The following is a 56,942-nucleotide window of genomic DNA, read 5'->3' as shown; positions in this document are numbered from 1 at the left end:
GCGGCCCGTCGTCTTGACGATGTCGCCTTCCGAGATGTGCTCGTACTCGCCGAGAATCACGGCGCCGACCGAGTCGCGCTCGAGGTTGAGCGCGAGGCCGAAGGTGTTGCCCGGGAATTCGAGCATTTCGCCCTGCATCACGTCCGACAGGCCGTGGATACGCACGATACCGTCGGTCACGGAGATCACGGTGCCCTGGTTGCGAACGTCGGCGCTCGCTTCAAGGCCCTGGATCCGGCTCTTGATCAGCTCACTGATCTCAGAGGGATTGAGTTGCATTATTCGCTCCTGATGTTCAATTCTGTTGCGTGCCAGCCGCCGCGCCCGATTTTTGTAATCGAGGCGCTCAGGCGGTCAACGCCGCCTGCATGCTGGCGAGCCGCGCGCGGACCGAGGTATCGAGCACTTCGTCGCCGACCGTGACGCGCACGCCGCCGATGAGCGAGTTGTCGATCTCGACGGTCGGCTTCAGCTTGCATTTGAACTTGCGTTCGAGGCTGGCGACGAGGTCGTTCAACTGTGCGCCTTCGAGCGGGAACGCGCTGACGATCACTGCGTCAGCAGCACCTGCCTTGGCGTTCTTGAGCGCTTCGAACTGCGTCTGGATTTCCGGCAGCAGCGCCAGGCGATGATTCTCGATCAGCATCTGCACGAGGTTCTTCACCTCGGCCGATTCCTTGACCGGCGACTTCACCGCCGCGAGCAGCAGCTCGACGACCTGGGCATGGCTCACCTTCGGGCTCGTCGCGACCGACTGCACCTCGGGCAAGGCCGCAACCTGTGCCAGCTCCGAAACGAGCGTGGACCAGGCGGCGGTGTCACCAGCTTCGGCCACGCCAAACAGGGCTTCTGCGTACGGGCGGGCGATGGTTGCAAGTTCGGCCATGATCAGAGCTCGGCTTTCAGTTGATTCAGCAGTTCGGCGTGGGCCGACTGATCGACTTCGCGCTTCAGGATCTGCTCGGCGCCTTGCACAGCGAGTGCCGCGACTTCGGAACGCAGTGCTTCGCGCGCCTTGACGACCTGCTGGTCGGCGTCGGCTTTCGCTTGAGCGATGATGCGTGCCGCTTCGGCGTGTGCCTGGGCCTTGATTTCTTCTGCGACGGCCAGCGCGCGCTTTTCGGCGTCGGCGATACGGCTTTGACCCTCGTTACGGGCCGTGGCGAGCTCTTCGCCGACGCGCTTGTGCGCCGCTTCGAGTTCCGCCTTGCCCTTTTCCGCAGCGGCCAGGCCGTCTGCGATCTTCTTCGAGCGCTCGTCGAGGGCGTTGATCAACGGCGGCCACACGAACTTCATCGTGAACCACGCGAGGATCAGGAACACGACCATTTGCGCAAACAGGGTTGCGTTGAGATTCACGGTGTTTCCTTAATCGTTGCTATTCCGGGGAATTGAAACGGCAAGGCGCTCATCGGTTGTGAAACTCGATCAGCGCCTCGTCTCCCGTTCCGCCATGCGCCCACTACCCGTTATAGGTCAGGCGCAACCTTCCAGGGAACTTAGCCCGCGAGCTTCGAGAGCAGCGGGTTAGCGAACGCGAACAGCATTGCAACACCCACGCCGATCAGGAACGCTGCATCGATCAGACCAGCCAGCAGGAACATCTTCGTCTGCAGCGGGTTCATCAGTTCAGGCTGACGTGCGCAGGCTTCGATGTACTTGCCGCCCATCAGGCCGATACCGATACAGGCGCCGATTGCACCCAGGCCGATGATGATGCCGATACCGATGGCCGTGAAACCCTGGATGTTGGCGATGAAAGCTTGCATGATCACTCCTTTGTGAGATTTTCTGGAACTGGGGATTTAAAACTGCAAATCTGGTTTGACGAGCACTTAGTGCTTGTCGTGTGCCTGGCCGATGTACACCAGCGTCAGCATCATGAAAATGAACGCCTGCAGCAGAACGATCAGGATGTGGAAGATCGCCCAGACGCTGCCCGCAATCACGTGGCCGATGAAGCCAAGCACCGTCGTGTCCGCGCCGAAGCTCCACAGACCGCCCAGCAGCGCGATCAGCAGGAACAGCAGCTCGCCTGCATACATGTTGCCGAACAACCGCAGGGCGAGCGAAACCGTCTTGGCGACGAACTCGATGATGTTCAGTGCAAGGTTCGGGATCCACAGCAGCGGATGCGCGCCGAACGGGGCCGAGAGCAGTTCGTGTGCGAAGCCGCCAGGACCCTTGATCTTGAGGTTGTAGTAAATCATCAGCACGAACACGCCGAGCGCGATGCCGAACGTGCCGTTGAGGTCGGCCGTCGGAACGATGCGCTGGTGCGGCAGCACTTCGGACAGGCCGAGCCAGCCGATCACGCGCGTGGGCAGGTCGACCGGAATGAAGTCGAGCGAGTTCATGAGCGCGACCCAGATGAACACGGTCAGCGCGAGCGGTGCGATGAATGCGCGGTTGCCATGGACGATGGACTTGGACTGGTCCTCGACCATCTCGACCAGCATTTCGATGGCGCACTGGAAGCGGCCCGGTACGCCCGGGGTCGCTTTGCGCGCTGCGAGGCGCAGGATGAGGATCGTCACGACGCCGCACAGGATCGACCAGAACAGCGTGTCGATGTTCCAGACGCTGAAGTCGACGATCGACGTCTGGTGCGAGGTCGCAAAGTTCTGCAAGTGGTGAGCAATGTACTCGGACGGACCCGGTCCGCTCGTTCCTTCGCTAGCTGCCATATCGTTAATGCCACCCAAATTGTCGAAAATCGTTTTCGGCCGCTCCCGCCGCAATACTGTATTGCGGGAACGCACCGCCGTGGATCGTGTCTTATCTGCTTCGCTTCGGCCGGCCGACTTCCACCTGCATCGCTTCGACGCCCTGAATTGAGGCGGCGCGATGTTGGTGGATCAGCGCCAGGCGAGCGCGATCCAATATGTCTTTAGTGCGATCAGGTACGTGACGAGCAAGGGAATCCACTGCACGTCGTGATACCAGAACGCGATGGCGACGAACATCGCAATCGTCGCCCCCATCTTGAAGGCTTCACCGAGCATCCAGTTCAGCACGGTGCCTGCACGACTCAACTGCTTGAGGCGCGCCGCGAACAGCGCACCAGGAAACCAGCAGATCGCTCCGCCCAGGAACGCCGACAACGCAGCACTGCCCGGCGGCTTATAAAACAGCCACCACGCCAACGTTGCAACCAGGGACAAAACCACTTGCGCCGCCACGACACGAAACGGCGTGACGCGCGATGGGCGACTCACCTGCGCGCCGAAGATCTGCTCGGCTTCGGCCCGGGTGAGCGGAACGATGTCGTTATTATCTTGCTGGCTGGCGTCCAGCTCATCCCAGCGCGCGTTGTGATCAACGCGTCCGGAATGTTTTGCCGCTGCGTCCTGCCCCCGGCTGGATGCTTCGACTTTGCCCGGCGGAACATCGGGCCCTTCATGCGCCTGCGGCGCTTCGTCTGGCCTCTGACCCACCATCGCTTTATTCCGGAAATTCGCCTGGCACGCTCTTTATTACAGCGCACTTACAGCATCGCCAACCAAATAAATCCGGGCGATTGTAAGCGATAGTTGCAGGCAATTCAAGACTTTAGGCCCTTCAATAACACCTGTGAAATGCGACTTCATGATGCGGGAAACGCGGCGCCGCGAAGGTGTGACCGGTAACTGTAAGGGACGAAGCGGCGATAAAATAATCGTCAGGATGACCTGGTAATTTCGGGACCATCTGACGCGCAAACCTGACTATGCGCAGGATGTGGGATGTGGCGGCGTCAGAACAGATGCAACAGCAGCGCGCCGCCTAGAAAGGCCGCGATCCAGAACGGCACGGCGATCAGGTGAAACGGCAGCCACACGCCGCGCTCGCCGGAAAGACGTACGGCGATAAGGTTTGCGAGCGAGCCGATGGCGACTCCGAAGCCACCGACGCTCACGCCGAACGCGAGCGCGCGCCAGTCGTGCGTGAAGCCCGCGAGCACAATGGCGGCGGGCACGTTGCTGATAGCCTGCGACAGCACCGCACCTGCGGCAAAAGCGCGCATAGGCGTTTGCAGCGACAACGACGTCAGTGCGTGATGAATGGCGGGCAGCGCGGCCACACTGCGCAGCACGATGAACATCAGCACGAAGATCAGCAGCAGCAGCCAGTCGATCTTGAGCACGATGCGAATGCGCCAGATCACGAAACCCGCCGCGACGGCGGCCAGCGCGACGCCTGCGTGGTGTGCATCGGCGAGCAGCACGAACGCGACGAAGAGCACGGCCGCGACGCTCGCCAGCGCGCGATCGACACGCTGCGGCGCGGCGTCTTTCGAGAGGTCGAGCGGCGTGGACTTGAAGAGAAATGCGGCGAGCAGGATCAGCATCGCCATGAGAAACGCGCAAAGCGGCGCGAGCCCCACGACGAATCGTCCGAACGACACCCCGCTCACCTGCCAGAGGAACAGATTCTGCGGATTGCCGAGCGGCGTGAGCACCGAGCCCGCGTTCACGGCAAGCGCAATGACGATCACGAGACGTTTGAGCGGCAGCGGTGTGAGCTGGTGAAGCGAAAGCACGAGCGGCACCACGACGAAAAGCGCCACGTCGTTGGTCACGATCATCGATAGCACTGCGGCCAGCACGACGAGCAGCAACGCGAGCCCGCGTTCCGAGTGAATGTGGTGGACGAGCTTGTGCGCAAGCCAGGTCAGCAGTCCTGAATATTCGATGCCCTTCGTCAGAATGAGCAGGCCCGCGAGCGTCATCACCGTTTGCCAGTCGACGAGTGCGGGCAACGAGGCGACGGGGCGCGGCGCGTAAATCTGCAACGCCACGAACGCCACGACAAGAATCGCGAGCACGGGCTCCGATGCAGCGAATGCGCCGATACGACGCAACAGGCTGAAGGGCTCGCGCGCGCCCTGCTCCGATTCACGCACCGGCTTTATGCGCCGGCGCGCGGGTTTGCCGTGGCGACGCGCATCACGTCGCCGTTTCGCCGCGCAAACGCAGCAGGATGCCGTCGAGCGCGTCGAGGTCGCCAAAGTCGACCGTGAGCTGCCCTCGCCCGCGTCGGCCGAGCTTGATCTTCACCGATGCGGCAAGCAGGTCCGACAACTCTTCTTCGAGGCGGCGCGTGTCGCGGCCACCGTCGTGCGCGGCCTTCGCCTTCACTGCCGGTGCGGCCTTCGTCGTCGCCGAAACGAGCTTCTCCGTTTCACGCACCGACATGCGCCTGTTAACCACCTGGTTCGCCAGCGTGATTTGCGTGGCAGCGTCCACGGCGAGCAGCGCGCGGGCGTGGCCCATGTCGAGATCGCCAGCCAGCAGCATGGTCTGCACGGGCGCCGCGAGATTGAGCAGACGCAGCAGGTTCGACACCGCGCTGCGCGAGCGGCCCACCGATTCGGCCGCCTGTTCGTGCGTGAAGCTGAACTCGTCGAGCAGGCGCTGGATGCCCTGCGCCTCTTCCAGCGGATTCAGGTCCTCGCGCTGGATGTTCTCGATGAGCGCCATCGCGGCGGCGGCCTGGTCGGGCACGTCCTTCACGAGCACCGGCACTTCGGTCAGCCCGGCGATGTGCGCCGCACGGAAGCGTCGCTCACCGGCGATGATTTCGTAGCGCCCCGTCGCAATCGGACGCACGAGAATGGGCTGCATCAAACCCTGCGCGCGGATGCTCGCGGCCAGCTCCTGGAGCGCGCCCTCGTCCATGCGCGTGCGCGGCTGGTATTTGCCGGCCTGCATCTGCGTGAGCGGCAGCGTGTTAGGCGCGCCTTCGATCTTCACCGCTTCGGTGATGTCCGCGCTGCCGCCGAGCAATGCTTCCAGCCCCCGGCCCAGCCCCTTCTTCCGTGCTACTGCATTCATCGTGCTTCCCCAGTCTCTCGTCAGAGTGCGCGCACGCGCTCGATCATTTCCGCGCCGAACTGCACGTAGGCTTGTGCGCCGCGCGAGGCGCGATCGAATACCACACCCGGCAAGCCATAGCTGGGCGCTTCGGCAAGTCGCACGTTGCGCGGGATCACGGCGTCGAAGACCTTGTCGCCGAAGTGCTCTTTCAATTGCTCGGAAACCTGCTGCTGCAGCGTGATGCGCGGGTCGAACATCACGCGCAGAAGACCGATCACCTTCAGGTCGCGATTCATGTTCGCGTGGACCTGCTTGATCGTATTGATGAGATCCGAGAGCCCTTCGAGCGCGAAGTATTCGCACTGCATCGGGATCACCACGCCATGTGCGGCGCACAGACCGTTGAGTGTGAGCAGCGAAAGCGCCGGCGGGCAGTCGATCAGGACGAAGTCGTACTCGGCGTCGACTTCGGCGAGCGCGGCCTTCAGGCGCCGCTCACGCTGCTCGACCGTCACCAGTTCGACTTCGGCACCGGCCAGTTCACGGTTGGCCGGCAACACGTCGTAGCCGACCTGTTCGGGCCGCGTGCGCGCGGTGTTCACCGTGACACCGTCGACCAGCACTTCATACACCGTGTTCTCGCACGCGGCCTTGTCGATGCCGCTGCCCATCGTGGCGTTGCCCTGCGGGTCGAGGTCGATGAGAAGGACACGTTGTCCCTGCGATGCGAGGCTCGCGGCGAGATTGACCGTTGTCGTCGTCTTGCCGACGCCGCCCTTCTGGTTCGCAACGCAGAAGATTTTTGCCATCTTTCGTGTGTCCCTTTTACTGCCTTAAAAGTTTGCTTACGTTATGACGCAACCGCCTCGCGCACCATTCGGCCGATTGGCCATCGCCGGGTCGGTTCAGGCCGCGGCGACCGGTTCAACCGACACTTCGGTCAGGTGACGCTCCGCGTCGAGCATCGGCACGTTCAGGCGAATCGTATTCAACGCCTTGGTGCCCGACGGCAAGCGCTCGATCTCGCCTTCGGGGTGCACACCCTTCATCGCCCAGATCGCGCCGCCGTCCGCAACGAGATGACGGGCCAGTGTAACGAAATCGGCGAGATCCGCGAATGCCCGGGACACGATCAAATCGAATTTTTTTGGTACTTCCACGCCAGGACGCAGCGATTCGACTCGGCCGGTCACTACCGCCAGGTTCGTGAGACCGAGTTCGGCCTTGGCTTGCGACTGGAACGCCGACTTCTTGTGCACGATATCGTTGAGCGTGACCTGCCAGTCCGGCCGTACGATCGCGAGCACGATACCCGGCAGCCCGCCACCGGAACCGACATCGAGTACGGTCGCGTCGGCGCGCGCCGGCAGATGCGGCACGATCGACAGCGAATCGAGAATGTGCTGGATCAGCATCTGATGCGGATCGCGGATCGCCGTGAGGTTGTAGACGGCGTTCCATTTCGCGAGCAGCGCAACGTAGTCGAGCAACTGTTCGTGCTGGCGCTCGGTGAGTTCCACACCCAGCGCCTCTGCGCCCTCTTTCAGCAGACGAGCCAGCGCGTCACGGTCCGCAATACCGGGTTGCCTCGAGCGGCCCGTCATTGCGCCACCGGCGTCGAGTCGGTGCCGCTCTCGTCCGCAGCGCCCGGATTCTGGCGACGGCGGCCAAGGCCACGCTTGAGGTGAACCATGAGCAACGAGATCGCGGCGGGCGTGATACCGGAAATGCGAGATGCCTGGCCAATCGTCTCGGGACGGAACTGAGTTAGCTTCTGACGCGCCTCAAACGAAAGACCGCGTACTTCCGCGTAATCGATACCCTCCGGCAGACGCGTATTCTCTTGCGCGCCGTTGCGTTCGATCTCGTCGGCTTGACGATCGATATAGCCCTGATATTTGATGCCGATCTCGATCTGCTCCTTGATCTGAGCGAGCAGAACTTCGTCGTCGGCAAGCGGGGCGTCTGGCGCGCAGGCGCCTTCACGCAGACCGCAAACGCCGTCATAGCTCACGCCCGGGCGGCGCAGCAGATCTGCGAGGTTGTACTCGCGGTCGATCGACTTGCCGAGGAGTGCCGTTGCTTCTTCAGCCGACAGCGTCTTCGGATTCACCCACGTCGACTTCAGGCGCTCTGTTTCACGTGAAACAGCATCGCGCTTGCGGGAAAATGCGTCCCAACGAACGTCATCGATTACACCCAGCTCGCGGCCAATCTCAGTCAAACGCATATCCGCGTTGTCTTCACGCAGGCTCAAGCGATATTCGGCTCGGCTCGTGAACATCCGATATGGCTCGGACACGCCACGCGTCACCAGGTCGTCGACCAGCACGCCGAGATACGCCTGATCGCGGCGCGGGCACCATGCGTCCTTGCCCTGCACCTGCAGCCCTGCATTCATGCCGGCCAGCAAGCCTTGCGCTGCCGCTTCTTCGTAGCCCGTCGTACCATTGATCTGGCCCGCAAAAAACAGGCCGTTGATCACCTTGGTTTCGAGCGAAGCCTTGAGCCCACGCGGATCGAAGTAGTCATATTCGATCGCGTAGCCCGGACGCAGGATGTGCGCGTGCTCGAGGCCGCGCATCGAGTGCACGAGTTCAAGCTGCACGTCGAACGGCAGGCTCGTCGAGATCCCGTTCGGGTAGAACTCGTTCGTCGTCAGACCTTCCGGTTCGAGGAAGATTTGATGCGATTCCTTCGACGCAAAGCGGTGAATCTTGTCTTCGATCGACGGGCAATAGCGCGGCCCTACCCCTTCGATCACGCCCGTGTACATCGGCGAGCGATCGAGACCGCCGCGGATAATGTCGTGCGTGCGCTCGTTCGTATGCGTGACCCAGCACGGAATCTGGCGCGGGTGCTGCTCCGCGCGGCCCAGAAACGAGAACACCGGCACCGGGTCGAGGTCGCCAGGCTGTTCTTCCAGCACCGAGAAGTCGATCGTGCGGCCGTCGATACGCGGCGGCGTGCCCGTCTTCAGGCGCCCCTGCGGCAGTTTCAGCTCCTTCAGGCGCGACGAGAGCGTCACGGCAGCGGGGTCACCAGCGCGGCCGCCCGTGTAGTTGTTCAGGCCCACGTGGATCTTACCGTCGAGGAAGGTCCCCGCCGTCAACACGACTGCGCGGCTGCGGAAGCGGATTCCCACCTGCGTGACGGCGCCAACAACGCGGTCGCCTTCGACCATCAGATCTTCCACGGCCTGCTGAAACAGCCACAAATTCGGCTGGTTCTCGAGGCGTCGGCGGATCGCCGCCTTATATAGAATGCGGTCTGCCTGCGCGCGCGTCGCCCGGACCGCGGGGCCCTTGGACGAATTGAGAATGCGGAACTGAATCCCGCCCTCGTCCGTCGCAGCGGCCATCGCGCCGCCGAGCGCGTCGACTTCCTTGACCAGATGGCCCTTGCCAATGCCGCCAATCGACGGATTGCAGCTCATCTGGCCGAGCGTTTCAATGTTGTGCGTAAGCAGGAGCGTCTTGACGCCCATGCGGGCGGCGGCAAGCGCAGCCTCGGTTCCGGCGTGACCGCCGCCGACGACGATGACGTCAAACTCTGTGGGATAAAGCATGGCGGGACCTCACGCATGGACGGAAACGACCGCGTGAGCCTTCTCAGAAAAAAGTGGTATGCGCGAATTATAACGGCTTACGGTTTAAGGCCGTTCACACCCGAGATTCGTTCCACGCAAGGGCAAAAAAAAGCGGCGTGTTTCACGTGAAACACGCCGCTCATTTCTACAGCCATAGACGAAGTCAGACCGGTTTCTTCGCCAACCCCAGATACGTTTCGATCACGCGTGGGTTTTGCGCCAACTCCCCCGCCGGCCCCTCGAGCGCCAGATCGCCAGTTTCCAGCACGTAGCCGTAATCGGAAATCTGCAGTGCGGCACGTGCATTCTGCTCGATGAGCAGCGTCGCAACGCCGGTTTGCCGCAGCGCGCTGATGATGTGGAAGATTTCCTTCACGATGAGCGGCGCCAAACCGAGGCTAGGCTCGTCGAGCATCAGCAGATCGGGCTTGCCCATGAGCGCTCGGCCGACTGCGAGCATCTGGCGCTCGCCGCCCGAAAGCGTGCCAGCCGCCTGGGCGCGACGCTCCTTCAGGCGTGGAAACAGCGTGAAAACCGGCTCTAGCTGATCGAGGAAATTACGTTCACCGGCGCGCTTTCGCCGGTAGGCGCCGAGCACGAGGTTGTCCTCCACCGTCATCGAGGCAAACAGCTCGCGCTTTTCCGGCACGAGACACATGCCGCGCGCCACACGCCGCTCAACTGGCAACGCGCCGATCTCGTCACCCATGTAAGCGATACGGCCGCTAGCGTGCCCCATTACGGGCAGCGCGCCCATGATGGCATTGAGCAGCGTGGACTTGCCCGCGCCGTTAGGCCCGATCACGGAAACGATCTGCCCTGCGCCCACCTTGATCGCCGCCTTGTGCAGCGCCTCGATCTTGCCGTAGCGAACGGCGAGTCCCGAGACTTCCAGTACGGGTGTCGTCATCATTCCACCCCGCCCAGGTACGCTTCCAGCACAGCCGGATCTTTCTGCACCTCTTCCGGCAAACCTTCTGCGATGCGCGTGCCGAACTCCATCACCACCAGGCGGTCGGTGAGATTCATCACAAAATCCATGTCGTGTTCGACCAGCAGCACACTCATCCCCTCTTCCCTCAGCTTGCGTAGCAGTGCCGCCAACTGTTGCTTTTCCTGGTAGCGCAGGCCGGCCGCCGGCTCGTCGAGCAGCAGCAAGGTCGGATCGCAGCACAGCGCGCGCGCAATCTCCAGGATCCGCTGCTGTCCGAGCGCGAGGCTGCCCGCTTCGTCATACATATGCTGCTCGAGGCCCACGCGGCGAATTTGCTTCGCCGCCTCGCTCATGAGCCGCCCCTCCTCCGCCGCATTGAGCTTGGCGACGCTGCGCAGCACGCCCGCGTGGCCACGCAGGTGCGCGCCAATGGCAACGTTCTCGAGCACCGTCATCGTCGGCAGCAGTTTGACGTGCTGGAACGTACGGCCAATGCCGCGTGCGACGATTTCACGTGAAGTCAGGCGGTCGATGCGCTCGCCACGGAACGTGATCTCGCCGCTGGTCGGCTGAAGCACGCCGGTCACGAGATTGAAGGTCGTCGACTTGCCCGCACCGTTCGGACCGATCAGGCCGATGATCTGCCCCGCCTTCACCTCGAAACTCACGTCGTTCACGGCCACGAGGCCGCCGAACTGCTTGCGCGCCTTGTTCACCGTCAGCAGCATCTCGCCCGTAGCCGGCTTGCTGCGCTGCGGCAAAGCCTCGGCCTGCTCGGGCACATGCGCCTGCGGGCCGCGCGGGAAGAAGCGCGCCACGAACGGCCAGACGCCGCGCCGCGCATATTGCAGCAGCAGCACCATCAAGATGCCGAATACGATGATCTCGAAGTTGCCGTTTTCGCCCAGCAGCTTCGGAAGCAGCGTCTGCAGCCAGTCCTGCAGCACGGTCAGGATTGCTGCGCCCAGCACCGCGCCCCACACGTGCGCCACGCCGCCCACCACGGCCATGAAGAGATACTCGATGCCGTGATTCAGACCGAACGGCGTCGGGTTCACCGCACGCTGCAAATGCGCGTACAGGAAGCCCGAAACGGCCGCGAGCACGGCCGCATAGACGAAGATCACCACACGCATCCAGCCGGTGTTCACGCCCATTGCCTCGGCCATCATGCCGCCGCCGCGCAGCGCGCGGATCGCCCGGCCCATGCGGCTATTAAGCAGATTTTGAACAGACAGCACGGACAGGAGCACCACGACCCAGATCAGGTAGTAGATATGGCGGCCCGATTCCAGATCGATGCCCAGCACGTTCAGCACGGGAATGCCGTTGATGCCGTCGTACTTGCCGAGCATATCGAGATTGCCGAACAGGAAGAACAGTGCGAGGCCCCAGGCAATCGTACCGAGCGGCAGGAAGTGGCCCGACAGACGCATCGTGACGAGCCCCAGAACGAGCGCCACGAGCCCCGTGATCACCACGCCGACAATAAGCGCGAGCCACGGTGAGACGCCGTACTGCGTCGTCAGATACGCGGTCGCGTAAGCGCCAAGCCCGACGAACGCGGCCTGCCCGAAGCTCGTCATCCCGCCGATGCCGGTGAGCAGCACGAGGCCGATCGCGACGATCGAGTACAGGCCGATATAGTTGAGCAGCGTGATCCAGTATTCGGGCACGTGCACCGGATGAGGCAGCACCGGCAATGCGAACATCACCACGAGGAACAGCCAGAAGAAGCGGTTGTGCATGACGAATCGTTTCATCGCGTCACTCCTCTTCCTCTTCGGCGTGCGGCGTCGAGAGCGAGCGCCACAGCAGCACGGGGATGATCAGCGTGAACACGATCACTTCCTTATAAGAGCTCGCCCAGAACGACGAGTACGACTCCAGCAGCCCCACGAGCACGGAACCTGCCGCAGCCAGCGGATAGCTCACCAGGCCGCCAATAATGGCCCCGACGAACCCCTTGAGGCCGATCAGGAAGCCCGAGTCGTAGTAGATGGTGGTGAGCGGCGAGACGAGGATGCCGCACAGCGCGCCAAGGCCCGCAGCGAGCGTGAACGCGAGCCGCCCGGCCTGCGTGGTGCCGATGCCGACGAGCCGCGCGCCGAGCCGGTTCACCGACGTCGCGCGCAGCGCCTTGCCCGAAATCGTGCGGTCGAAATACAGATACAGCGCGACGATCAGCACGGCGGCCGTGCCGATCACCCAGAGGCTTTGCCCCGAGATCGACAGGCTGCCGATGTTGAACGTGGCGTCGGAGAACGCGTTCGTGCGCGAGCCTTCCGCGCCGAACATCACGAGCCCAAGACCCACCATCGCGAAGTGCACGGCCACCGCGACGATCAGCAGCAGCAGCGTGGTCGCCTCGGCGATGGGCTCATACGCGAGGCGATAGATGAACGGCCCCATCGGCACCACGATCGCGAGCGTGAGCGCGATCTGCACGAGCATGGGCAGTGGCTGGCTCGCGACTCCGCGCGTCACCGCATAGAGCGCGATGGGAAAGAGCAGGTACTTGCCCGCGAGCGTCACAAGCGTGCGCGCCGCGTGGCGCCGCCGTTCGGCGTGCCGCGCGAGCCCGGCGGTCTCGACGATGAAGCACGCCGCGCCGAGCGCGACGAGCAGCCAGCACGTGGCCGGAAACTTCTGGGACTGCAGCGCGGCGAGCGTGAGCGCGCCATACGAAACGAACTCGCCCTGCGGAATGAAGATCACCCGCGTGACGGAGAACACCAGCACCAGAGCGAGCGCTAGCAGCGCGTAAATCGCACCGGTGGTGATGCCGTCCTGCGCGAGGATCGCGGCGATCGATAAATCCATACTCCCCTCTTCCTGAAACCTTCTGGAACCTGGAAAAACAGCGACGTCGAAAAAACGGAATGGCTCGCGCGAACCGTCAGATGCACGGTTCGAACTTCATGTGTGAAAAGCCGGTGCACGGCGATCAAGCCATGCACCGGTCATGCTTGTGCGTCATTCTCAGTGGCCAGAATGACGCCGTGACAAGCGCGTGTGTTTCACGGGAAAACGCGCAGCGCTTTCCCGTGCGCCGCACGTCATTCGCTCTGCAGCTTCCACTTGTTGTTGACGATCTCGACGATCACGCGCGCGCGCTGGTCGAGGCCCGCATGATCCGTTGCGCTCATGTTGAAGATGCCATGCGCGCCCGCCACGTCCTGCGAGCTTTCGAGCGCGGCGCGCAGCGCCACGCGGAACGCCTCGGTGCCAGGCAGGCCCGCCTTCAGTGCGATCGGAATTGCGCGCTGGAGCAACTGCCCTGCGTCCCACGCATGGCCGCCGAAGGTCGCCACCGTGCCCACGCCATAGGCCTTCTCATAGGCCGCCTTGTAGGCCAGCGCCGACTTCTTCACAGGGTTCGAATCGGGCAGCTGGTCGGCCACCAGAATCGGGCCTGCGGGCAGCAACTCGCCTTCGCAGTCCTTGCCGCAAACGCGCAGGAAGTCGTTGTTCGCCACGCCGTGCGTCTGGTAGATCTTGCCCTTGTAGCCGCGATCCTTGAGCGTGGTCGCAGGCAGCGCCGCCGGCGTGCCGGAACCTGCGATCAAGATCGCATCGGGGTTCGCCGACATCAGCTTGAGCGCCTGGCCCGTGACCGACGAGTCCGTGCGGTTATAGCGCTCGGTCGCCACGATCTTGAGGTTATGCTTCGCGGCCGCGCTCGTGAACTCCTTGAGCCAGCTGTCGCCATAGGCGTCGGTGAAGCCGACGAAGCCCACCGTCTTCACGCCTTGCTTCTCCATGTAGCTCGCAAGCGCGTCGGCCATCAGGCTGTCGTTCTGCGGCGTCTTGAAGGCCCATTGACGCTTCGCGTCGATCGGCTCGACGATCGCGGCGGACGCGGCGAGCGAGATCATCGGCGTTTTGCCCTGCGCGACGACGTCGAGCATCGCGAGCGAGTTCGGCGTTACCGACGAGCCGATGATGGCGTCCACATGGTCTTCGTCGATCAGCTTGTGCGTGTTCTGCACGGCCTTGCTCGTGTCCGAGGCGTCGTCGAGCACGATGTACTGCACGCTCTTGCCTGCGATCTCCTTGGGCAGCAGCGCGATGGTGTTCTTCTCCGGAATGCCGAGCGACGCCGCCGGTCCCGTTGCCGAAAGCGTCACGCCGATCTTCACCTGCGCGGCGGCTACGCCCGCCGTGCCCATCAGCGCCGCTGCGAGTGCAGCGCTAATCGAGCTCAAAACCCACTTCTTCGTTTTCATTGCGCGTCTCCAAACGCTTGGTCTGCGTGTTGTCGATTGATCCTGCGCCGATTACTAGGATGTTCGTAAATCGGCGCTGGCCTTTGAGTGTAGTAATCGGTTTCGCGCGTGTAATGCATGGTTTTCCCTGCCTGCGGCGCTGCACAAGCCGCCGCATGTCTGGGTGCGCTCTCCGTTTTTTTCGACTGCTGAACTGCTGTACTGCCCTCTTCCCCTGCTGCTGCGAAGCCGTTGTCACGGCAACAAAAAAGGCACCTCGAATGAGCGTGCCTTTTTCATGTTCCGTATGTCAGTCAGCCGGCGCTCAATCGCCGGCGAGTTTCCACTTTCCGCCGACGATCTCCACCATCACGCGGGCACGTTGATCGAGGCCCGCGTGGTCGGTCGCGCTCATATTGAAGATGCCGTGCGCACCGGCCACATCGTGCGAGCCCTCGAGCGCCGCGCGCAGCGCTTCGCGAAATGCCTTCGTGCCCGGCTGGCCGGCCTTCAGCGCAACCGGAATCGCATGCTGAAGCAGGAGGCCCGCGTCCCACGCGTGACCGCCGAAAGTCGAGATCGAACCCGCGCCATAGGCCTTTTCATACGCAGCCTTGTACGCAAGCGCCGATTGCTTGACGGGATTCGAGTCAGGCAATTGATCGGCGACAAGCAGCGGCCCGGCGGGCAGATACGTGCCGTCGCAGTCCTTGCCGCACACGCGCAGGAAGTCGTTGTTGGCCACGCCGTGCGTCTGATAGTACTTGCCCGTGTAGCCGCGCTCCTTGAGCGTTTTCTGCGGCAGCGCGGCCGGCGTGCCCGCCCCCGCGATGAGCACCGCGTCGGGGTGCTGCGAGATCATCTTGAGCGCCTGGCCCGTGACAGAGGCGTCGTTGCGCGCGAAGCGCTCGTTGGCGACCACCTTGATGTTCTGCTTCGCGGCGGCTGCGCTGAATTCCTTGTACCAGCTCTCGCCATAGGCGTCCGAGAAGCCAATGAAGGCCACCGTCTTCACGCCGTGCGCGGCCATGTGCTGTGCGATGGCGCCGGCCATCAGCGCGTCGTTCTGAGGCGTCTTGAAGACCCACGCGCGCTTCGCGTCCATCGGTTCGACAATGGAGGCCGCGGCGGCCATGGAGATCATCGGCGTGGACGTTTCCGCGGCCACGTCGATCATGGCGAGCGAGTTGGGCACGACGGTCGAGCCGATCAAGGCGTCGACGTGATCTTCGCTCGTGAGCTTGCGGGCGTTCTTCACCGCCTGCGTGGAGTCCGTGGCGTCGTCGAGCACGATGTAGTCGACTTTCTGGCCCGCGATTTCCTTCGGCAGCAGCGCAACCGTGTTCTTTTCCGGAATGCCGAGCGAGGCAGCCGGCCCCGTGGCCGACAGCGTCACACCGATCTTCACGTCTGCATACGCCCCACCGGCCGTCGCCGCGAGCACCCCGGTCGCGACGCAAGCCGCCCACACCCAACGCAAAACCAACTGCATCTCCACTCCTTCGATATTCGTTTTCTTTATTGCTACGGATTTTGTGGCGCACCGCGGCCGATTACCTCATGCGCGAATCGATAATCCGCTGCGGGAAATCAACGCAAAAATGCTGACCGCATGGTCGGTGATTGGCGAGTGTAGCGGTCTGCGTATTCAGATGGCAAGTGCTTTCCATCAGCTTACAACGCAGGGGATTAAGCGCGTTCTTTGCGTAATGCGCAAACGCTTATGCAGCGCGGGAAGCCGGCCGCACGGTCCGATTTGCGTAATTTGGGAAGGGATAATCTGTGCGTGCGAAGCGACGTAAATCGCACGCCACGGCAGCGGGGAAAAGATAATCGCCGTGCCGTTGAAAGAAGGTGCGTAGAAATATAAAAAGCGCTGTTGGACTCTCATCCAACAGCGCTTCCTTGTCCGGGCACTTGGTGCCTCAGTTGTCTCCTCGTTCTCCACCTGCAAATTCGGTGCATCAGAACTAGGTGAAACTTTAAACTTCAGCCCCCTTAGCAGCAACTAGCATTTACCCTAGTGGTGCAGTGCGGCACCGAAATGGGGCGCGGTGCCACCGATTTGTCGCACGGCGGGGCGCTCCGGCATGCCGCAACGCGACATGTATGCCTGCCTTTGCCCGTTCCGCGCAAGGGCCGCTCATTCTATCGCAGTCCCGAGCAGTCATGGCACGCCAGTTCGTCACGCGCGCAAGGGCCGCACGCGCGCCACGATCTCGCCGACAATACCGCGCCGGAACGCCAGCACGCAGGCAATGAAGATGATGCCCGTGACGATCGTTGTGGACTCACCGAGTGAGCGGAACCACTCCACGCCCGTCCCTCTTGCGAGCGCCGTGCCGATATCACCCAGCCGGTCTTCCAGCGCGACGATCAGCGTTGCGCCAAGCAGCGGCCCGAACAGCGTGCCCATGCCGCCCACGAGCGTCATGAGGATCACGAGGCCGGACATGGTCCAGTATGCGTCGCCGAGCGTTTCGAAGCCGAGCACGAGCACCTTGAGCGCACCGGCCAACCCTGCGAGCCCCGCCGACAACACAAACGCGAGCAGCTTGAAACGGTCGGTGTCGTAGCCGAGCGAAACCGCGCGCGGCTCGTTCTCCTTGATCGCGACGAGCACCTGCCCGAACGGCGAATGCACAATGCGCACGATCAGACCAAACGCCAGCACCATCACGACGAGGACGACGTAATAAAGCGTGAGATCGGAATCGAGCGAAACCACGCCGAACAGCTTGCCGCGCGGCACGCCTTGCAGACCGTCCTCGCCATGCGTGAACGGCGCCTGCAGGAACACGAAGTAGACCATCTGCGCGAGCGCGAGCGTGACCATCGAAAAGTAGATGCCCTGCCGGCGAATCGCGAAGATACCCACCACCAGCCCGATCAGCGTGGCCACCGCCGTGCCCGCGAGCACGCCCAGTTCGGGCGTGAAATTGAGCGACTGGATCGCGTAGCCGGCCGTGTAGCCCGCACTCGCGAGAAACATCGCGTGGCCAAACGAAAGCAGGCCCGTATAGCCGATCAGCAGGTTGAAGGCCGCAGCAAACAGCGCGAAGCACAGCACCTTCATGACGAAGAGCGGATAGGCGCCGGCAAACGGCGCGACGATCAGCCCGATCAGCAACAACCCATAGAGCGCTTTTCTTTGCATCATCGTTCCTTGCCGAAGAGGCCAGCGGGGCGAATCAGCAGCACGATCGCCATGATTACGAACACCACGGTCGCGGAGGCTTCGGGCCAGAACACCCGCGTGAAGCCTTCGATCACGCCGAGCATGAGGCCCGTGAGGATCGAGCCCATGATCGAGCCCATGCCGCCGATCACGACCACGGCGAACACGGTGATGATCATCGACTGCCCCATGAGCGGCGACACCTGGATCACCGGCGCGGCCAGCACGCCCGCGAACGCCGCGAGCGCCACACCAAAGCCGTAGGTAAGCGTGATCATGAGCGGCACGTTGATGCCGAACGCCTCGACGAGCTTGGGGTTCTCCGTGCCCGCGCGCAGATACGCACCCAGGCGTGTTTTTTCAATCACGAACCAGGTGGCGAAGCACACGGCAAGCGAAGCGACCACGACCCACGCACGATAGTTCGGCAGATACATGAAGCCGAGATTGGTCGCGCCCGCGAGCAGATCGGGGACGTTATAGGGTTGCCCGGACGAACCGTAGATCGAGCGGAACACGCCTTCCACCACGAGCGTGAGCCCGAAAGTCAGCAGGAGTCCGTACAGATGATCGAGCCGATACAGCCAGCGCAGCATCGTGCGCTCGATCACGATGCCGAACGCCCCGACCACGAGCGGCGCGACGACGAGCATCGCCCAGTACGGCAGATCGAAGTACGCGAGCCCCATCCACGTGAGCATCGCGCCCAGCATGAACAACGCGCCGTGGGCGAAGTTGATCACGTTGAGCATGCCGAAGATCACCGCGAGGCCAAGGCTCAGGATCGCGTAGAACGAGCCGTTCACGAGCCCAAGGAGCAACTGGCTCAGCATTGCCGGAAGCGGAATGCCAAAAATCATCATGAAAGCCGCCCATCGAGGCAATGACGCATTAACGGATTACGCAATCGCGCCGCGCCCGGCACACCCAACTCGGGGCGCCGGGCGCGGCATAAGACTGCAGCATTTACGCGCTCGCGCTTACTTCCACAGCGCGCACTTGCTCTCCTGCTTCGTCGTATAGGCCTGCTCGCCCGGAATCGTCTGCAGCACCTTGTAGTAGTCCCACGGCTTCTTCGACTCGGACGGCTTCTTCACCTCGACCAGATACATGTCGTGAATCAGCACGCCGTCCTGGCGGATATAGCCGCCCTTGGTATAGAAGTCGTTGACCTTCGTCTTCTTCAGTTGCTCCATGACCTTGTCGGAATCCGTCGTGCCGGCCGCCTGCACCGCCTTCAGATACGTGGTCACCGCCGAGTAGTCAGCCGCCTGCAGTTCCGACGGCATCTTCTTCGTCTGGTCAAAGTAGCGCTGCGCCCACTTGCGCGTGTCGTCGTTCTGGTCCCAGTACCACCCGGTCGTCAGCACGAGGCCCTGCGTGGTGTCGAGCCCGAGGCTGTGCACGTCGGGCAGGAACATCAGCAGCGCCGCGGTCTTCATCGACTTGTTGATGCCGAATTCCTTCGCCGCCTTGATCGCGTTGACCGTGTCGCCGCCCGCGTTCGCGAGACCGAGAATCTGCGCCTTCGACGACTGCGCCTGCAGCAGGAACGACGAGAAGTCCGACGCCGAGAGCGGATGGCGCACTTCGCCGAGCACCTGGCCGCCGTTCGCCTTCACGACGTCCGCGGTGTTCTTCTCGAGCGACTTGCCGAACGCGTAGTCGGCGGTCAGGAAGAACCAGGTCTTGCCGCCTTGCTTGAGCACCGCGAGGCCCGTGCCCTTCGCGAGCGCGACCGTGTCATAGCCGTAGTGAACCGTGTACGGCGTGCACTGCTCGTTCGTCAGCGCGTCCGTGCCCGCGCCCGTGTTGAAGTACACCTTCTTCTTCTCTTGCGCGACCTGGTTCATCGCCAGCGCCGTTGCCGAGTTCGTGCCGCCGAGCAGCATGGTGAGCCCGTCACGGTCGAACCATTCGCGCGCCTTCGATGCGGCGATGTCAGCCTTGTTCTGGTGGTCGGCGTACTCGATCTGGATCGGCTTGCCGAGCACCTTGCCGCCGAAGTCCGCGACCGCCATCTTGATCGCCGTGAGGCCGCCCTGGCCGTCGTCGTCGGCATAGAGGCCGGACATGTCGGTGATGAAGCCGATCTTTACCGCGTCGTCGGCGGCCTGCGCGCTCCCCGCGCTGAACGCCATCGCAGCTGCCGAGGCGGCAAATAGGCCCGCGAGCCGCGCGAACGTGGTTTTCTTCATTGCAGTCTCCTTCCTTGGTTGCGTAGTTATTCAGGAACACTCCATGAACACTGGAGGCAAAGCGATTCGCGCCGCGCCCGTGCAACGCCGCGCAAAATCAGACCGAAAATTAAACGCCCAGCAGGTCGTGCAGCACCGGCATCTTCCCCTCGAGCTCGGCAGTGCCGAAGTGCTCGACGATGCGCCCGTGCTCCATCACGTAAAAGCGGTCCGCGAGCGGCGCCGCAAAGCGGAAGTTCTGCTCGACCATCACGATCGTGTAGCCGCGCGCCTTCAGGGTGAGGATCATGCGCGCGAGCGTTTGCACGATCACCGGCGCGAGACCTTCGGATATCTCGTCGAGCAACAGCAGATTCGCGCCCGTGCGCAGAATGCGCGCCACGGCCAGCATCTGCTGCTCGCCGCCGGAAAGCCGCGTGCCCTGGCTGTGGCGACGTTCGGCGAGATTGGGGAACATCGCGTAGATCTCGTCGAGCGACATGCCCTCGGCCAACTTCGCACCTTTGGCGCCGATATGCGGCGGCAGAAGCAGATTTTCTTCGCACGAGAGGCTCGAGAAAATGCCGCGCTCCTCGGGGCAATAGCCCACGCCGCAGTGTGCGATGCGATACGTCGGCATCTGGATCGTCTCTTGTCCGCCAATGCGGATCGACCCCGTACGCCGCCCGGTGAGCCCCATGATGGCGCGCAGTGTCGTGGTGCGGCCCGCGCCGTTGCGCCCGAGCAGCGTCACGACCTCGCCGCGCCCAACGGACAGATCCACGCCGTGCAGAATGTGCGACTCGCCGTACCACGCCTGCAGCCCCGCAATCTCCAGCGCCTTCGCGCTATCGGCCGCGCCTGCAGTGGCGGCCGCCTCGCGTTCGGTGACCGTGTTCATGCGTGCGCCCCCGTGAGCGCCGCGTCCGCGCTGCCCATATAGGCTTCGGCGACGAGCGGATTCTTCGAGACTTCGGCGTAGCTGCCTTCGGCGAGCACCTCGCCGCGCTGGAGCACCGTGATGGTGTCGGAGATGCCCGCAATCACGTTCATGTTGTGCTCGACCATGAGGATCGTGCGGCCACTCGAGACTTTCTTGATCAGCGCCGTCACGCGATCCACATCTTCGTGGCCCATGCCCTGGGTCGGTTCGTCGAGCAGCATCAGCTCGGGCTCCATGGCGAGCGTCGTGGCGATTTCCAGCGCGCGCTTGCGGCCGTAGGCCAGTTCGACGGTCGGCACATCGGCGAAATCGGTGAGGCCCACTTGCGTGAGCAGATCCATGGCGCGGTCGTTGAGCTCCGCGAGCGTGCGTTCGCTTTTCCAGAAGTGGTAGGCGGTGCCGAGCGAGCGCTGCAGGCCCACGCGCACGTTCTGGAGCGCCGTGAGGTGAGGAAACACGGCGGAGATCTGGAACGAGCGGATAATGCCGCGCCGCGCGATCTGCGCGGGCCGCTCATGCGTGATGTCGATGCCGTTGAAGACGATGCGCCCCGCGCTGGGCACGAGGAATTTGGTGAGCAGATTGAAGCAGGTGGTCTTGCCTGCGCCGTTCGGTCCGATCAGCGCATGGATCGAGCCGCGGCATACGCGCAGGTTCACGCCGTTCACGGCCGTGAAGCCCTTGAACTGTTTCGTGAGGTCGCGCGTCTCCAGAATCGTGTCGCCGAGAATCATGTCCCCTTCCGAGCGTGGTAAGGCGTAACACTGCAGACCATCCGTGACTTGTGGTGCACGGTCAGGTCCGGCGCGGACGGTGCGGCGCGCCTCCCGATGCGCGCAACGCGCGCCTGCCGACTTTCGCGTCATTGTCTCGCCAATGATGCAGCGCAATCATTGGGATTTGCACTTAAGGGAGCGTCACAAGGACAGTGAACGCTTAAATCGACAATTGACGACAGTTCGATGAAAATTAGCCGCACGTTAGCCGCACAATCACCGCAAACCCGCCTCTGACAGACGTACAGAAACACGCGCGCGGAAGCGCTTCCGCGCGCGTCTACTATCTTTGTCAGAACGACGCTATCTTGCGCGCCGCTCCATGCCCTCAGGCGGTCGTCAACGTCGCACCGGCGGCGGCCTCCGTTTGCGCACGTGCACCTTCGCGACGATCGGCGCGCAGCATCTCGGCGGCGCGCTCCGCGATCATCAGCGTCGGCGAATTCGTGTTGCCCGAAGTAATGGTCGGCATAACCGAAGCGTCCACCACACGCAGGCCCTCCACGCCGCGTACGCGCAGGCGCGCGTCGACCACGGCGTCTGGATCGTCGGCGCGGCCCATGCGGCACGTGCCGACCGGGTGAAAGATCGTCGTGCCGACGTTGCCCGCTGCCTCGCGCAGTTGCTCCTCGCTCTGAAATGCGAGTCCGGGCAGGATCTCTTGTGGCTCGTAACGCGCAAGCGCTGCGCTGGCCGCGATGCGCCGCGTCAGCCGTATCGAGTTTGCCGCCACGCGCAGGTCGTGATCGGTCGAAAGATAGTTGGGCGCGATGGCGGGCGCCTGCGACGGGTCCGCCGAAACCGCGTGGATACTGCCGCGCGACGTGGGCCGCAAATTGCACACCGACGCCGTGAACGCATTGAAGCGATGCAGCGGCTCGCCAAAGCGATCGAGCGAGAGCGGCTGCACGTGATACTGGAGGTCGGGCCGCGTGAGCGCGGGATCGTTTGGGTCCGACTTCGCGAATGCTCCGAGCTGCGAGGGGGCCATCGACATAGGCCCGCTCTGGAAGAACGCGTACTCCATGCCGATCATCAGCTTGCCCCACCAGTGCGCGGCAATCGTGTTGAGCGTACGCACGCCGTTCACGCGAAACGCCATGCGCAATTGGAGATGGTCCTGCAGGTTCTCGCCCACGCCGCGCAGATCCTGCACCACGCCAATGCCGAGCTGCGCGAGCCGCTGTGCGTCGCCGATGCCGGAAAGCTCGAGCAGTTGCGGCGAATTCACGGCGCCGGCGCTCAGGATGACTTCGCAACGCGCGCGCGCCACGTAATCCACATCGCCGCGATACTCCACGCCCACGCAGCGCTTGCCTTCGAAAATCACGCGCTGGGTGAGCGCGCCGGTCACGACCGTCAGGTTGGGTCGCTTCATCGCCGCGCGCAGGAACGCCTTCGACGCGTTCCAGCGCACGCCGCGCTTCTGGTTCACCTCGAAATAGCCCACGCCGCTGTTGTCGCCGCGATTGAAGTCGTCGGTGGCGGCAATGCCCTGCTCCTGCGCCGCGTGCGCGAACGATTCGAGAATCTCCCACTTCAGGCGCTGCTTCTCCACACGCCATTGACCGCCCGCGCCGTGAAACTCGCTCGCGCCGCCGTGATGGTCTTCGCTGCGTCGGAACACGGGCAGCACGCTCTCCCATGACCAGGCGGAGTCGCCCGTCTCGCGCGCCCAGTTGTCGTAGTCTTCGCGCTGGCCGCGCATGTAGATCATGCCGTTGATCGACGACGAGCCGCCCAGCACACGCCCGCGCGGATACGAAAGCGCGCGCCCGTTGAGGCCTTTTTCGGCGGCGGTCTTGTAGAGCCAGTCCGTGCGCGGATTGCCGATGCAATACAGGTAGCCGACGGGAATGTGGATCCAGTGATAGTCGTCCGTGCCGCCCGCTTCGATGAGCAGCACGGAAACGTCCGCGTCTTCGGTCAGGCGGTTGGCGAGCACGCAGCCCGCGGTGCCCGCTCCAACGATCACATAGTCGAATTCGCCTTCGAGGCGGCGCGCGGGCGCGCCGCGTGCTCCTTGACCTTCACTCGGTGCAGGCATGTTGTGTCTCCAGCCACTACGTTTTCTTGGTGTTGTGATTTTCGAACTGCGATTGCGGCGCCGGGCGGCACAGAATACTTCGTCATGCTTGATAAACGACCCGGCTCCTGCCCACCTATTTCGCCACCGGCATCGTGAACTCCGCGCCCTTGGCGATGCTGTCGGGCCAGCGCTGCATGATGCTCTTGTAGCGCGTGTAAAAGCGCACGCCCTCCTCGCCATAAGCATGGTGATCGCCGAACAGCGAACGCTTCCAGCCGCCGAACGAGTGCCACGCCATCGGCACCGGAATCGGCACATTGATGCCCACCATGCCCACCTTGATCTGGCGCGAGAACGCGCGCGCGACGCCGCCGTCCGAGGTGTAGCACGACACGCCGTTGGCGAACTCGTGCGCATTGATCAACTCGACGGCGCTCGCGAAATCGGGCACCCGCACGACCGAAAGCACCGGCCCGAAGATCTCTTCCCTGTAGATCGTCATGTCGGTCTTCACGTCGTCGAACAGCGTGCCGCCGAGGAAGAAGCCGTCCTCATGACCGTCCACCTTGTGGCCGCGCCCGTCCACCACGAGCCTCGCGCCCGCCGCCACGCCCGCCTCGATATAGCCCTGCACCTTCGCGCGATGCACGCCCGTGACAAGTGGGCCCATTTCCGAGGCGCCGTCCATGCCGCTGCCGATCTGCAGCGCCTTCACGCGCGGCGTGAGGCGCTCGACGAGTTCGTCCGCGATATGGCCCACGGCCACCGCCACCGAAATCGCCATGCAGCGCTCGCCGGCCGACCCGTATGCCGCGCCGATCAGGGCGTCGACGGCCTGGTCGAGATCGGCGTCCGGCATCACGACGAGGTGATTCTTCGCGCCGCCCAGCGCCTGCACGCGCTTGCCGTGCTTCGTGCCTTCCGTGTAGATGTACTCGGCGATCGGCGTCGAGCCGACGAACGACAGCGCCGTGACCTCGGGATGCGCGAGCAGCGCGTCCACGGCCACCTTGTCGCCGTGCACGACGTTGAACACGCCGTCGGGCAAACCCGCTTCCTTGAGCAGTTCGGCAAGGCGCACGGAAGCCGAGGGATCGCGCTCCGAAGGCTTGAGCACGAACGTGTTGCCGCACGCGAGCGCGATGGGGAACATCCAGCACGGCACCATCATCGGGAAATTGAACGGCGTGATGCCCGCCACGACGCCAAGCGGCTGGCGCAGATTCCAGTTGTCGATGCCGCCGCCGATCTGGTCGGTAAAGTCCGTCTTCAGCAGGTTGGGAATGCCGCACGCGAATTCGACCACCTCGATGCCGCGCATCACCTCGCCCTTCGCATCGGAGAACACCTTGCCGTGTTCGCGCGTGATCAGTTCGGCGAGTTCGTCGTGATGCTGGTCGAGCAGATCCTTGAACTTGAAGAGAATGCGTGCGCGCTTGATGGGCGCCATCTCCGCCCACTCGGGAAACGCCGCGGCCGCGGCAGCGACGGCCGCGTCCACTTCGGCCACCGTGGCAAGCGGCACGCGCGCGCTCACCTTGCCAAACGCCGGATTGAATACGTTGCCGTAACGCTCGCTCGTGCCGTCCAGCGGCTTGCCGTTGACGAAGTGCGTGAGCGTACGCACGCCTGCATCGCTCTGATGTGTCTCGCCCATGTCTGTGCCTCTTCTGTCGTGAAGCCTCGATCCAGCTAGCGTAATCGGCAGGCCGGGGCGCGATCCAATGATTAATGCTCAACAGCGATATAAGGCGGTTTAATATCAGGATATGGACCTGACCTTGCTCCGAGCGTTCGTCACGGTCGCGCGCGAGGGCAACCTCACGCGCGCGGCCACCCACCTGCATCTCACGCAGCCAGCCGTAAGCCTGCAGATCAAGCATTTGCAGGAGGCCCTTGGCGTCGCGCTCTTCACGCGCACCTCGCACGGCCTCGCGCTCACGCGTGACGGCCAGGCGCTGCTGCCGCATGCCGAACGTGCGCTCGCCGCCGCCGGCGACGTGCAGCGTGCCGCTGCTGCGCTGCGGCACGAAGTGCGCGGGCGCTTGCGCATCGGTACCATTCTCGATCCGGCGTTCCTGCGTCTGGGCGGCTTTCTGCGTCAACTCGTCGAAACCTGGCCGCAGATCGAAACGGCGCTGCGCCACGGCATGTCTGGCTGGGTGCTCGACCAGGTGCGCTCGCGCGAACTCGACGTCGGCTACTACATCGGCCAGCCCGCGCCCGACCCCGACACATTCCATGTCATCACGCTCACACGCTTTCAGTACCGCGTGCTCGCACCCGCGGGCTGGAAGGACCGCGTGAAGGACGCGCGGGACTGGCGCGCGCTCGCCGCGCTGCCGTGGATCTGGACGCCGCCCGCCTCCGCGCACAATCGCCTGCTCACCACGTTGTTCGAGGCCGCGAATGCGAAACCCGTGAAGGTGGCCGAGGTGGACCAGGAGCCGTCGATGCTCGATCTCGTGAAGTCGGGCGTGGGGCTCACGCTCGCGCGCGATTCAACGGCTCTCGCCGAAGCGCACGCGCACGGGCTCACCATCGTCGAAGGCGTGACGGTGCCCACGGAACTCACCTTCATCACGCTCGCCGCGCGGCGTGACGAGCCGACCATTGCGGCGGCGCTCAAGTCGATCGAAACGCAATGGGCGATATGAGCCGCGCTCATGAAGATGCGCGTGCGCCGGTCATGTCCGACGCGAGCGCCGCACGAGCCGCGTAACAGCGCTGTCACACAAGTTTTGATAGATTGGGAATTCGCTCCGCGTTTTCGGCACGCCTGCCGGCGTGCTCACCCTGCGCGGCGCGTTTCCAGCCTCTCCGATCGTTCCGCTTGTTCCCCTTGTTCCCTTCGTTCGACAGGAGCCTTGCATGGCCCGCAACATCGAAATCAAAGCCCGCGCCCGTGAATTCGACGCCCTGCGCGAGCGCGCTTCCCAGCTCGCATCCGATGCGCCCCTGATCTTTCGCCAGCAGGACTTCTTCTACGACGTACCGCGCGGCCGCCTGAAGCTGCGCCAGTTCGACGACGGCACGCCGCCCGAGCTGATCTTCTATCAGCGCGACGATCGCGACGGCCCGAAGGCCTCGTACTACACGCGCAGCCCTGTGACCAATGCCGAGGCCATGCACTCGCTGCTTGCCACGGCGCTCACCACGCGCGGCATTGTTTCGAAGGAGCGCCACGTGTACCTGGCGGGCCGCACGCGCATCCATCTGGACCGCGTGGACGGCCTGGGCGACTTCGTCGAGCTGGAAGTGGTGCTCGGCCCCGAAGACGACGAGCAAGGCGGCGAAGCCGAAGCGCACGCGGTGTTCGCGAAGCTCGGCGTGGACGAAAGCGATCTCGTCGCGGTGGCTTACGTGGATCTGCTCAATACGGCCAGCGCGGCCTGATCGCTCTATTCAGCAAGCGGGCCCTTGCGGCCCTTATCCACGCTTTGCGGCCCTACGCTCACGCAGCCGGCGCGCCCGGCTCAAGATGCCCGAGCGGCAGCGGCCCGTTGCGCTTGAACGTGGTCAGCACGATGTTCGAGCGCACGCTGTCCACGCCGGGCACGCGCATGAGCTTCTTCATGACGAAGGTCGAAAGCGCGTTCAGATCGGGCGCGACGATGCGCAGCAAATAATCGGCGTCACCCACCACGGCATGGCACTCGAGCACTTCGGGCAGCACGTCGATCTGCTGCTGGAACTGCTCGATGATCGAATCCCCGTGATGCTTGAGCTTCAGGCTCGTGAACGCGGTCACGCCCAGCCCGAGCTTTTCGGGCCGCAGCACCACGCGATAGCCGTCGATCACCCCCGAGGCCTCGAGGCGCTGCAGCCGCCTGCCGATCTGCGAGGGCGAGAGCGGCACCTGCTCGCCAAGCTGTTGATGCGTGGCGCGGCCAAAGCGCTGCAGCACGTCGAGGAGCGCCAGATCGAAATGATCGAGTTCGAGCATGAATGAAATTCGCATTAATTGACTAGATAACGCTCGATTATTGCACACCGAAGACTAATCGCGTTTAATACGCGCACATGCCGCGCGCCATCCGCTCTAGACTTGCACAACAGCAAGCCTTTTTAGTGGAGCGTTACGAACATGGCCGCCGCCACCGCGAAACTGCAGGAGCAGTTCGACGCGGGTCTCACCACCCGTCCCGATTTCACGATAGACCAGCCGCTCGAGCGTTATGGTGCGGCCGATCACGCCGTATGGGATCAGCTCTACCGGCGTCAGCACGCGCTGCTCGAAGGCCGCGCGTGCGAGGCGTTCCTCGAAGGCGCCACGCGCATCGGCCTGAACGTTTCCCACGTTCCTTCCTTCGAGCAGGTCAGCGAGCGTCTGATGGCGGCAACCGGATGGCGCATCGTGGCCGTGCCGGGCCTCGTGCCGGATCGCATCTTCTTCGAGCACCTTGCGAACCGTCGCTTTCCGGTGACCTGGTGGATGCGCCGTCCCGATCAACTCGACTATCTGCAGGAACCCGACTGTTTCCATGACCTGTTCGGCCATGTGCCGCTGCTCACCGACCCCACTTTCGCCGATGCGATTCACGCCTATGGCCGCGCCGCGCTTGCCGTCGAGGAGCGCGCGTTGCCGTTGCTCGCGCGGCTCTACTGGTACACGGTGGAGTTTGGTTTGATGCGCGACGCGAGTGCGCCCAACGGCGTGAAGATCTACGGCGCCGGCATCGTGTCGAGCAAGGGCGAAACGCTCTACAGCGTGGAAAGCGTGGCGCCGAACCGGCTGGCGTTCGACCTCGACCGCGTGCTGCGCACACGCTATCGCATCGACACGTTCCAGAAAACCTACTTCGTGATCGACTCGTTTGCCCAGCTATTCGAAGCGCTGGGCGCGGGCATTGCGTCGCGCCTCGCCGACCCGGCGGCGCTTATCGCGGCGCAGCCTCACGCGGCGGGCGACGTGCTGCACAGCGACACGATCATCACGCGCGGCACGGGTGAAGGCTGGCTCGATGACGGCGATGTCTGAGCGCAAGGCGGCCGGGCAGCGCGACCAGTAGACGCAACTCCCAGCCAACGCCGACGCAAAATCGGACGCAATACGGGACGCAACTGCGCTTTGCGCCGCAACATGCGCATGTTCCTTGACCGGGCCGCTCGCACACGCGTCCCATTAGTGAAAAAATGGCTAATCGGCTAACGGCGCACGCCAGGCCCCACGCTCAACACAGGTGCAACGATGATCAACCGACTCACATCCGAAGAGCGCGCGTCGCAACTCGCCGACCTGCGCGGCTGGCAGGCCGTCGCCGGCCGCGACGCGATCCAGCGCCACTTCCGCTTCGCCGACTTCAATGAAGCATTCGGCTTCATGACGCGCGTGGCGATCAAGGCGCAGGAAATGAACCATCACCCCGAGTGGTTCAATGTGTACAACCGCGTCGAAATCACGCTCTCCACCCACGAAGCCGACGGCCTCACCTCACGCGACATCGAACTCGCGCGCTTCATCGACTCGATCGCGCCTGGACCGCTCAGCGCATAAGCAGCAGTACCAAGCATGGGTACGCTGTGCGCACGGCGAGTGCACACAACGCGCGCGCAGCGTGCCGTGTAAGCATAATGCAGGGTGGCGGGCCTTCAAACCTTCAGCTTTGAAGGCTATTCTTGATGGATACGTAAGACTCCCAGGCAGCACGGGCAATCGGGTCTAAACGTTCCGGTGATATGGCGTTCTGACGCTGTACAATCAGCAGCGCATAAGGCTTGGAGAGCGCACTCGCCTCCTGGCACAACGCGAGTTCGTCGCCAATCGAAGGCGAGCGGTTGCGCCAGAAGTTGATCGCGGCTTCGAGTTCGGTGATCGAAATATCGGACATGTGGATCGTGATCGCGCAACCGTCGGGCTATGCCGTAATGTCAGCAAGCGACGCTTCGCGAACTGCGTGCCTGAACGCTAAAACCCATTGTACTTGAGCGAATCCCATGCGACTCCTTCTGATCGAAGACGACCGCCCTATCGCACGCGGTATCCAGTCCAGCCTCGAACAAGCCGGCTTCACGGTCGACATGGTCCACGACGGCATCTTCGCCGAACAGGCCCTCACGCAGAATCGCCATGAACTCGTGATCCTCGATCTCGGCCTGCCCGGCATCGACGGCATGACGCTGCTTTCGCGCTTTCGCCAAAGCAACCGGCACACGCCCGTTATCGTGCTCACTGCGCGCGACGAACTGAACGACCGCGTCCAGGGCCTGAATTCCGGCGCCGACGACTATATGCTCAAGCCGTTCGAGCCGGCCGAGCTCGAAGCGCGCATTCGCGCCGTGATGCGCCGCAGCGGCCCGCACGGCGACGTGCCGCGCCCCGAAGTGTCGCTCGGCGGCGTGCGCCTGTCGGGCGTCGATCGCCGCATCTTCAACGACGACAAGCCGCTCGAACTCTCGCCGCGCGAGTTCGCCGTGCTCGAAATGCTGCTGCTGCGTCACGGCCGCGTGGTGAGCAAGGCGCAACTGCAGGACCACCTCACGCACTTCGGCGGCGACCTCGGCGACACCGCGATCGAAGTCTACGTGCACCGCGTGCGCAAGAAGCTCGAGAACTGCCGCGTCGAAATCGTCACGGTGCGCGGCTTCGGCTATCTGCTGCAGGAAATCCGCCAGGCAGCCTGATTCGCCTCGCTTCCTGAGCCAGCCAACGGCGGCGGATCACTCCGCCGCCGTTGTCGCTTGATGGCCTGTCACTGGCACGTCAGTGGCACGCGAATGCCCCATCGATGGGACTTCAGCCGCCGCGCCCGCGGCCCGCGTACAATGGATCGGTCCCGTGCGGCGCACGCCGCCGCACCCACGATCCATCATTCGCCCCGAAGCCATCATGTCCTCACCTGCCGCAACGAGTCTGCGGCGCACGCTGCTAAGGCGCCTGGCCGCCCCGCTTTCGCTGCTCGCGCTGATGAGCGGCCTGATCGCCTATTGGCTCGCCTGGCAGTACACGCAGCACGTAGTGGACCGCTCGCTCGCCGACCTCGCCACGGCCATTTCCCGGCAGATCCAGATCGCCGGCGACGACGCCCCCAATACCGTCCCGCCGCTCGCGCAGGCGATGTTCTCCGACCCCGTCGAGCATCTCATCTATCGCATCAGCAACGGCGAAACGGAAATCGCGGGCGACCACGATCTGCCGCTGCAGGGCACCAACGTGCGCCGCATGCACTACGCGTACGTGTTCGAAACGATCTACAAGGGCGTGACCGTGCGCGTCGCCCAGGTGCGCGTGCCGCAAACACACGGTAATCCGATCGTCGTGGAAGTCGGTCAGCCTGTGCATCATCGCTTTCGCATCGCCGCCGAATTTCTCGTCGCGATCATGATGCCGTTGCTGCTCCTGCTGCTTGCCGGATGGGTCATCGTGTGGCGCGTCGTCAACCAGCAGCTCAACCCGCTCACCGCGCTCGCCGACTCGCTGAACCGCCAGACGCACACGTCGCTCGAGCCCGTGGACGAGACCTATGTGCCCGTCGAGATCCGTCCGCTCACCGGCGCACTCAACGCGCTGCTCGGCCGCCTGAAGACCGCGCTCGACGCGCAGCGCAAGTTCATCGCCGACGCGGCCCACCAGTTGCGCACGCCGCTCACCGCGGTAAAGCTGCATGCCGAGCAGGCCGTGAACGCGCGCGAGCCGCAAAAGGTCAGCGACGCCGTGCGCGAGTTGCGTGCGGCCGCCGATCGCGCGGTGCGTTTGTCTAACCAGTTGCTCTCGCTCGCGCGCGCGGAGCCGGGCGAGCAAGCTGCGCGTTTCGTCGATATCGACATGGCCGCGCTCGCGTTCGAGACCGGCGCCGAATGGGTGCCGCGCGCGCTGGCGAACCACGTCGACCTCGGTTTCCAGCGCCTCGACGACCCCGAAAACGACACGCCGTTGATGGTGCGCGGCAACCCCGTGCTGCTGCACGAGGTCATCGCGAATCTGCTCGACAACGCGCTCAAGTATTTGCCGCCCGCGCGGCTGGAAGGCGGCCGCATCACTGTGACTGTTTCGCAGTCCTCCGTTGACGGCACGCCGATGGCCGAGATCGTCGTGGAAGACAACGGCAGCGGCGTGCCCGCTTTGCAACAAGCGGATCTCTTCAAGCGCTTCTTCCGCGGCGACGCCCAGAGCGAGAACGGCGTGGACGGCGGCGCGGGCCTGGGTCTTGCGATCGTTCACGACATCATGGCGCTGCATCGCGGCAGCGTGCATTACGAAGATGCACCGGAAGGCGGTGCGCGCTTCATCGTGCGCGTGCCGCTCGCGAATGTCCGCACGCCGGTACGCACAGACGCCAAAGACAAGCGGGACAGCAAGGAAGGCAGCGCCGCTGAAACCGTGCAGCGCGAGGCGTTCAAGTCAGACGAACCGCCGCACGAGAAGAAACCGGCTCATCAGGCGAGCATCGATCTCTGACGCTGCCACCGCCACGAAAACGACAAGGGCCGCTCATGCGGCCCTTGTGCTTCATGCGACGCGCGTTGCGCCGCTTACTTCTTCTTTTTGCCCTTGCCCTTCGCGGCCTTGGAGCCCTTCGCAGACTTGTCGTCGTCGGGCGGCGCGAGCATTGTGCCGCGGCATTTGCGGGCGCCGCAACGGCATTCGTATTCGCGCTTGAGCTTCTTCGTCTGCTTCGCGTCGATCACGAGACCGTAGTCGTAGAAGAGTTCCTCGCCCTCTGCGATATCGCGCAGCGCGTGAATATAAACGTGTCCTTCGATTTCCTCGGCTTCGCAGTTCGGCGCGCACGAATGATTGATCCAGCGCGCGCTGTTGCCCTTCACCTTGCCGTCGATCACGTCGCCGTCGTCGAGCGCGAAATAGAACGTGTGATTCGGTTCGTCAGGATTATGCGGATGACGCCGCAGCGCTTCCTTCCAGGAGATGCGCTCGCCCTTGTATTCGATCAGTCGTTCGCCGGTCGCAATGGGGACCGCCGCAAACACGCCCTTGCCGTGCACGCCCGACTGGCGCACGACGATCCTGCGTTCACTCATTGAATGAATCCTTGTGAAGTACTGGGGTAGACTGTCCCGGTCATGACAGGCGGCCTGGAAGACATCGTCTCGCGCGCCGCCTGCGGCTCTCTCATGAAGCCGTGCCTGACGGTCTGCCTGGCCTTGCATCGGCCCTTGCATCAAACTTCGCGTCCTGCCTCGTCGCGGTCCGTACGCAAACGCGGCGCCGATTGGGCGCCGCGCTCATGCGACGCCCGGCGCGCCACAGACGGCATCGTACACGCTCGCGCCTCTTTCGTTCAACCCATATGCGCCGTGAGACAAGCGCCGCGCGCAGCGTATCAGCGCTGGCCGAGCGTTGTCTCGCCGAACAGCTTCTTCAACTCGCGCGGCTGCGAGCGCCAGTATTGCGGCGGCGCGTTCACGCTCGCACCGAGTTGTGCCGCCGCGTGCCACGGCCAGCGCGGATCGTAGAGCATCGCGCGCGCCATCGCGATCATGTCGGCTTCGCCGTCTTCGACGATCTGGTTGGCCTGCAAGGCGTCGGTGATGAGGCCCACCGCAATCGTCGTCATGCCGGTTTCGGCCTTCACCTTGCGTGCGAACGGCACTTGATAGCCAGGTTCGAGCGGAATCTTTTGCAGCGGCGACACACCACCTGACGACACGTCGATCCAGTCCGCGCCGCGTGCCTTGAGCGCCTGCGCGAAGACGACCGTGTCCTCGGGCGTCCAGCCGCCTTCAACCCAGTCCGTTGCCGAAACGCGCACACCAATCGGGCGATCGGCGGGAAATTCGGCGCGCACGGCATCGAACACTTCGAGCGGAAAACGCATGCGGTTCTCGCGTGAGCCGCCGTACTCGTCGCTGCGCTGGTTCGCGATTGGCGAGAGAAATTGGTGCAGCAAATAGCCATGCGCCGCGTGTATTTCGAGCGCGTCGATACCAAGACGCGCAGCGCGGCGCGCCGTGGCCACGAACGCATCGCGCACGCGGTTCAGACCCGCGATGTCGAGTGCGAGCGGCGGCGCCTCACCCTCCTTGTGCGCGAGCGCCGAAGGCGCGTGCGGCAGCCACCCGCCTTCGGCGACCGGAATCAGTTGGCCACCCTCCCAGGGCACATGGCTCGACGCCTTGCGCCCCGCGTGCGAGATCTGCATGGCGATGCGGATCGGCGAATGGCGACGGATAGCGGCGATAACGGGCTCGAGCGCGGCTTCGGTCACGTCGTCCCAGAGGCCGAGATCGCCCGGCGTGATACGACCGTCGGGTTCGACGGACGTCGCTTCGATGCAAAGCATCGCGGCGCCCGACAACGCCAGGTGGCCGAGATGGATCATGTGCCAGTCGTTGGCCTCGCCACGCTCGGCGGAGTACTGGCACATCGGAGAAACGACGATGCGATTGGCGAGCGTCACGCCACGCAGTTCGAGCGGAGTGAAGAGCTTGCTCATGGGAGGTCCACGGACGGATGGCAGAAGCGTCCGAGAATAGCACGCGCTTTTTTCGCGCGTTCGACAGGGAACGCGGCGCGTACGCGACGTGCGCCCGCGCGAGGCGGATCAGGTCGGGTCAGGGTTGGCGCGCGGCCATGCGGGCATCTACAGCGTCCAGCCATTCGCCGAACATGCGGCTCGCCTGCGCTTCGAGCGTCGGCCCGTGGCGCGCCGTGTCGTCGCGCAGCGCGTTCACGTCCACGCCGGCGGTGGCAATTTCGGCGGCGTTTCCGATCAGCCAGGGCTCGAAGCGGTCGGCGCGCACTTCGGGATGGCATTGCAGCCCAAGCACGTGGTTGCCCCAAGAAAACGCCTGGTTCTCGCACAGCGGCGTGGAAGCGAGACGCGTCGCGCCCTGCGGCAGATCGAAGGTATCGCCATGCCAATGCAGCATGGAGGTGAGCGCGCCGTCGATGTGCTGCAGCGGCGAGGCGCGGCCCGCGTCGGTGAGCGTGAGCGGCGTCCAGCCGATTTCCGGCTGTGGCCCGCCATACACTCGCGCACCGAGCACGCGTGCGATGAGTTGAGCGCCGAGGCAGATGCCGAGCGTGGGCAAGCCGGCCGCGACGCGCTTTTCGATCATCGCGGCAAGGGGAACGAGGGTGGGATAGCGTGCGTCGTCGCACGCATTGATCGGGCCGCCGAGCACGACCATGAGCGACGCCGACAAGGGATTGAGCGCGCCAACGCGGGCGAAGCCGACGTCGACGTAGCGCACGGGGCGTCCACGGTCGCCAAGCACGCGCTCGAAGCTGCCGAGGTCCTCGAAATAGACATGGCGCACAGCCAATACTTCGCGATTCATCGGCAGATTCCCGGGTCGCCTGTGGACGGCTTGCACGTTACCGCTTGTGTACGGCGCGTGTGCACGTTTGCGCCTGCGGTCGTGACAAAAACGTGTGGCAAATAGTTGCGAGAACTACACAAATTACCACGCACACAATACCGGCACGCAATCGACATTGCGACGCTTTGCATTACCGTAAATTACATGCATGACGCGCGCGGGCGTCAACGCGCGCCACCCGCTCCGGGGCGGCGGCGCAGCTTTCGCCTTAAACCGCGAAGATCTTCCAGTTTTTCTTCTGGGTCGTCACGTCGGCCTGTTCGTAGACCGAGCAATCGAGACGCAGATCGGTGTCAGCCATATCGATGTTCAGAAGCTGGCAGTGATGCGGCGTCTTCTTCGGGTTCTTGCTCGGCTCGAAATGCGAGCAGGTCAGGCACATGCGGTGTTGCGGGCTGGTTTCCTGCGCTTCGAGCAGATAAACCGTCTTGAGCAGCGTGCGATAAAGCGTGGACTGTTCGTCCGCCTTCAGCGTGCCGACCGCCTTCGAGAGGAAGTCAGGCCACTGCGACGCCTTCTTCGCCGCCGTGCGGCCGCGCGAGGTCAGACGCACCGCAAGTGCGCGGCCGTCGTCGAGCGCGCGACGCTTTTCGACGAGCCCCTTGGTTTCGAGCGTGCTCACCGCATCGCTCGTGGTAGCGGCCGTGAGGGCCGTTTCACGTGCGATCTCGCCGAGGCGCATCGGCCCCTTACGCTGCATCAGCAGCACGAGAATTTCGCCCTGGGTAGGCGTGAGTCCTGCCCCTTCGGCCCAGTCCCACGCCTGGCTCCGCATAGCCGTGCTAAGTCGCAGCAGGCTATGGGTCACCCGCCCGGCTGCCTGCTCTCCGTATACGCCTTCGCTCATAGTCTTTCGCTGGTTATTTGGCAGCTTGCGCTGCATCGTCAGCCGCCGCTTTGACCGACGGCCTGTGGGAACGCTGGCGCCCGGTTCCCGAGCGCCGCACCATCTCAAAAAAACCTGCTACGCGCACGCCAAGGTGTGCGTAGCACTGTCATTTTTCTTGCCGCAGACCCCGAAAACATCCTTCAAGTTCCGATGCCAGTGCAGCAAACCGACATTCTATGCGAGAGCGGCAAATCGCACAGCTAACTTATCCAACGCGAATTGTGGATAACCCGTTGATAAGCACGCTATTGCTATGTGTACAGGTTCTTGACCGCTCGCAATCGTCGCTGCATGACCCATGCAGGTTATCGCGGATTTCTGTCTCAAACGCAACAGGAATCTGCCCGATTGTGGCTAACCAATCATTACGTAGTCCATTGAGTTTGCAGGGAAATCGAAGGTTACCCACAGCGGTGTGGGGCCATTTGTCCATGAATATGGACCATGTCGGGACCCAGGTCAAAAAAATAAGAACCCCCAGGTACCTTGAAGCCGGCAAAAAAAAATTTCTCCACCTCGAAAAAAGTGGCGCGCGGAACCAACGCGACCCGTTTTTGGCGTGCTTATCGGCCGCTTTTTGTCCGCTCCCCTTACCTCGCTTCTTACCCGCTTCTTACCCGCGTCTTACCTGCTTCTCACCTGTTTCCCAGCCCCGAAAGCACGAAGGGCAGCCCGAAAGCTGCCCTTGCATCCTGCTTTGCCTGCGCGGAGCGCTTCTGGCACCCCGCGAAAATCGGTCAGTGGTCCTGTACGTCCGCCGGCTCCCTTTTTTGATTCCGGTCAGGCGCGCCAGCGCAGGCACTGTTGCCGGACGGCTTCGTGCAGCGATTTTTCCTCGGCCACCACGCTACGCAGCCAGGTGGCGTCGTTGTTCTGCGCGCGGGCGATCGTGCCGATTTCGGTGAGCGCGCGCGTCGATCCGAGCGCCTCGCCGTGCGGCGCGATCCGGTCCAGCGTTTCGAGAATGTCTTCGGAGATCGTGCGCCGCTCCCCCGTCTGCGGATTCACGCAGGTGCCGGCGAGACCAAAACGGCATGCCTGGAAGCGGTTGAACGTGTACACGAGATAGTCGTCCTCGAGCGGCGCGATCGGCCGGTCGGTGAGCAAATGGCGTGCGAGCGTCTGGATGTAGCAGGCGATCGCCGCCGCACGCTCCACCGAAAGCGGCGTGTCCATCACGCGCACCTCGATCGTGCCGAAACCGGGCTTCGGGCGGATGTCCCAGTAAAAGTCTTTCATGCTGTTGACAACGCCCGTGTGCACCATCTTCGAGAAGTACTCCTTGAACTCCTCCCAGCTCAGCACGAACGGCGCGCGGCCCGACAGCGGAAACGCGAACACGGAATTCAGTCGTGCCGAATGAAATCCGGTGTCCACACCCTGCACATAGGGCGACGAAGCCGAGAGCGCGATGAAATGCGGAATGAAGCGCGAAAGCGAATGGAGCAGGAAAAGCGCGCTGTCCGCATCCGGGCAGCCGATATGCACGTGCTGGCCGAACACCGTGAATTGCTTCGCAAGGTAGCCGTACAGCTCGGAAAGATACTGAAAGCGCGGGGTATCGACGATGCGACGGTCGCTCCACTGCTGGAACGCGTGTGTGCCGCCGCCACACAGACCGACATTGAGACGATCGGCCGCAGCGACGAGCACGTCGCGAATCTTGCGCAGATCGGCCACGGCCTGCTCGTGATTCGTGCAGATTCCGGTGGAAAGTTCGATCATGCTTTCGGTGATTTCGGGCGTGATGTTGCCCGGAATCTCCTGATCTTTGACGAGGCGCATGAGGTCGCTACCCGCCTTGGTCAGATCGTAGTCGTGCGTGTTGACGATCTGCATTTCGAGTTCGATGCCGAACGTGAACGGCTTCGAATCGACAAATGTTTCGAGTGACATGACGTCCCCTATCAGGGCGTCGCGCGCAAGCCGCCGGCCGCGCGCGACGCGAGTTTCATTCTTCGCCGCGTTCGCCGACGAGGGCAAGCGCGCGATAGACCAGCCAGGGTCCGAAAAGCTGCAGCACGACGATCGAGCAAAGAATGATCGCGCGCAGGCGCGGATCGAACGTCGGATAAAGCTCGTAGGTGTCCTCGACGAGCAGCAGCGCGAGCGCCGACATCGGCGTCAAGGCAATGCCGAGCGCGATACCCTGCTTCCAGTGCAGCCCGCTCGGTTTGGCGAACATCAGCACGCCGACGAGCTTGCCCACGAGGCGTGCGACGATCAGCCCCGCCGCGGCCGCGCCGCCCACGAGAATGTCGTGCCACTCAAAGGTCGTGAGCGTGAGCACGAACAAAATCACCGTCAGCAGCCATCCGGCCGTGCCGAAATGCTGCGGCCACAGTTGCGGACGCGGCTCCAGATTCTTCACGATGATGCCGGCGGCAAGCAGGCTCAGGATCGTCGAAAGCTTGAGCAGGTGCGCCATGGCGATCGCCAGCAGCACGAGGCCGAATAGCGCGACAAACGAGTGCTCGTCCTGCGGACTCAACCGCCGGTAAAACAGCGTGCACGCGCGGGCGAGCACGAACGCGAGAACCAGCGAGCCGATCAGCAGATAGAGCGGCTGGAGGATCGTCGCGAACACGTTGCCGTAGATTTCCTGGTGCAGCCAGCTCGACGCGAGCTTTTCCACGATCACCGCATACATGCTGTTGAGCGCCGTGAGCGTAAGCAAGCGCTGCGTGACCTGGCCTTCCGCCCGCAACTCGGTCTTGAGCTGGATCACCATGCCAGGCGACGTCGCCATGGCGATCGCGGACACGACGAGCGCGATCATGGTCGGCACGGAAAGGAACAGCAGCACGCCAAGCACGAGCACGAAGGTCAGCGAGGCTTCGGCCAGACTCGAAAGGATGAGCCAGGGGTTGCGGCGGATCCAGCGCAGGTCGAGCCGGCTGCCCAGTTCGAACAGTAGCAGGCCGAGTGCGACGTCGAGCAGCGGCCGCGCGGACGTACCGACATTGGCGTCGACCACGCCAAACCCAGCCGACCCGGCAATGAGCCCGATCACGCCATAGCCCGAGATCCGCGGCAAGCGCCACGCCCTATAGCAAAGCTCGCCGCACAAACCGGCGGCGAGCAGCGCGAGCCCGGCCCAGAAAATACCGTCGAGCGGCAACGGCCAGGCGGGAAAAAACGAAAACGCCGACTTCATCGTGGTGGCTTCTCCTTGGCAACAACATCTTGCGTGGGAACGAATCCGGCTGTCCGACGTTAGATCGACATACGGCTGACAATCCGGCAGACCGCAGGCAAACCGCGTGCCGCACGAGGCGAACGACACCTCTACTCGTCGTCTGGTGCGTGCCTGCACTGCGCCTCGCGCGGTTCGCGCCCGCCGATGCAGCCGGCAAGGTCAACGATCTGACGACATGGCGAACTGGCGCGAATTAGCGCTTCCTGCGGCGAGTGCGGGCAAACAGTGCGGCAAACGCGATGGCAAACGCAATGGCGAACGCTACGGCAAAGCAGTGCGCCGGCACATAACGGTGCGGCGAACAGCCGGTACGGGCGCCTTGCGTGTGGTGTGGCTGCGCCCGCGTTGGATGAACGAACGCTGCCGTCTTCCCTGAGCACTCAGATTCAGGATGAGGGGCAACCGTTCCTTGGAAGCGTCAACCGTCTGATGCGGCATGTGACGCGGAAAGAACGGCGATTGTGCCATAGCTTTTTTGCAATTGTCCCCCGCTCTCCGAAAGCATCGACAAAGACGGTAATAGCGTCCGTATTGTGCGCTTTTAGCGGCGTATGCGGAAAAAATGACCGCGTCGGCAGGCGGCATTCGTCGGGGGGTTTCACGCTCTGGTTGGGTCGTGCTTGGCGGTAGCGGTGGCGTTAGCTTCGGGTTTACGGTTTACCGTATGTATACGTAGTAGAAGTTAACAAGGGCCTGGGTTTCCTGTGGATAACCCGGGTTTACCGAAAGGAATCCGTGAGTTGGCGCGCGCACAACCGCGCGCAAAGTGTGTGCGGTCCGCGAGCGCTTCGAAGAACAACTTTTTGGCCTGGAACGGGACGTGCGGAGTTACCCCGTTTACGTCCACACCGGTTCCACACTCCATTCGCCGGCAATTCGCGCGGTTATCCACAGATTTGCGTGGATAACCTGGGCGCCCTTTTCCACCCTGTTCCGTGCGGCGCGCTCAAACACTGCGCTGGCGCAACGCACGCTGGAGAAAGCGCGCCGGATCCAGCTGGTCGGCAAGTTCGCGCTCCAGTGGCCACGGCTCGCCTTCGAGCTGCGACGCGATCAGCTCCGCCCCCAGCGCCGCCCACACGAGTCCGCGCGAGCCGAACGCATACGCACCATAGAGGCCGCTTGCGCGCGGCAGGTCGAGCGGCCACGCGCCGGCCAGACGTTGCGCGTCGCGGCGGGCGGCTTCTTCGTCGGCGAGCGGGCCGAGCATCGGCATGCGGTCGCTGGTGACGCAGCGAAACGCCACGCGGCCGGCGAAATCGCGCTCGCCTTGTGCAGCCGCAAGCTCCGGGAGCATGTGCGCGACGCGTTCGATATTCTCGACGTGGCCGGCGGCGCGTAGCGCGTCGTCGGCGTCGTCGACTTCGTACGTGGCGCCGGCGAGCGTTACGCCGCCGTCGAGCGGCACCGCATAGCCTTCGCCGATCACGGGCACGCGCAGGTTCGCGAGCGGGCTGGGGTCGACGAGCGTGAGCTGGCCACGCACGATGCGCGTGGGCGCATGGGCGAGCGCCGCGGCCCGCGACGCATCCTGAGCGTTGGCGAAGATCACCGCGGCCGCCTGGGTGACGAGCCGTCCGGTGTCGTCGAACACCTGCCATTCGTCGGATTCTCGATCGCCAGCGCGAGCGATGTGACCGATACGCACACCGAAACGTGTTTCGACCTGGGCGCCTGGCAACGCGGCGGCGAAAGCGCATTGCGCGCGGCAAAGCGATGCCGGATCGATCGCGCCGCCTTGCGGATAGAACCACCCGCCCTGATTGAGCGCGACGCCGGCTAACGCTTGCGCTTGCTCGCGCGTGACGGCGCTCACGAATGCTTCGGGATAGCCGAACGAATCCAGGGCTGCGGCGACGGCGCGCGATTCGTCGTCGGTGGCGAGATGGAGCAAGCCGGCGTGCGAGCGCATGGGCGCATGGCCAGCGGCTTCGAGCGCGGCCCAGCGTTGCTGCGCGTAGAGAAAGCCCGCGCGCGTGATGCGTGACGCGCTGCTGTCGTCACGGGAAATCAGCGGATGAAACACGCCGGCCGGATTGCCCGATGCTTCGAGCGCGGGCGCGGCGTTGCGTTCGATGAGCGTCACGCGCCAGCCGCGCACGGCCAGCCGCTCGACGAGCGCGCAGCCGGCGAGTCCCGCTCCCACGACAACGGCGTGCCGCTCGCGCAACGCAAGCGGCAGCGGCGGCTCGTAGCGGCGCACGCGCCAGCGCGGCGCGAAGCGCCCGACCAGCATCGCCCACTTGCCGTTGAAGCCTGGCACCTTGCGGTATTCGAAGCCGCTTTGCTCGAGCGCGCGCTTCACCTCCCCGGAACTGCTCCACGTCGCGAAGGTGGCGCCCTCGCCGGCAATGCGTGCAAGCGCCTTGAAAATGGCGGGAGACCAGAGCTCGGGATTCTTCGAAGGGGCGAAGCCGTCGAGGTAGATCGCATCGGCGCGCATCCACATTTTGGGAAATGCCTCGAGCGCATCGCCGAAAACGAGCGTGAGCGTGACGCGTCCGCCGTCGAATTCCAGGCGGTGCGTGCCGGGCACGAGCATTGGCCAGGCGTTCACGAGTTCGCGCGCGAGCGGCGCTTCGCGTGCGTGCGCAACGACTGCGTCGAGTGCGCATTGCAGGTCGTTGCGCGCGAACGGATGTTTTTCCACCGAGACGAAATGCAGGCGTTCGCAGCGCGCCGGATCGTCGCGCCATGCCGCCCACGTGGCGAGAAAGTTCACGCCCATGCCAAAGCCGGTTTCGACCACGGTGAAGATTCGCCGGTTTTGCCAGCGCTGTGGCAACGCGTTGCCGTTCAGAAAGACGGCTTGGGCCTGCGCGAATGCGCCTCCGGTGCTGTGATAGATGTCGCCATAGACAGGCGAAAACGGCATGCCGTCTTCCCGAAAAACGAGCGTGGCGGGTGTCAGGGTGGCGGTCATGAGGAACGCGAAGCCAGAGATGAGGAAGAAACGAGAACGGAGCGAGGCTGGAAAAAGCGTGTGGCGAAGCCTGGTCGCATCGCCGCAAACGCTTGCCAGGCAGGCGTTTGCGCGCATGCTGCGTTGGCGCAGCGCAACGCGTGCGCCGGCAAAAACGCCGCAGCCGGAGGGATTTGCGGGGGTGGATACCCTTAAAACGTCTGCAAGCCCCAAAAAACCGGCATATCCTGCGCGAAATCTTCGAAACCCTTGTCGTTATTGGGTTTGCGCTGCGCTATCATAGCAAGCGCCGCCCAGGGAAGCGGCAGCACGGACGTTGCGGCAGCAGACACACGCTAGCCGCCGCAACGCGAAAACGCCGGGGTGCTCCGGGTCCGTCGCTGCTCGACGGCGCGGCACGCGTCCGTATAATCGGCGCGTTCGCGCTGTTCGTGTCAACCTAAACACAGAAAGGAACTTCTCAATGAATAAACAGGAACTGATCGACGCCGTCGCAGCACAGACGGGCGCTAGCAAGGCACAAACCGGCGAGACGCTGGACACGCTCCTCGAAGTGGTCAAGAAGGCTGTGTCGAAGGGTGACGCGGTCCAGCTGATCGGCTTCGGCAGCTTCGGTTCGGGCAAGCGCGCAGCCCGTACGGGCCGTAACCCGAAGACCGGCGAAACCATCAAGATTCCCGCAGCCAAGACCGTCAAGTTCACGGCTGGCAAGGCGTTCAAGGACGCCGTCAACAAGCGCTAAGGTATTGCCGCTTTAAGTTGACACCCGCCCCTGGCGGGTTTTTTTTCGCCTGCGCGGTTCACACGGCGCGAGCGCAAAAGCAAACGGCGCCGCATGATTGCGGCGCCGTTGTTGATTGGGCGCGTCGTTCTGGCTAGTCGAGACGACTAGGGACGATGGACAATTTCATCGTGATCGCCGTGATCATGATCGTGGTCGTCGTCGTCCAGCTCCCAGGACGGGAACGGGTCGGCGTAGTTCAGCCAGGCTTCGGGGCCTGCCGCGTACTCCAAATCGGTGAGGAGGCACGCATCGAACTTTGCGCGCCACGCGTCGGGCTCGAGATCCACGCCGATCATCACCAGTTCCTGGCGACGGTCGCCGACGCTTGCGTCATCGAGATCGCCCTGCCAGTCGGCGGCGATTTCCTTTTCGAGCTCGGCGTCCTGCGGCCATTCCTCGCGCGGCAGCGCCGCCCACCATGTGCCGGCCGGACCGTGGCGGCATACGCCGCCTGCCTGCGAGAGCGTGCCCGTTATGTCGTTGCGCGTGGCGAGCCAGAAGAAGCCCTTCGAGCGCAGCACGCCCTTCCACTCCTGGTTGAGCAGCGCCCAGAAGCGCTCCGGATGAAACGGACGGCGCGCGCGGTAAACGAAATTGATGATGCCGTACTCGTCGGCTTCGCTGCGCGGCGCATGCGTGTGCGCCGGGTCGTGGCAATGTGCCGGGTCGTCGCAATGGTCATGGTCGTGCAGCGACGCGAGCCAGCCCGGCGCGCTCGCCGCCGCATCGAAATCGAAGCGGCCGGTATTGATCACTTCCTCTAACGGCACATCGCCGAAGCGGCTCACCACCTGCACGGCGCGCGGATTGATGCGCGCGAGAATGTGCTGCAGGCGCGCGAGTTCATCGCCGCTCACGAGGTCGGCCTTGTTGAGCACGAGCACGTCGCAGAACTCGACCTGATCGACGAGCAGTTCCACGATCGCGCGGTCGTCTTCCTCGCTCGTCGCCACGCCGCGCTGCGCGAGCTGGTCGGCGCTCGCGTAGTCGCGCAGGAAGTTGAATGCGTCGACGACCGTGACCATCGTGTCGAGGCGCGCGAACGCGTCGAGCGCGACGCCGTCTTCGCCTGCGAACGTGAAGGTTTCCGCGATCGGCATGGGCTCGGCCACGCCGGTCGATTCGATCACGATGGCGTCGAAACGCTGGCCGGCGCGCGCCGGGTCGGCGAGGCGCTGGATCTCGGTGAGCAGGTCGTTGCGCAGCGTGCAGCAAATGCAGCCGTTCGACATTTCGACCACGCGCTCTTCCACGCGCGAAAGCGCCGAGGCGTCGCGCACGAGCGCGGCGTCGATGTTCACGGAGGCGAGGTCGTTGACGATCACCGCCACGCGCAGGCCCGCGCGGTTCGAAAGGATATGGTTGAGCAGCGTGGTTTTGCCCGCGCCCAGAAAACCCGAGAGCACAGTGACGGGCAGTGGCGGCTGGTTCATCGCAGTTGGGGTGCAGAAAGTGAGTCGGAAGGTCCGCCGCGCGAAAGGATCGAAATCCTAGTAAGGGTGCGGCGCCAGCCAGCATTTTGCACCATGCACGCGAGAGGCGCAGGCGCACGCGTGCCGCCGCTTTCAGGGCGCGAGCAGGCGGTACGCGCGCGAGCGAGCGACTGCATGGCTACGGGATGACTACTGCATGAGATGCCACTTGCGCAGAATGTCGGCGATCTGCTGCGCGTACTGGTTGCGCAGCGTTGGCGTTTCGGAATGGTAAGCGCCGACGGCGGCCCACGTGTTGCCGTACTTGTTCATCTTCTGGCGCAGATGCCACGCGGCGATATAGACGTTCTTGCACGGCTCCATGAGCGTGCTTTGCGAGATGCCGTACTGCGAGAGCACGGGCAGATGCACGGAATTGATCTGCATGACGCCGTAGTCGATCGAACCGTTCGCATTCCTGTGTACCGCGTCGGGCCGGTTGTGCGACTCCTGCCAGGCGATGGCGCGCAGGATCAGCGGATTGACCTTCTGATAGCGCGCGGCCTCGTCGAAACAGTCCGCATGCGCGAGCGTGCTGGCGCTCGCGGTGACGAGCACCACAGCGGTGGCAAGCGTAGCGGACCAGATGTTTTGCATGGCGAATCGCGCGGAAGCTGACAAAAGGGCAAACGAAGAGGCGAACGTTGCTGCCTGAAGGATGACGCAATCTCTCGCTGGCCGCCCTGTTTTCTGGCGAACAATGCGGGAATTCCCACATAAAGAAGGCGGGAAAGTGCGTTGGCCATCGTTCGGGCCGCTCGTATGATACCGGTCACCGATGACGCGTCAAGCTGGCCGCCCGGACAAGGCGCCCGCATGCTTACAAATAGCTTGGGATTGAAGGCTGGCGCGGCTCGGGGATTAGAAGAATTCCCCGGAGACCCATTTTTTGTGACAAATTCGACATGAAAAACTGCTACTGTTCCATCTTTTGTTGACTAACGGACGTCCGGGCTGAGGAGAGCCGGCGCCGGCACCAGTCGGAAGTTAGTCAGAAAAGCACAGGCGAGTCGGCCCCACAGCCGTACGTCGAGGACGAATAGCCGCGCGCGTCTGCCGCTGGCTTCGATAAGACACCCATGAGAAGAAATCGTATGGCTTTGCGTCGCGTCGCCACGGCGCTGCTCGTGAGCGGACTCATTACCGCACAGCTTGCCTATGCGCAGGTCACGCTCAATTTCGTCAACGCCGACATCGACCAGGTGGCGAAGGCAATTGGCGCCGCCACCGGCAAAACCATCATCGTCGACCCCCGCGTGAAGGGGCAGCTCAATCTCGTTTCCGAGAATCCCGTACCCGAGGACCAGGCCCTCAAGACCCTGCAGTCGGCGCTGCGCATGCAAGGCTTCGCGCTCGTGCAGGATCACGGCGTACTGAAGGTCGTGCCGGAAGCCGACGCCAAGCTGCAGGGCGTGCCGACTTATGTCGGCAATGCGCCTACCGCGCGTGGCGATCAGGTGGTGACCCAGGTGTTCACGCTGCGGCACGAGTCGGCGAACAACCTGCTGCCCGTGCTGCGCCCGCTCATCTCGCCGAACAACACCATTGCCGCCTACCCGGGCAACAACACGCTGATCGTGACCGACTATGCGGACAACGTGCGCCGCATCGCCTCGATCATCGCGGGTGTGGACTCGGCCGCAGGCCAGCAGGTGCAGGTCGTGCCGCTGCACAACGCCAATGCGCTCGACATCGCGCCGCAAATCGCGAAGATGCTCGACCCCGGCGCGATTGGCGCCACGGACCCGTCGCTGAAGGTTTCGGTTGTCGCCGACCCGCGCACCAACTCGCTGATGCTGCGCGCCTCGAACGCGCAGCGCTTGGCCTCCGCCGTCCAGCTCTCGAAGCAGCTCGACGCGCCGACCAGCATGCCCGGCAACATTCACGTCGTCCCGCTGCGCAACGCCGACGCCACGCAGCTCGCCAAGACGCTGCGCGGCATGCTCGGCAAGGGCGGCAACGATACGTCGTCGTCGGGCAATGCGAACGGCTTCAACCAGAGCGGCAACAGCGGCGGCGGCAGCACGTCGACGGGCACCTCCGGCACGCCGCCGCTGCCGTCGAGTTCGCTCGGCGGCGGCACGTCGTCGGGCAGCTCGCTCGGGGGCAGTTCATACGGCAGCAGCGGCGGCAGCAACGAAGCGCCGTTCCTCGGCGGTGACAAGGACAAGGGCGACGACAATCAGCCGGGCGGCATGATCCAGGCAGACCCGGCGACGAACTCGCTGATCATCACGGCGCCGGACGCGGTGTACCGCAATCTGCGCTCCGTCATCAACCAGCTTGATGCACGCCGCGCGCAGGTCTACATCGAAGCGCTGATCGTCGAGCTGAACTCGACGACCAACGCCAACCTGGGCATTCAGTGGCAGGTCGCGAGCGGCAATGTGTACGCAGGCACCAATCTGGCCACCGGCAGCGGCAACAGCATCGTCAACCTGACGGCGCAAGCGGCAGCGGACGCCACCACGGGCGGTCTCGCCAGCGCGCTCGCGGGTCAGAGCCTGCAGCAGGGCCTGAATGTGGGCTGGATCAAGAACATCTTCGGCGTGCAGGGGCTTGGCGCATTGCTGCAGGCGCTCTCGCAAACGGCCGACGCGAACGTGCTGTCCACGCCTAACCTCATCACGCTCGACAACCAGGAAGCGAAGATCGTCGTGGGTACGAACGTACCGATCCAGACGGGTTCCTATTCGAACCTGACGAGCGGCACGGCGAGCACGGCGTTCAACACCTTCGACCGTGTGGACGTCGGCTTGACGCTGCACATCAAGCCGCAGATCACCGACGGCGGCATCCTCAAGCTGCAGCTCTACACGGAAGACTCGGCGATCGTGACGGGCACGACCAACGCGACGACCAATCCGGCCGGCCCCGAGTTCACCAAGCGCTCGATCCAGTCGACCGTGCTGGCCGACAACGGCGAGATCATAGTGCTCGGCGGCCTGATGCAGGACAACTACCAGGTCGCCAACAGCAAGGTGCCGCTGCTCGGCGACATTCCGTGGATCGGCCAGCTGTTCCGCTCGGAAAACAAGACGCGCGAGAAGACGAACCTGATGGTGTTCCTGCGTCCGGTGATCATCAACGATCGCGACACGGCGCAAGCGGTCACGTCGAACCGCTACGACTATATCCAGGGCGTGACGGGCGCATACAAGTCCGACAACAACCTGATCAAGGATAAGGACGACCCGGTCGTGCCGCCGATGCCGCTCGGCCCGAGCCAGGGCGGATCGGCGCTGAACCTGTTCGATCTCGACCAGATGCGGCGTCAGCAGGCGGTGGGCGTGCAGCCCGCGAAGCCGGCCAGCGCCGTGCAGATGCAGCCAGCCGAACCGGTGCAAACCGTGCCCGTGGAAACCACGCCGGTGCAACAGGCGGCGCCTGCCACGACGCGGGTGCAGCCGTGAGCACGCCTCACTCGCCTGCGGCCACGAGCGGGGCGGACCGCGAGCCGCCCTCGCCGCTCGCCGCGCGCCTCGTGCCGTACGGCTTCGCGCGCAGCGGTCAGATTCTCGTGGCCCAGCAGCGCGCCGAAGGCCTCGAAGTGTGGATCAGCGAGCGCACGTCGCAGGCCGCCATTGCCGAAGTCGCGCGCAACTTCGGCGCGTTCGCACTTGTGCGCGTGCCGGCCGACGAACTCGCGCAGGCCATCAATCAGGCTTATGCGCGCCAGGACGGCAGCGCCGCGCAGGTGGTGGGCGAAGTGGAAGGCGAAGTCGATCTCTCGCGCCTCATGCAGGACATTCCCGAAGTGGAAGACCTGCTGGAGTCCGAAGACGACGCGCCGATCATCCGCATGATCAACGCGCTCCTCACGCAGGCCGCGCGCGAGCAGGCATCGGACATTCACATCGAGCCGTTCGAGAACGCCTCGGTGGTGCGCTTTCGCGTGGACGGCACGCTGCGCGATGTCGTGCGCCCGAAGAAGGCGCTGCACGGCGCGCTCATCTCGCGTATCAAGATCATGGCGCAGCTCGACATCGCCGAGAAACGCCTGCCGCAGGACGGCCGCATCACGCTGCGCGTGGGCGGGCGTCCGGTGGACGTGCGCGTCTCCACGCTGCCCACGGGCCACGGCGAGCGCGCGGTGCTGCGTCTGCTGGAAAAAGACGCGCAGCGCCTGAACCTCGAAGCGCTCGGCATGGCGAGCGACACGCTCGGCAAGTTCGACCAGCTGATCGCGAAGCCGCACGGCATCGTGCTCGTGACCGGCCCGACGGGCTCGGGCAAGACGACTACGCTCTACGCTTCCATGTCGCGGCTCGAAACGGCCACGACCAACATCATGACCGTGGAAGATCCGATCGAGTACGACCTCTCGGGCATTGGGCAGACCCAGGTGAACGAGCGCATCGGCATGACGTTCGCGCGCGCGTTGCGCTCGATCCTGCGTCAGGACCCGGACATCATCATGATCGGCGAAATCCGCGACCTAGAAACCGCGCAGATCGCCGTGCAGGCCTCGCTCACGGGCCACCTCGTGCTCGCCACGCTGCACACCAACGACGCCGCGTCGGCGGTGACGCGTTTGACCGACATGGGCGTCGAGCCGTATCTGCTCGCCTCTTCCCTGCTCGGCGTACTCGCGCAGCGCCTCGTGCGCCAGCTCTGCCCGGTGTGCAAGGAAGAGCGTGTGGAAGACGACGGCAGAAAGCGCTGGCATCCGGTGGGCTGCGATCGTTGCGGTCATTCGGGCTACTCGGGGCGGCGCGGCGTGTACGAACTGCTGCTCATCGACGAGCCGATTCGCGCGCTCATCCACCGCAATGCCGCCGATGCGGAGATCTTCGAGGCCGGGCGCGTGCAAGGCATGCGTACGCTGCGCGAAGACGGCGAGCGCTGGATCGACGCGGGCAGGACTTCGCTCGAAGAAGTGTTGCGCGTGACGGGCGGCGCATGATGGGCCGCAACATGAACCACCAGATGGACGCTCATTAAAAGCGAGGGCGATCAGCAACATGCCGGCATTTCGCTTCGAAGCCATCGACGCCACGGGCAAAGCGCAAAAAGGCGTGCTCGACGCGGACAGCGCGCGCGGCGCGCGCGCGCTGCTGCGCGGCCAGGGTCTCACGCCGCTCGTGGTCGAAGCCGCCGCGAGCCGCACGCGCGGCGCGCGAGCGCAGCGGCTCGCGCTTGGGCGCAAGCTCTCGCAGCGCGAGCAGGCCATTCTCACGCGCCAGCTCGCGAGCCTGCTGGTAGCGGGCCTGCCGCTCGGCGAGGCGCTTGCAGTGCTCACCGAGCAGTCCGAGCGCGACTACATCCGCGAACTGATGGCGGCCATTCGCGCCGAGGTGCTCGGCGGCCATTCGCTTGCCAGCGCGCTCGAGCAGCATCCGCGCGACTTCCCGGACATCTACCGCGCGCTCGTGGCCGCGGGCGAACACACCGGCAAGCTCGGCATCGTGCTTTCGCGTCTGGCCGACTACATCGAGCAGCGCAACGCGCTCAAGCAGAAGATCGTGCTCGCCTTCACGTACCCGACGATCGTCACGATCATCGCGTTCGGCATCGTCACGTTCCTGTTGAGTTATGTGGTGCCGCAAGTGGTGAACGTGTTTGCCAGCACCAAGCAGCAACTGCCCTTCCTCACCGTCGTGATGATGGCGCTTTCGGGCTTCGTGCGGCAGTGGTGGTGGGCAGTGCTGATCGCGGTGGCCGTGGTGGCGTGGATCGTGCGCGCGACCTTGCGCAGGCCTGGCCCGCGTCTCGCGTTCGACCGCTGGATGCTCACGGCGCCGCTCGCGGGCAAGCTCGTGCGCGGCTACAACACCGTGCGCTTCGCGAGCACGCTCGGCATTCTCTCCGCCGCGGGCGTGCCGATCCTGCGCGCGCTGCAGGCGGCCGGAGAGACGCTTTCGAACAAGGCGATGCGCACGAACATCGACGAAGCCATCGTGCGTGTACGCGAAGGCACGTCGCTTTCTCGCGCGCTGGGCAATACGAAGACGTTTCCGCCGGTGCTCGTGCACCTGATCCGCTCGGGTGAGGCGACCGGCGACGTGACGACCATGCTCGACCGCGCAGCCGAAGGTGAAGCGCGCGAACTGGAGCGGCGCACGATGTTCCTCACGAGCCTGCTCGAACCGCTCCTGATTCTGGCGATGGGGGGCGTGGTGCTCGTGATCGTGCTCGCGGTGATGCTGCCGATCATCGAGCTGAACAACCTTGTGCAGTAAGGCGTACGAACTGCGCGAGACGCCCGGCAAGAAGCCCGGCGCGCGCAACTCAGCGCACGTAGATGGTGGGACCGGCTGCGTTGGGCGGCAGGAAGATTTCGGAGTGCACGCCGTGGCGGTCGATGACGATCGAGCGGGGGCGCACTTCGAAGAGTTTCGAGTTCTGGTCGATCGGGCCGCCGAGCGAGATGGCTCGCGGCGGTTCGCCGCCGACGCTCACGATGGCCGCCGCGCCCTGCGCGAGCGCGAGGATGCCGAACAGGTGAATGTCCTGCACCGGGTTGCGTTCGAGCCTGCCGCCGAACAGCGTGCCGGCCTGATCGAGCGAGACCGGCGGCTGAGCGGCGGCGGCCTGCACCGGCGCCGCGCGGTTCGTGGCGAGGGTGATCGTCCACCACGTGGCCGTGGCGCAGAACACCGCAAACGCGGCGAGAGAAAGAAGGCGGATTTGCAGTGGGTTCATGAGCCCATTGTACGAAGGTTTATGGAATTTTTGATGTACGCGTTTGCCATGCCCGCGAGGCGTCGGAAAGGCGTCATCGTGTGACATTACAATGACCCGTCATGCGAGCGAGGGACCCGCCGGTTCAAGCGGCGGGTTCGATTGCAGGCAGGACGAAGCGCGGCGCACAAGTGCACCGCAACCCTATCTAGCGAGAGAGGAAAGAACTCATGTCCATGTGGGCGAAATTGTGCACCAAGCGCCGTGCCGAAATGGAAGTCACGCGCGCGCGCCGCCAAGGCGGCTTCACGCTCATCGAAATCATGGTCGTGATCGCGATTCTCGGCATTCTTGCCGCGTTGATCGTGCCGAAGATCATGAGTCGTCCCGATGAAGCGCGCCGCGTCGCCGCGCGCCAGGACATCGGCACGATCATGCAGGCAATGAAGCTCTATCGCCTCGACAACGGCCGCTATCCGACCCAGGACCAGGGGCTGCAGGCGCTCGTGCAAAAGCCGACCACCGACCCCGTGCCGAACAACTGGAAAGACGGCGGCTATCTGGAGCGCCTGCCCAATGACCCATGGGGCAGTGCGTACCAGTACCTGAATCCGGGCGTGCATGGCGAGATCGACGTATTCAGCTATGGCGCCGACGGCAAACCCGGCGGCGAAGGCAACGACGCCGACGTCGGGTCCTGGCAATAAGTCATCCGCCACGCAGCATCCATGCAAACGAGCCGCCCTTCCCCTTGCGGGGACCGCCGATCGTCACGCACCTCGCGCGCGTCACGCGCGGGTACGCGTGCGCGCGCGGCGGGCTTCACGCTGCTCGAGATGCTCGTGGTGCTGCTGATCGCGGGGATTCTCATCTCGCTCGCTTCGCTCACGCTCACGCGTAATCCGCGCACCGACCTGAATGAAGAAGCGCAGCGGCTCGCGCTCCTGTTCGAGTCGGCGGGCGACGAGGCGCAGGTGCGCGCGCGCGCCATTGCATGGCAGCCACTCGCGGGCGGCTTTCGCTTCGATGTGCATACGGAAGACGGCTGGCGTCCGCTGCGCGACGATCTGCTCGGACCGCGCCAATGGGAAGGCGGCGTGACCGGCGTGGCGATCACCTACCCCGGCGGCAACGACACGCAGGCAAACCGGCTCATCTTCGGCACCGAGGCCGTGGACGTGCCGGTGCAGGTCACGCTCTTTTCGGCCGCCGGCAGCGCGACGATCGTCGGCACCGGCACTGGCCGCTTCGAGGTGCGCTGAGATGCGGTTCTCGATGCGCGGGGGAAAGCGCGGGCACGGCGCTCGTCTGGATCGACAGCGTGGTCCGGTGCGCGAGCGCGGCTTCACGATGATCGAAGTATTGGTTGCGCTCGCAATCATCGCGATTGCGCTGGCCGCTTCGTTGCGCGCCGTGGGCAGCCTCGCCGCGAGCGAAGCCGACCTGCACGACCGCCTGCTTGCGGGCTGGAGTGCGGACAACACGCTTGCGCAACTGCGCCTCGTGCATGCGTGGCCGGACCTTGGCGAGAGCAGTTTCGACTGCTCGCAGGGCAATCTGCGGCTGACCTGCACGCAGCACGTCGCGGCGACGCCCAACCCCGTTTTTCGGCGCGTGGAGGTGTCGGTTGCGACGCCTGGCCGCTCCGGCAATCTCGCGCAACTCGTCACGGTGCTCGCCAATGAGACGAACCGCTCGTTGTGACCGCGTGCGCGTCGCCTCGTCAGCGCGCGGCTTCACGCTGATCGAGCTGCTCGTTGCGATCGCCATCATGGCCGTCGTGGCCATCCTCTCGTGGCGCGGCCTCGACGAGATCGTGCGCGGGCGCGAGACCATTACGCGCTCGATGGCGCAGGAGCGCGTGTTCGCGCAGATGTTCGACCAGATGCGCATCGACTTGCGCGAAGCCGCCTCCGACGACGAAGCGGGCGGCGTTGCCATCTCGCTCGACGGCGGCGCGCTGCAGATCGTGCGCGCGTTCGCGATGCCGCCGGGCGCGGCGCCCCGCCTGCAAGTGGTGCGTTACCGCGTGTCGGGCGGCCAGGTGGTGCGCTATGCGTCGCCGCCTCTCGCCGATCTCGGAGCGTTACGGCGCGCGCTGCGCGGCGGCGAAGGCGACAACTGGGGCGCGTTGCCGATGATGAGCGGCGTGGATGTCATCAACGCGCGCCTGTACGTGCCGAAGACGGGCTGGACCGCGAACATGCAGGACGTGCGCTCGCAGGTCACGGGCAACAACAACGATCTCAAGGTGCCACAACTCGGCAACGCGCCGCTGCCGCGCGCGGTGACGGGGGTACAGGTGAGCGTGGGCTCGCATGCGCTGCAGCAGCCGGTGACGCGCGTGTTTCTGGTGGGGGAATGACGTTGCGCACACAACGAACCTCCGCACGGCGAATCAAACAAGGTAGGCGATCCCGCCGTTCCACGCGCGCACGGCGCGGGGCGGCCATCATCAGCGCGCTGCTCGTCGTCGCGCTTTCGGCGATCATCGTCTCGGGCATGTTGTGGCGCCAGCAGGTGCAGTTGCGGCGCATCGAGAATCAACGGCTGCTCGCGCAGGCGCAATGGATCGCGCGCGCCTCGCTCGACTGGACGCGCCTCGTGCTGCGCTCCGAAGCGGATACCTCGGCGGGCATCACGTATCTCGGCGGCGCGTGGGGCGTGCCGCTCGCGCGAACGCGGCTGTCCGACTTTCTCGGCCAGATTGGCGAAGCGCATTCGCAACAGGGCGCGGACACCTGGCTTTCGGGTTCAATTGAAGACGCCCAAGCGCGCTTCAATCTGCGCAATCTCGTGGCGACCAGCGCGCCGGGCTCGTTGCAGCTGAACGTGACGGAGATCGAGGCATTCGCGCGCCTGTTGCAGATTCTCGGCCTCGACCAGTCGCTTGCGAAGAATACTGCGGTGTACCTGCGCTCAGGGCTTGCCTACTCGGCAACGCGCTTCCAGACGCAAACCACCACGACGAACACCGGTTCGCAAACCGAGGTGCTCGCAGGCGGCGGGACGACCGGCGGCGGCAACTACACCGACAACCCCGGCCTCTCGGAGTCCGACAACGACAGCGGCGTCGCCCCGCTCATGATGACGAGCGTCGATTCGCTGCTCGACGTGCCCGGCTTCACGGCCGACGCCGTCGCGCGGCTGCGCCCGTTCGTGACGATCCTGCCCACCGTGACGCCCGTGAACATGAACACGGCGAGCGCCGAGGTGATCGCCTCCGTCGTGACGGGCATGAGCCTTTCTAACGCGCAGGCCCTAGTCGCGCATCGCCAGAGCGTGTTTTTCCGCAACGTGAGCGACGTGCAACTCGCGCTCGAAGGCGTGGGCGTGAAGCAGGTCTCGATCGACACCACGCAAATCGACGTCAACACGAGTTACTTTCTGGTACATGGGCGCGTGCAGCACGAGCGCGCCGAAGTGGACCGCACGACGCTTGTCTGGCGCGATCCGCTCACCCATACGACGCGCATCGTGCGCGTTAGCGACGAACCATGAATCCGTCCCCGACCAACATCGAAAAGAGGTGCGTTTGAGCACGCTGATCGTTCTCATGCCGCCCCGCGACCCGGCGGTCCACTCGCAGGAATGGCAGCTGCCGGAACTGCCGTTCGTGCTGCTCGACAAGACGGGCAACACGCAGCGCGCGGGCCGTTCGGCGCTAGGGCTGTTGCCGAAGGCCTCGACCACCATCCTGCTGATCGCCGCGCGCGACCTGCTCATGCTCGCCGCCACCGTGCCGCCGCTCAGGGGGCCGCGGCTGCGTCAGGCACTGCCGAACGTGGTCGAGGATCATCTGATCCAGGATGCGCAGACCTGCCATCTCGCGCTCGACCCAAAGCGCCTGGCCGATGGCCGCCAGGTCGTGGCCGCCATCGATCGGGGCTGGTTCCGTTTTCTCCTGGAAGGCTTCACAGCCGCAGGGCACCGCAATCTGCGCGCCGTGCCGGTGGCGCGCTGCCTGCCAGCTGCGCAGGCGGTGGAGACAGTGGAGTCGGTGGAGGTGGCCCACGAGGCACGAGCCGCTGTGCCTGCCGGGCGCGCGGAGCCGGGCGTCACGTCCGATGCCGCGGCTCCCGCCGCGCCCACGCTCGAACCCGTGACGGCATGCGTGCTCGGCCATGTTGTCGCGACCGCCCCTGCGCTGCTGCCCGGCGTTGCGCCGGAGCCAGCGGCCGCCACGTCGGAAGCGCCGCTCGAACTCGCGATCGTGCGCGGCGTGCTCGCCGACGGCTTTGCAGTGCCCGCCGCGAGCGTGGCCGCGACCGTCACGGCGCTCGCCGGCGGCGCGCCGGTTTCGGGCTATGTCCTCACCAACCTGCCGGGCGAGCCCGCGAGCGCGGCTGCACGCGCGTCGCTCGCCGCCGCGTTGCCGGGTGCGCAGACGCTCACGTTCGAGGCGCTCGCGCGGCGCGCGCTTGCCTGCCGCTTCGACCTCTGCCAGTTCGAGTTCGCCTCGCAGCCGTGGCGGCTCGATCGCGCGACGCTGCGCCGTTTGCGCGTGCCGATCGGGCTCGTGGCCGCGTCGCTCGTCGTCGCGGTCGTCGGCGCGAATATCGAGTGGCTCATGATGGCGCGCCAGCGCGACGCCATCAGCGCGCAGATGACCGAGCTGCTCCTCAACGCGTTCCCGAAGACGACCGTCGTGCTCGACCCCGCGGGACAAATGGCGCGGCAGTTGCAGCAGTTGCGCCTCGCCGCGGGCGAACCCTCGCGCGACGACTTCCTCGCGCTCTCCGACGGCCTCGCGCGCGCGCTCGGTCCGGTGCCCGCCAACGGCATCGCGGCACTCGACTATCACGACCGGCGTCTGGACGTGACCTTCAAGCCAGGCGTCAACGTCGACGCCGATCTCGCGAAACGCCTCGCGGGCAACGGCCTTGCGGGCACGGTGGATGCCAGCACGGGCAAATGGACCATCAGGAGCGCATCGTGAAGACAACGGCTATGAGCGGCGCCTGGGCCGAGGCCTGGGCGACCTTCTGGGAAGCGCGCACCACGCGCGAAAAGGCGCTGCTCACGTGGGGTGGCGCGGTGCTTGCGCTGGCGATCGGCTGGTCGGTGCTGTGGCAGCCGGCCGCCGACGGCCGCGCGCGCCTGCGCGAGAGCCTGCCCGGCATGCAGCGCCAACTCGCGCAGATGACGGCCGAGGCCGACGAGGCGCGCTCGCTTGCGGGGGCTGCTGCGAGCGTGGCGCCGGGCGGCCAGGCGCTCAAGGACGCGGTTACTGCATCACTTGCCGATCACGCGCTCACGGGGGCGCAGATTCAGCTGATCGGCACGACGGTGCAGGTGCAGATGAAGAATGCGTCATTTCCGGCGTGGGCCGCGTGGCTCGACGACGTGCGCAAGCAGTTCAAGGTGCAGGTGGTCGAGGCGCACATCACCGCGCTGAAGACCGATGGTCAGGTCGACTTGACGGCCTCGCTGCAACCGGCGAATACGCACTAAAAAGAAAAAGCGCATTGACCAGCGCGCACTGAGAATCGCCGGAGAAACAAGCAATGAGTTACTGGATGCGGCGCTTGCGCGCCGTGTTGCCCTGGCTGATCGTGGGCCTGCTGTCGAGCGCAGCCGTGTTGCTCGCCCGCCTGCCCGCGGCCTGGATCGCGCCGCAGTTCGCGCGCGCGACTCAGGGGCACGTGAATCTGATCGATCCGGAAGGCTCGCTCTGGCACGGCTCCGCCACGTTGATGCTCGCCGCGGGCCAGGACGCGCGCGGCGCGACGCTGCTGCCGGGTCGCATTGTGTGGCGCACGGCGTTCTGGCCGCTTTTCGTCGCGCGCGTGCGCATGGAAATGCTGCAGACCGAGGCGATGCCCGACGCCGTTACCGTGGATGCGACGTTGCGCGGCGCGAACGTGAGCGCGGGCACGATTGCCGTGCCGGCCTCGCTGCTCGCGGGTCTCGGCGCGCCCTTCAACACGCTCGATCTGGACGGCAAGGTGCGGCTTGCGTGGAGTCCGTGGCGCGTGTTCGGCACGGATGCGTTCGGACGGCTGACCGTGTCGCTCGCCGACATGAGTTCGCGCGTTTCGCTCGTGAAGCCGCTCGGCACGTATCAGGTCGTGTTGCAGGCACAAGGGGCGACGTCGACGCTCGATCTCTCGACGCAAAAAGGCCCGCTCATGCT

Annotated in this window: 52 protein-coding genes and 1 pseudogene (2 of these 53 only partly in view); 18 read left to right on the top strand and 35 right to left on the bottom strand. The window is 64.4% G+C overall.

Features of this window, described 5'->3' with window-relative positions; genetic code table 11:
- The 23 genes from atpA to U5A58_RS02215 all read right to left on the bottom strand — a co-directional run.
- Positions 1-279: the start of a F0F1 ATP synthase subunit alpha gene (gene atpA, locus U5A58_RS02325; RefSeq protein WP_069264448.1), read on the bottom strand. Its footprint begins 1,263 nt before the window's first position; 279 of the gene's 1,542 nt are visible here — the first part of the coding sequence; the start codon lies at positions 277-279; the stop codon falls past the left edge of the window.
- Positions 280-346: 67 nt separating this feature from the next.
- Positions 347-886: a F0F1 ATP synthase subunit delta gene (locus U5A58_RS02320; protein WP_158758934.1), complete on the bottom strand. Its 540-nt coding sequence runs from the start codon at positions 884-886 to the stop codon at positions 347-349.
- A 2-nt stretch (positions 887-888) separates the two neighbouring features.
- Entirely contained in the window at positions 889-1,359 is a 471-nt protein-coding gene (locus U5A58_RS02315) for a F0F1 ATP synthase subunit B (RefSeq protein ID WP_133183351.1), read from the bottom strand.
- Positions 1,360-1,499: 140 nt separating this feature from the next.
- Positions 1,500-1,769: a F0F1 ATP synthase subunit C gene (gene atpE, locus U5A58_RS02310; protein ID WP_028203308.1), complete on the bottom strand. Its 270-nt coding sequence runs from the start codon at positions 1,767-1,769 to the stop codon at positions 1,500-1,502.
- 66 nt (positions 1,770-1,835) lie between these two features.
- The gene (gene atpB / locus U5A58_RS02305) at positions 1,836-2,687 is read right to left on the bottom strand and encodes a F0F1 ATP synthase subunit A (protein ID WP_042265988.1); all 852 of its coding nucleotides are present in this window, start codon (positions 2,685-2,687) and stop codon (positions 1,836-1,838) included.
- Positions 2,688-2,858: 171 nt separating this feature from the next.
- Complete coding sequence (locus U5A58_RS02300) at positions 2,859-3,440, bottom strand: ATP synthase subunit I (protein WP_321960131.1); 582 nt, start codon at positions 3,438-3,440, stop codon at positions 2,859-2,861.
- A gap of 296 nt (positions 3,441-3,736) precedes the next feature.
- Positions 3,737-4,885: an SLC13 family permease gene (locus tag U5A58_RS02295; protein WP_415774152.1), complete on the bottom strand. Its 1,149-nt coding sequence runs from the start codon at positions 4,883-4,885 to the stop codon at positions 3,737-3,739.
- Between the two features lie 43 nt (positions 4,886-4,928).
- Complete coding sequence (locus U5A58_RS02290; RefSeq protein ID WP_321960130.1) at positions 4,929-5,816, bottom strand: ParB/RepB/Spo0J family partition protein; 888 nt, start codon at positions 5,814-5,816, stop codon at positions 4,929-4,931.
- A gap of 20 nt (positions 5,817-5,836) precedes the next feature.
- On the bottom strand, positions 5,837-6,607 hold the full coding sequence (locus U5A58_RS02285; protein ID WP_321907181.1) for a ParA family protein: 771 nt from the start codon (positions 6,605-6,607) through the stop codon (positions 5,837-5,839).
- Between the two features lie 96 nt (positions 6,608-6,703).
- Positions 6,704-7,402, bottom strand: a complete 699-nt coding sequence (gene rsmG / locus U5A58_RS02280) for a 16S rRNA (guanine(527)-N(7))-methyltransferase RsmG (protein ID WP_321960129.1) — start codon at positions 7,400-7,402, stop codon at positions 6,704-6,706.
- Positions 7,399-9,366: a tRNA uridine-5-carboxymethylaminomethyl(34) synthesis enzyme MnmG gene (gene mnmG / locus U5A58_RS02275; protein WP_321960128.1), complete on the bottom strand. Its 1,968-nt coding sequence runs from the start codon at positions 9,364-9,366 to the stop codon at positions 7,399-7,401. The genes rsmG and mnmG overlap by 4 nt, the downstream gene beginning before the upstream one ends.
- A 184-nt stretch (positions 9,367-9,550) precedes the next feature.
- Positions 9,551-10,300, bottom strand: a complete 750-nt coding sequence (locus U5A58_RS02270) for an ABC transporter ATP-binding protein (protein ID WP_321960127.1) — start codon at positions 10,298-10,300, stop codon at positions 9,551-9,553.
- Positions 10,297-12,084 (bottom strand): branched-chain amino acid ABC transporter ATP-binding protein/permease, encoded by a 1,788-nt coding sequence (locus U5A58_RS02265; protein ID WP_321934490.1) that lies wholly within the window; start codon positions 12,082-12,084, stop codon positions 10,297-10,299. The genes U5A58_RS02270 and U5A58_RS02265 overlap by 4 nt, the downstream gene beginning before the upstream one ends.
- A gap of 4 nt (positions 12,085-12,088) precedes the next feature.
- Positions 12,089-13,144: a branched-chain amino acid ABC transporter permease gene (locus tag U5A58_RS02260; protein WP_321960126.1), complete on the bottom strand. Its 1,056-nt coding sequence runs from the start codon at positions 13,142-13,144 to the stop codon at positions 12,089-12,091.
- A 236-nt stretch (positions 13,145-13,380) separates the two neighbouring features.
- The gene (locus tag U5A58_RS02255) at positions 13,381-14,550 is read right to left on the bottom strand and encodes an ABC transporter substrate-binding protein (RefSeq protein ID WP_321960125.1); all 1,170 of its coding nucleotides are present in this window, start codon (positions 14,548-14,550) and stop codon (positions 13,381-13,383) included.
- Between the two features lie 304 nt (positions 14,551-14,854).
- Positions 14,855-16,021 carry an ABC transporter substrate-binding protein gene (locus U5A58_RS02250; protein WP_321960124.1) on the bottom strand — a complete coding sequence of 389 codons (1,167 nt, stop codon included), beginning with the start codon at positions 16,019-16,021 and terminating at the stop codon, positions 14,855-14,857.
- Positions 16,022-16,714: 693 nt separating this feature from the next.
- Positions 16,715-17,686, bottom strand: coding sequence for a branched-chain amino acid ABC transporter permease (locus U5A58_RS02245; RefSeq protein WP_321907787.1), 972 nt, complete (start codon positions 17,684-17,686; stop codon positions 16,715-16,717).
- Positions 17,686-18,570 carry a branched-chain amino acid ABC transporter permease gene (locus U5A58_RS02240; RefSeq protein WP_321907196.1) on the bottom strand — a complete coding sequence of 295 codons (885 nt, stop codon included), beginning with the start codon at positions 18,568-18,570 and terminating at the stop codon, positions 17,686-17,688. Before U5A58_RS02240 ends, U5A58_RS02245 begins: the two co-directional genes overlap by 1 nt.
- Positions 18,571-18,687: 117 nt before the next feature.
- Complete coding sequence (locus U5A58_RS02235) at positions 18,688-19,905, bottom strand: ABC transporter substrate-binding protein (protein WP_233883473.1); 1,218 nt, start codon at positions 19,903-19,905, stop codon at positions 18,688-18,690.
- 109 nt (positions 19,906-20,014) lie between these two features.
- Positions 20,015-20,785, bottom strand: coding sequence for an ABC transporter ATP-binding protein (locus tag U5A58_RS02230; protein WP_321960123.1), 771 nt, complete (start codon positions 20,783-20,785; stop codon positions 20,015-20,017).
- Positions 20,782-21,561: an ABC transporter ATP-binding protein gene (locus U5A58_RS02225; RefSeq protein ID WP_028203291.1), complete on the bottom strand. Its 780-nt coding sequence runs from the start codon at positions 21,559-21,561 to the stop codon at positions 20,782-20,784. Before U5A58_RS02225 ends, U5A58_RS02230 begins: the two co-directional genes overlap by 4 nt.
- Before the next feature lie 370 nt (positions 21,562-21,931).
- On the bottom strand, positions 21,932-23,650 hold the full coding sequence (locus tag U5A58_RS02220; protein WP_321960122.1) for a GMC family oxidoreductase: 1,719 nt from the start codon (positions 23,648-23,650) through the stop codon (positions 21,932-21,934).
- 115 nt (positions 23,651-23,765) lie between these two features.
- Positions 23,766-25,289 (bottom strand): CoA-acylating methylmalonate-semialdehyde dehydrogenase, encoded by a 1,524-nt coding sequence (locus U5A58_RS02215; protein WP_321960121.1) that lies wholly within the window; start codon positions 25,287-25,289, stop codon positions 23,766-23,768.
- Between the two features lie 112 nt (positions 25,290-25,401).
- On the opposite strand from U5A58_RS02215, the gene U5A58_RS02210 reads away from it, so the two are divergent.
- Both U5A58_RS02210 and U5A58_RS02205 read left to right on the top strand, forming a co-directional pair.
- On the top strand, positions 25,402-26,289 hold the full coding sequence (locus U5A58_RS02210) for a LysR family transcriptional regulator (RefSeq protein WP_321960120.1): 888 nt from the start codon (positions 25,402-25,404) through the stop codon (positions 26,287-26,289).
- 214 nt (positions 26,290-26,503) lie between these two features.
- Positions 26,504-27,028 (top strand): class IV adenylate cyclase, encoded by a 525-nt coding sequence (locus U5A58_RS02205; RefSeq protein ID WP_321960119.1) that lies wholly within the window; start codon positions 26,504-26,506, stop codon positions 27,026-27,028.
- Positions 27,029-27,086: 58 nt separating this feature from the next.
- Here the strand turns inward: U5A58_RS02205 and U5A58_RS02200 are convergent, their stop codons facing one another.
- Positions 27,087-27,578, bottom strand: coding sequence for an Lrp/AsnC family transcriptional regulator (locus U5A58_RS02200; RefSeq protein ID WP_028203286.1), 492 nt, complete (start codon positions 27,576-27,578; stop codon positions 27,087-27,089).
- Positions 27,579-27,719: 141 nt separating this feature from the next.
- Here U5A58_RS02200 and phhA point away from each other — a divergent pair, with 141 nt between their 5' ends.
- Together phhA and U5A58_RS02190 are read left to right on the top strand one after the other, a co-directional pair.
- Positions 27,720-28,613 (top strand): phenylalanine 4-monooxygenase, encoded by an 894-nt coding sequence (gene phhA, locus U5A58_RS02195; RefSeq protein WP_321960118.1) that lies wholly within the window; start codon positions 27,720-27,722, stop codon positions 28,611-28,613.
- A 201-nt stretch (positions 28,614-28,814) separates the two neighbouring features.
- A pseudogene (locus U5A58_RS02190) lies at positions 28,815-29,129 on the top strand (4a-hydroxytetrahydrobiopterin dehydratase); the annotation flags it as partial.
- Positions 29,130-29,232: 103 nt separating this feature from the next.
- Here U5A58_RS02190 and U5A58_RS02185 read toward each other — a convergent pair.
- The gene (locus U5A58_RS02185) at positions 29,233-29,463 is read right to left on the bottom strand and encodes a DUF3717 domain-containing protein (protein WP_028203283.1); all 231 of its coding nucleotides are present in this window, start codon (positions 29,461-29,463) and stop codon (positions 29,233-29,235) included.
- A gap of 106 nt (positions 29,464-29,569) precedes the next feature.
- Here U5A58_RS02185 and U5A58_RS02180 point away from each other — a divergent pair, with 106 nt between their 5' ends.
- Both U5A58_RS02180 and U5A58_RS02175 read left to right on the top strand, forming a co-directional pair.
- On the top strand, positions 29,570-30,256 hold the full coding sequence (locus tag U5A58_RS02180; RefSeq protein ID WP_027815974.1) for a response regulator transcription factor: 687 nt from the start codon (positions 29,570-29,572) through the stop codon (positions 30,254-30,256).
- A 205-nt stretch (positions 30,257-30,461) separates the two neighbouring features.
- Positions 30,462-32,030 carry a sensor histidine kinase gene (locus U5A58_RS02175; RefSeq protein WP_321960117.1) on the top strand — a complete coding sequence of 523 codons (1,569 nt, stop codon included), beginning with the start codon at positions 30,462-30,464 and terminating at the stop codon, positions 32,028-32,030.
- A 74-nt stretch (positions 32,031-32,104) separates the two neighbouring features.
- Here the strand turns inward: U5A58_RS02175 and U5A58_RS02170 are convergent, their stop codons facing one another.
- The 7 genes from U5A58_RS02170 to mnmC all read right to left on the bottom strand — a co-directional run bounded on the left by U5A58_RS02170 (position 32,105) and on the right by mnmC (position 41,926).
- Entirely contained in the window at positions 32,105-32,611 is a 507-nt protein-coding gene (locus U5A58_RS02170; RefSeq protein WP_321960116.1) for an SET domain-containing protein, read from the bottom strand.
- A 302-nt stretch (positions 32,612-32,913) separates the two neighbouring features.
- Complete coding sequence (locus U5A58_RS02165) at positions 32,914-34,026, bottom strand: NADH:flavin oxidoreductase/NADH oxidase (RefSeq protein WP_321960115.1); 1,113 nt, start codon at positions 34,024-34,026, stop codon at positions 32,914-32,916.
- 118 nt (positions 34,027-34,144) lie between these two features.
- Positions 34,145-34,873 (bottom strand): glutamine amidotransferase, encoded by a 729-nt coding sequence (locus U5A58_RS02160; RefSeq protein ID WP_321960114.1) that lies wholly within the window; start codon positions 34,871-34,873, stop codon positions 34,145-34,147.
- A 250-nt stretch (positions 34,874-35,123) separates the two neighbouring features.
- Positions 35,124-35,762, bottom strand: coding sequence for a MarR family winged helix-turn-helix transcriptional regulator (locus U5A58_RS02155; protein WP_321907216.1), 639 nt, complete (start codon positions 35,760-35,762; stop codon positions 35,124-35,126).
- Between the two features lie 822 nt (positions 35,763-36,584).
- The gene (locus tag U5A58_RS02150) at positions 36,585-37,700 is read right to left on the bottom strand and encodes a YbdK family carboxylate-amine ligase (RefSeq protein ID WP_158758963.1); all 1,116 of its coding nucleotides are present in this window, start codon (positions 37,698-37,700) and stop codon (positions 36,585-36,587) included.
- Between the two features lie 55 nt (positions 37,701-37,755).
- Positions 37,756-38,961, bottom strand: a complete 1,206-nt coding sequence (locus U5A58_RS02145) for a cation:proton antiporter (protein WP_321960113.1) — start codon at positions 38,959-38,961, stop codon at positions 37,756-37,758.
- Between the two features lie 988 nt (positions 38,962-39,949).
- Entirely contained in the window at positions 39,950-41,926 is a 1,977-nt protein-coding gene (gene mnmC, locus U5A58_RS02140) for a bifunctional tRNA (5-methylaminomethyl-2-thiouridine)(34)-methyltransferase MnmD/FAD-dependent 5-carboxymethylaminomethyl-2-thiouridine(34) oxidoreductase MnmC (RefSeq protein ID WP_321960112.1), read from the bottom strand.
- 463 nt (positions 41,927-42,389) lie between these two features.
- Between mnmC and U5A58_RS02135 the strand changes: the two genes are divergently transcribed.
- Positions 42,390-42,668 (top strand): HU family DNA-binding protein, encoded by a 279-nt coding sequence (locus U5A58_RS02135; RefSeq protein ID WP_027815965.1) that lies wholly within the window; start codon positions 42,390-42,392, stop codon positions 42,666-42,668.
- Positions 42,669-42,814: 146 nt separating this feature from the next.
- Here the strand turns inward: U5A58_RS02135 and U5A58_RS02130 are convergent, their stop codons facing one another.
- A complete protein-coding gene (locus tag U5A58_RS02130) occupies positions 42,815-44,143 on the bottom strand; it encodes a GTP-binding protein (protein WP_321960111.1) in 1,329 nt (442 codons plus the stop codon).
- 189 nt (positions 44,144-44,332) lie between these two features.
- Positions 44,333-44,779 (bottom strand): lytic transglycosylase domain-containing protein, encoded by a 447-nt coding sequence (locus U5A58_RS02125; protein ID WP_321960110.1) that lies wholly within the window; start codon positions 44,777-44,779, stop codon positions 44,333-44,335.
- 497 nt (positions 44,780-45,276) lie between these two features.
- Here U5A58_RS02125 and gspD point away from each other — a divergent pair, with 497 nt between their 5' ends.
- Genes gspD through gspF form a run of 3 tightly spaced genes read left to right on the top strand, consistent with a single transcriptional unit; the run spans position 45,277 to position 50,364 of the window.
- Entirely contained in the window at positions 45,277-47,595 is a 2,319-nt protein-coding gene (gene gspD / locus U5A58_RS02120; protein ID WP_321960109.1) for a type II secretion system secretin GspD, read from the top strand.
- Positions 47,592-49,088 (top strand): type II secretion system ATPase GspE, encoded by a 1,497-nt coding sequence (gene gspE, locus U5A58_RS02115; RefSeq protein WP_321960108.1) that lies wholly within the window; start codon positions 47,592-47,594, stop codon positions 49,086-49,088. The genes gspD and gspE overlap by 4 nt, the downstream gene beginning before the upstream one ends.
- 58 nt (positions 49,089-49,146) lie before the next feature.
- A complete protein-coding gene (gene gspF, locus U5A58_RS02110) occupies positions 49,147-50,364 on the top strand; it encodes a type II secretion system inner membrane protein GspF (protein WP_321907229.1) in 1,218 nt (405 codons plus the stop codon).
- Between the two features lie 49 nt (positions 50,365-50,413).
- Here the strand turns inward: gspF and U5A58_RS02105 are convergent, their stop codons facing one another.
- Positions 50,414-50,827, bottom strand: coding sequence for a hypothetical protein (locus U5A58_RS02105; protein WP_321907231.1), 414 nt, complete (start codon positions 50,825-50,827; stop codon positions 50,414-50,416).
- Positions 50,828-51,078: 251 nt separating this feature from the next.
- On the opposite strand from U5A58_RS02105, the gene gspG reads away from it, so the two are divergent.
- The 8 genes in view from gspG to U5A58_RS02065 are tightly spaced (at most 53 nt apart) and all read left to right on the top strand, a layout consistent with a single transcriptional unit that may run on beyond the window.
- Positions 51,079-51,513, top strand: a complete 435-nt coding sequence (gene gspG, locus U5A58_RS02100; RefSeq protein ID WP_321907789.1) for a type II secretion system major pseudopilin GspG — start codon at positions 51,079-51,081, stop codon at positions 51,511-51,513.
- Positions 51,514-51,534: 21 nt separating this feature from the next.
- Positions 51,535-52,068: a GspH/FimT family pseudopilin gene (locus U5A58_RS02095; RefSeq protein ID WP_321934477.1), complete on the top strand. Its 534-nt coding sequence runs from the start codon at positions 51,535-51,537 to the stop codon at positions 52,066-52,068.
- A gap of 13 nt (positions 52,069-52,081) precedes the next feature.
- The gene (gene gspI / locus U5A58_RS02090; protein ID WP_321907791.1) at positions 52,082-52,510 is read left to right on the top strand and encodes a type II secretion system minor pseudopilin GspI; all 429 of its coding nucleotides are present in this window, start codon (positions 52,082-52,084) and stop codon (positions 52,508-52,510) included.
- Positions 52,488-53,171: a type II secretion system protein J gene (locus U5A58_RS02085; RefSeq protein ID WP_321907236.1), complete on the top strand. Its 684-nt coding sequence runs from the start codon at positions 52,488-52,490 to the stop codon at positions 53,169-53,171. Before gspI ends, U5A58_RS02085 begins: the two co-directional genes overlap by 23 nt.
- Positions 53,168-54,307: a type II secretion system minor pseudopilin GspK gene (gene gspK / locus U5A58_RS02080; RefSeq protein WP_321960107.1), complete on the top strand. Its 1,140-nt coding sequence runs from the start codon at positions 53,168-53,170 to the stop codon at positions 54,305-54,307. The genes U5A58_RS02085 and gspK overlap by 4 nt, the downstream gene beginning before the upstream one ends.
- 34 nt (positions 54,308-54,341) lie before the next feature.
- Complete coding sequence (gene gspL, locus U5A58_RS02075; protein WP_321960106.1) at positions 54,342-55,745, top strand: type II secretion system protein GspL; 1,404 nt, start codon at positions 54,342-54,344, stop codon at positions 55,743-55,745.
- Positions 55,721-56,260, top strand: a complete 540-nt coding sequence (locus tag U5A58_RS02070) for a type II secretion system protein M (protein WP_415764944.1) — start codon at positions 55,721-55,723, stop codon at positions 56,258-56,260. Before gspL ends, U5A58_RS02070 begins: the two co-directional genes overlap by 25 nt.
- A gap of 53 nt (positions 56,261-56,313) precedes the next feature.
- On the top strand, positions 56,314-56,942 hold the 5' portion of the coding sequence (locus U5A58_RS02065; RefSeq protein WP_321934474.1) for a type II secretion system protein N. The gene runs 151 nt beyond the window's last position; the window shows 629 of its 780 coding nt (coding positions 1-629); the start codon lies at positions 56,314-56,316; the stop codon falls past the right edge of the window.

Source organism: Paraburkholderia sp. J7 (genome assembly GCF_905220155.1).
Classification (GTDB): domain Bacteria; phylum Pseudomonadota; class Gammaproteobacteria; order Burkholderiales; family Burkholderiaceae; genus Paraburkholderia.
Note: the sequence above shows the minus strand (reverse complement) of the source record. Positions and strands in the feature narration are given on the sequence as shown.

Excerpts from the sequence above, each read along its gene's own strand:
- U5A58_RS02320 (WP_158758934.1), bottom strand. The coding sequence starts at position 886 with ATGGCCGAACTTGCAACCATCGCCCGCCCGTACGCAGAAGCCCTGTTT.
- atpE (WP_028203308.1), bottom strand. The coding sequence starts at position 1,769 with ATGCAAGCTTTCATCGCCAACATCCAGGGTTTCACGGCCATCGGTATC.
- atpB (WP_042265988.1), bottom strand. The coding sequence starts at position 2,687 with ATGGCAGCTAGCGAAGGAACGAGCGGACCGGGTCCGTCCGAGTACATT.
- U5A58_RS02300 (WP_321960131.1), bottom strand. The coding sequence starts at position 3,440 with ATGGTGGGTCAGAGGCCAGACGAAGCGCCGCAGGCGCATGAAGGGCCC.
- U5A58_RS02290 (WP_321960130.1), bottom strand. The coding sequence starts at position 5,816 with ATGAATGCAGTAGCACGGAAGAAGGGGCTGGGCCGGGGGCTGGAAGCA.
- U5A58_RS02285 (WP_321907181.1), bottom strand. The coding sequence starts at position 6,607 with ATGGCAAAAATCTTCTGCGTTGCGAACCAGAAGGGCGGCGTCGGCAAG.
- rsmG (WP_321960129.1), bottom strand. The coding sequence starts at position 7,402 with ATGACGGGCCGCTCGAGGCAACCCGGTATTGCGGACCGTGACGCGCTG.
- mnmG (WP_321960128.1), bottom strand. The coding sequence starts at position 9,366 with ATGCTTTATCCCACAGAGTTTGACGTCATCGTCGTCGGCGGCGGTCAC.
- U5A58_RS02270 (WP_321960127.1), bottom strand. The coding sequence starts at position 10,300 with ATGATGACGACACCCGTACTGGAAGTCTCGGGACTCGCCGTTCGCTAC.
- U5A58_RS02265 (WP_321934490.1), bottom strand. The coding sequence starts at position 12,084 with ATGAAACGATTCGTCATGCACAACCGCTTCTTCTGGCTGTTCCTCGTG.
- U5A58_RS02260 (WP_321960126.1), bottom strand. The coding sequence starts at position 13,144 with ATGGATTTATCGATCGCCGCGATCCTCGCGCAGGACGGCATCACCACC.
- U5A58_RS02255 (WP_321960125.1), bottom strand. The coding sequence starts at position 14,550 with ATGAAAACGAAGAAGTGGGTTTTGAGCTCGATTAGCGCTGCACTCGCA.
- U5A58_RS02250 (WP_321960124.1), bottom strand. The coding sequence starts at position 16,021 with ATGCAGTTGGTTTTGCGTTGGGTGTGGGCGGCTTGCGTCGCGACCGGG.
- U5A58_RS02245 (WP_321907787.1), bottom strand. The coding sequence starts at position 17,686 with ATGCAAAGAAAAGCGCTCTATGGGTTGTTGCTGATCGGGCTGATCGTC.
- U5A58_RS02240 (WP_321907196.1), bottom strand. The coding sequence starts at position 18,570 with ATGATGATTTTTGGCATTCCGCTTCCGGCAATGCTGAGCCAGTTGCTC.
- U5A58_RS02235 (WP_233883473.1), bottom strand. The coding sequence starts at position 19,905 with ATGAAGAAAACCACGTTCGCGCGGCTCGCGGGCCTATTTGCCGCCTCG.
- U5A58_RS02230 (WP_321960123.1), bottom strand. The coding sequence starts at position 20,785 with ATGAACACGGTCACCGAACGCGAGGCGGCCGCCACTGCAGGCGCGGCC.
- U5A58_RS02225 (WP_028203291.1), bottom strand. The coding sequence starts at position 21,561 with ATGATTCTCGGCGACACGATTCTGGAGACGCGCGACCTCACGAAACAG.
- U5A58_RS02220 (WP_321960122.1), bottom strand. The coding sequence starts at position 23,650 with ATGCCTGCACCGAGTGAAGGTCAAGGAGCACGCGGCGCGCCCGCGCGC.
- U5A58_RS02215 (WP_321960121.1), bottom strand. The coding sequence starts at position 25,289 with ATGGGCGAGACACATCAGAGCGATGCAGGCGTGCGTACGCTCACGCAC.
- U5A58_RS02210 (WP_321960120.1), top strand. The coding sequence starts at position 25,402 with ATGGACCTGACCTTGCTCCGAGCGTTCGTCACGGTCGCGCGCGAGGGC.
- U5A58_RS02205 (WP_321960119.1), top strand. The coding sequence starts at position 26,504 with ATGGCCCGCAACATCGAAATCAAAGCCCGCGCCCGTGAATTCGACGCC.
- U5A58_RS02200 (WP_028203286.1), bottom strand. The coding sequence starts at position 27,578 with ATGCTCGAACTCGATCATTTCGATCTGGCGCTCCTCGACGTGCTGCAG.
- phhA (WP_321960118.1), top strand. The coding sequence starts at position 27,720 with ATGGCCGCCGCCACCGCGAAACTGCAGGAGCAGTTCGACGCGGGTCTC.
- U5A58_RS02185 (WP_028203283.1), bottom strand. The coding sequence starts at position 29,463 with ATGTCCGATATTTCGATCACCGAACTCGAAGCCGCGATCAACTTCTGG.
- U5A58_RS02180 (WP_027815974.1), top strand. The coding sequence starts at position 29,570 with ATGCGACTCCTTCTGATCGAAGACGACCGCCCTATCGCACGCGGTATC.
- U5A58_RS02175 (WP_321960117.1), top strand. The coding sequence starts at position 30,462 with ATGTCCTCACCTGCCGCAACGAGTCTGCGGCGCACGCTGCTAAGGCGC.
- U5A58_RS02170 (WP_321960116.1), bottom strand. The coding sequence starts at position 32,611 with ATGAGTGAACGCAGGATCGTCGTGCGCCAGTCGGGCGTGCACGGCAAG.
- U5A58_RS02165 (WP_321960115.1), bottom strand. The coding sequence starts at position 34,026 with ATGAGCAAGCTCTTCACTCCGCTCGAACTGCGTGGCGTGACGCTCGCC.
- U5A58_RS02160 (WP_321960114.1), bottom strand. The coding sequence starts at position 34,873 with ATGAATCGCGAAGTATTGGCTGTGCGCCATGTCTATTTCGAGGACCTC.
- U5A58_RS02155 (WP_321907216.1), bottom strand. The coding sequence starts at position 35,762 with ATGAGCGAAGGCGTATACGGAGAGCAGGCAGCCGGGCGGGTGACCCAT.
- U5A58_RS02150 (WP_158758963.1), bottom strand. The coding sequence starts at position 37,700 with ATGTCACTCGAAACATTTGTCGATTCGAAGCCGTTCACGTTCGGCATC.
- U5A58_RS02145 (WP_321960113.1), bottom strand. The coding sequence starts at position 38,961 with ATGAAGTCGGCGTTTTCGTTTTTTCCCGCCTGGCCGTTGCCGCTCGAC.
- mnmC (WP_321960112.1), bottom strand. The coding sequence starts at position 41,926 with ATGACCGCCACCCTGACACCCGCCACGCTCGTTTTTCGGGAAGACGGC.
- U5A58_RS02135 (WP_027815965.1), top strand. The coding sequence starts at position 42,390 with ATGAATAAACAGGAACTGATCGACGCCGTCGCAGCACAGACGGGCGCT.
- U5A58_RS02130 (WP_321960111.1), bottom strand. The coding sequence starts at position 44,143 with ATGAACCAGCCGCCACTGCCCGTCACTGTGCTCTCGGGTTTTCTGGGC.
- U5A58_RS02125 (WP_321960110.1), bottom strand. The coding sequence starts at position 44,779 with ATGCAAAACATCTGGTCCGCTACGCTTGCCACCGCTGTGGTGCTCGTC.
- gspD (WP_321960109.1), top strand. The coding sequence starts at position 45,277 with ATGGCTTTGCGTCGCGTCGCCACGGCGCTGCTCGTGAGCGGACTCATT.
- gspF (WP_321907229.1), top strand. The coding sequence starts at position 49,147 with ATGCCGGCATTTCGCTTCGAAGCCATCGACGCCACGGGCAAAGCGCAA.
- U5A58_RS02105 (WP_321907231.1), bottom strand. The coding sequence starts at position 50,827 with ATGAACCCACTGCAAATCCGCCTTCTTTCTCTCGCCGCGTTTGCGGTG.
- gspG (WP_321907789.1), top strand. The coding sequence starts at position 51,079 with ATGGAAGTCACGCGCGCGCGCCGCCAAGGCGGCTTCACGCTCATCGAA.
- U5A58_RS02095 (WP_321934477.1), top strand. The coding sequence starts at position 51,535 with ATGCAAACGAGCCGCCCTTCCCCTTGCGGGGACCGCCGATCGTCACGC.
- gspI (WP_321907791.1), top strand. The coding sequence starts at position 52,082 with ATGCGCGGGGGAAAGCGCGGGCACGGCGCTCGTCTGGATCGACAGCGT.
- U5A58_RS02085 (WP_321907236.1), top strand. The coding sequence starts at position 52,488 with ATGAGACGAACCGCTCGTTGTGACCGCGTGCGCGTCGCCTCGTCAGCG.
- gspK (WP_321960107.1), top strand. The coding sequence starts at position 53,168 with ATGACGTTGCGCACACAACGAACCTCCGCACGGCGAATCAAACAAGGT.
- U5A58_RS02070 (WP_415764944.1), top strand. The coding sequence starts at position 55,721 with ATGGACCATCAGGAGCGCATCGTGAAGACAACGGCTATGAGCGGCGCC.